The following is a 57,671-nucleotide window of genomic DNA, read 5'->3' as shown; positions in this document are numbered from 1 at the left end:
ACCTGGATTTCGGCACGCAGCGAGCGGTATTGACGCTGGCTAAGCACGGCCAAATCCACGGCGGGCTGCACGCCGTGATACCACATGTGGCCCGCGCTAGGATCGGTTAGCCGGCTAAGCATGCGCCCAATCGTCGTTTTGCCCGAGCCCGATTCCCCCACCAGGCCAACCGTTTCACCTTTCATAATGGAAAAGCTTACATTGCTGACCGCCTGGACCGGTGCCGCGCGCGGGCCAAAATTTTTACTCAGGCCTTGAATTTCCACCAAGGGTTCCAGCGCACTCATGCCACCACTCCTTGCGCCTTGAAGCAGCGCACATACCCGCCCTGGTTCTCCAGGCGAGTCGACTCCGGTGCGGCGGCATCGCATTGCGCATCGGCCAAGGGACAACGCGGGCTGAACGCACAACCCGGCGGCATATTGAAGGGGCTCGACACCTGCCCTTCTATGGCCGCCAGGCGCAATCGTCCGTGGCCGTCGCGAACATTCGCCTTCTTGGCCATCGCGGGCAGGCAATTGAGCAAGGCCTGGGTATAAGGATGCGCCGGCTTGGCGAACACGCGCCTGACATCTCCCATTTCGACTATTTTTCCGGCATACATGACCGCTACATTATCGGCATACTGCGCCACCACCCCCAGATTATGGGTGATGAACAAAACGCTCATGCCCGTCTCCTTCTGCAACCGCCCGATGAGCGCCAGGATCTGCGCCTGGATGGTGACATCCAGCGCCGTGGTGGGCTCGTCGGCGATCAGCAAAGTGGGCGAACACGCCATAGCCAGGGCAATCATGACCCGCTGGCGCATGCCGCCCGAGAGCTCGTGCGGGTATTCGCTGACCCGGCGCGCAGCGGCCGGGATCTCCACCAGATCGAGCATGCGCTGGGCATGGGCCCACGCCTCCTTGCGACCATAAGCCAAATGCAGGCGGGTCGCCTCGGCAATCTGCTCGCCTACGGTCAACAGCGGGTTCAGGCTGGTCATGGGCTCCTGGAAAATCATGGCCATTTCGTTGCCGCGCAAGGTGCGGAACTCTTTTTCCGGCAAATCGAACAGGCTGACCCGCTGGCCATTGCGCCGCAAAAAAAGGGCGCGGCCGCCCACTTCAGGCAGCGATGTACGCGCGTGCAGGCCCATCAGGCTCAGGCTGGTCACCGATTTCCCGGAGCCCGATTCGCCCACCAAAGCGAGGGTCTGGCCAGAGGGGATCGCAAACGATACGTCGCGCACGCTTTGCACCCGCCCGTGATCGGTCATGAACGAGGTCGACAGGGACTCCACCTCGATACGCACGGCATTGCTGTCGGATGAGTTCGTCATGCGGCCTTCCTGAGCTTGGGGTCCAGGCAATCGCGTATGCCATCGCCGGCAACCTGCAAGGAGAGCGACGTCACCACAATGGCAAGGCCGGGATAGATAATCGTCCAGAACGCCTGGTCGGAGTAGTTCAGGCTGCCTGAAATCATCGTGCCCCAAGTGGGAATGGAAGGCGGCACGCCCACCCCCAGAAACGACAGAGCCGCCTCGGCCAGAATGGCATACGCAAAAATAAAAGTCAGCTGCACCAGAACGGGCGAAATCAGGCCGGGCAGCACGTGCAGATAAAGGATTTTCCACGTGGGCGTGCCGATGGCCCGGGCGGCATCCACATATAACAGATCTCTTAACACCAGGGTCGAGGCGCGCGCCACCCGGGCAACCCTGGGGGTATAAACAATCACCAAAGCCAGCACCACGTTCCAAAGCGACGGCCCCAAAATGGCGACCAGCGCGATACCCAGGAGAATATCGGGAAAGGCCATCATGGCGTCGACGACCCGCATGATCGGCGTATCGGCCCAGCGGAAGTAGCCGGCCACCATGCCCAGGAACGTCCCGATCACAACGGCGCCAAACGCCGTCACAAAACCGATGGTGAGCGAATAGCGCCCGCCGTAGGCCATTCTCAGAAAAACATCGCGCCCCAACTGATCGGTGCCTGCCCAATGCGACAGGGACGGCGATTTGAGGCGCTGCATAATGGATATGGAGTTGGGGTCGACGTGGGACAACCAGGAGATGCTGACCGCCACCAGCACCACAATGGCCAGCAGCACTGTTGCAAACAACACCACCCGGCGAGCGAAATAGCGGCGTGCCAGGTATTTGAAACGGCTGTCTGATTTTGTTGAGGATAGGGTCATGGCCGTGGGTTACTTGCGCAAGCGGATTCGCGGATCGATAACGGTATATAAAAAATCAATAAAGAAATTGATCAGCACATAAATAAACGCCACCACCAGCAACGTGCCCTGGATAACCGGATAATCGCGGCGCAGCACCGCGCGCACCACCAGTCCCCCTACCCCAGGCAAATTGAAAACCGTCTCGGTCACACAGGTGCCGCCTATCATGAGCGCCGCCGTCAGGCCGATGACCGTCACAATGGGGATCAGCGCATTCTTCATCACGTGCTTGACCATGATTGTGGTTTCCGACAGGCCCTTGGCGCGAGCCGTACGCACATAATCTTCGCCCAGGGTGTCGAGCATCGAGGCCCGGGTAAAGCGAATGATCAGGGCGGAATTCAATACGCCCAGCACAACGGACGGCAACACCAGATGGTCAATGCGCCCCGCCAGGCTGGCTTCGGGCGGCCCGTAGCCTGAAGCCGGAAACCAGCCCATCTGCACGGCAAAGACCCGGATCAGTATCAAGCCCATCCAGAAGCTGGGCACGCTGGCCGCCAGCATCGCCACGGCACTGACCACCTGATCTATCTTCGACCCCCGCCAAACCGCCGCCAGGGCTCCGCAAGGCACACCGATCAACGTGGCAATCACAACCGAGAAAAACGCCAGCAGCAAAGTGGGCTCGGCCCGCTCGATCAATACCTGAGCCACGGGCCTTTGCAAGAATAAGGAGGTGCCCAGGTTGCCGTGCAGCACTTGCTGCACCCACAGAAAAAACTGGGTCCACAAGGGCTGATCAAGTCCATACATGGCCCGAACTTGCGCGATGTCGCTGGCTGTGGCCTGATCCCCGAGAAGCACAGCGATGGGGTCTCCCGAGGCCATATGCACCAGAGAAAAGACCAGAATCGCCACGATCACCAGCACCATCAAGGCGCCCAGGGTACGCGCGAACAAGAACTTTATGGACGAGATCATACGTGTGGACGCCCGTCAGGCGAGCGTGGCGTTCCAGAAGAACGGCCAGGCCCCCGGCACGAAATTCTGCAGCTTGCTCGACCGCGCCGACAAGCTGTTGAACTTGCCCAGCTCAACGAACGGCACCTGATCGTAAACGACTTTTTGCACCGCGCCCCACAAAGGCCCGCGCTTGTTCAAGTCCACCGCATCGTTGAAAGCCTTGATGGTGGCGGCCTTTTCGGGCGATTCCCACCAGCCCGGCGCACCGGACCCCAGTTGCGGAGGCGACAGCATGGGCTCGGGGAACAGACCCGAATGAGTAATGTAGATATCCCACAGCTTGGCATCATTGCGCCGCTGCAGCAGCGTGGCCCAATCGACCACCTGCAAATCGGTCGCCAACCCGGCGCGCTTGAACTGTTCGACCAGAACCATGGCGATGTTGTAGTGAAACTCGTACTGCCGGCTTGCCAGAATGCGTATGGGCTTATTGGCGTAACCCGCCTTTTTGGCCAATTCGGCGGCTTTCTTGGGATCGTTATTGTTGTAATGCCCGGCGCCCGCATCCGAATAATATGGCGTGCCTTTCGGGAAGAAATTGGGCTCGACGATAAAGAAGCGCGGATCGCCAAATGCGGCAGCCAGCAACTCTTCGGTCCCCATGGCAGTCTGCGCCGCCTGGCGCATGGGCTGCGACTGCAGCGTGCCCTCTTTGGTGTTGAAGACCAGATAAGGAAAGCCAAAATTCTTGGTGATAATAGGCACAACGGACGCGCCGCCGCGTTCAACTCGCTTCACAGACTCTACCGGCAACAAATCGGCGTAGGCAAACTGGCCCGACAAGGCGCCCTCGACCCGCGTATTCGAATCGGGCACCGGAACAAACCGCAGCTCTTTGATCACTGCGGTGCGCCGGCCACCGTAGCCGCTGGGCGCCTCCGTGCGCGCCGAATAAGAATCGAAGCGGTCCAATATGGTGTACTGATCGGGGCGGCGCTCTTTCAATTTATAAGGCCCCGTTCCAATGAACTGGGTCAGCTGCGCGGCAATCGTGCTCTTGGGCATAATGGCCGCCATGCTGGAGGAAAACGCCAGTTGAGCCAGCAAAGGCGCATACCGATTATTCAGATGTATGGCAATCTTGGAAGGCGATATTATTTTTATCTCGGCAATTTCCTTGGCAACCGCCTTGCCGCGCGGCGATATCTTGCTCCACCGGTCAAGCGAGGCCACGACATCTTCCGCGGTCATTTTCTGGCCGTTATGAAAATTCACTCCCTCGCGCAAGGCAATTTCAAATACTTTCCCGTCATCCGAAATGACCGGCAGCGCCACCGCCAGCATGGGAACCACATTCCATTTCGCATCGAAGGTATAGAGCGGCTCGTAAACATGCTGCATGATGGTGCCCACCAGATCCGCCGTGGTCAGCATGGGATCGAGGGTTTGCGGATCGCCTATCATCGCCAGGCTGGCGGACTGATCCTTGCCTGCGGCGAAAACCTTGTTTCCGGCCAACACGGCGGCCGACAGGCCCGCGGCGCCCATCCATAAAATCTTGCGCCGAGCCGGACTGTGCTGCTCAAGAAACAGACTATTTTTGCTGAAACGGGAAGATTGCATCGTGGCACCTTTTAGTAATAAAATTACAAATAGAATGCTAATCACCGAATAAATCTACGTCAATACCCTCCACATCAGGGTTTTCCTGTAATTTTTTTACAAAAAGGAAAAATAAATGGCTTCCATTCAATTATTGGGGCAGGCGCCCACGGCCTCGGACCGGCAGGCACGCCCGCTATCGCCGGCCGTTCGCGCCGGAGACTTTGTCTTCGTGTCGGGCCAAGTCCCGACCGACGAAGAAGGACAGGTAGTTTCAGGGGGCATCGAAGCACAGACCCGTCAGGTATTCAAACACCTGGAAAAAGCTCTGGCGCTGGCCGGTTGCACGCTGGACGATGTCTGCAAAACCACTGTGTGGCTGGCCGATGCCCGGGACTTCGGCAGTTTCAACCGGGTGTACATGGAGTGCCTGGGTGCAAACCGGCCAGCCCGATCCACCACCGAAGCGCGCCTGATGATAGATGCCAAAGTGGAAATCGACGTCACTGCCTATAAACCACAGGCCTGACGGCCGCAATGGCACCCACAAGGGGTGCCGCTACGTGAGCAGCGGGTACGTTTTGTAGTGGCAGCCCTTGTGGCTGCCAGAATCGTTGATGACCGGGGCGGGATTTATAAAGCGCCGATGGCAGCCACAAGGGCTGCCGCTACAAGCGGCGGTCACGTCAACCAGAATCACCGACGACCCCACAAACACCCACTACACGAGCGTCGTGGCCAGTCAAGGCGGGGCGGGCGATTCGGGCGCGCCGCGCGCAGGGCCGGCTTCGGGGATGCAAGGCGTGCGCTGTTTGAGTGGGACGCTTGCGAATAGCCCAGTGGGCTATTCGCCCCACGAGTTCGCACGCCGCCCCGAAGCCGGTTCTGCGCGCGGGGAGTTCTGGCGCAGCCAGAACCGTGCCCGTCCGAGCCCGACCCGCCTTGACTGGCCACGATGCGGGGCTAGAAAAAAGGTTCTAGGCAAGATCAGGTTAGTTTGAAGCGTTGATGCCACCCACAAGGGGTGGCGCTACAAGGGCGCCGCTGCAGGACCATTCGTCCCGCACTGCGCGCGAAAGCGCAAGGCATGATCCATCAAAACAATAGCCAGCAAGGCCTCAACGATAGGCGTAGCGCGTATCCCCACGCAGGGGTCGTGGCGGCCCAACGTTTGCACAACAACGGGATCGCCCGCGCGATTGATGGACTGACGCTCGATGCGGATACTGGACGTCGGTTTGATCGCCACGCTAACGGTAATGGCCTGCCCCGAAGAAATCCCGCCCAACACGCCGCCCGCATTGTTGCTTAGAAAACCCTGCGGCGTAATCTCATCGCCATGCTCCGAACCGCGCTGCGTAATACAGTCGAACCCGGCTCCAATCGAAACGCCCTTGACCGCATTCAACCCCATCATGACATGGGCAATATCGGCGTCGAGCCGATCATACAAAGGCTCGCCCCACCCCGCAGGCGGGTTTTCGGCCACAACCTCGATGCGGGCGCCGATCGAATCGCCATCGCGGCGCAACTGATCCATAAAAGCCTCCAGCTCGGGAACAATCGCGGCACTAGGGGCATAAAAAGGATTGTTGGCCACCTCGTCCCAGGACTCGAAGGGGATGGCGATGGGCCCCAGTTGACTCATATAACCGCGAATAACGATGCCATGCGTTTGGGCCAACCATTTTTTGGCGATCGCACCCGCCGCCACCGAAGGCGCCGTCAGGCGTGCCGACGAACGGCCTCCCCCACGCGGATCGCGTTCGCCGAATTTGCGCCAATAGGTATAGTCGGCGTGGCCCGGGCGAAAGGTATCGGCAATGGCGCTGTAATCTTTGCTGCGAGCGTCGGTATTGCGTATGAGCAAGGCGATGGGCGTCCCGGTCGTGAGCCCCTGATACACCCCGGACAGGATCTCCACCTGATCGGCCTCCTGGCGCTGCGTGACGTGCCGCGAAGTGCCGGGACGGCGGCGGTCGAGCTCAAGCTGGATGTCGGCCTCGCACAGCGCCAATCCCGGTGGGCAGCCGTCGACCACCGCACCGATGGCCGGGCCGTGGGACTCGCCAAAATTGGTGACGCAAAAAAGCTTGCCTAGAGTGCTGCCGGACATAGGGGTTCGCGATAGGGGTTCGTGAAGGGTAATAAAACGAGAATATCTGGTAAGCCAGATTATGCCATCACTTATAAGGGATTCTCAGGAAGAACAGCTCACCTCCAGCCGGCAGGCCCAGTCGGGCGGGAGCGCCGCATACGCTTCATGGCCCTCGCGCTCGGTGTATGGATCGTGCAAGAGCCCAAGCAAGACATCAATTTTACCGGCATCGCCCTGCTTGGCCGCACGTATGGCTTCTTCCGCGAGGTGGTTACGCAACACATACAAAGGGTTGACCCGGTCCATGCGCGCGCGGCGCTCCGCATCGGCCAGCCCGTCGTCAGTCAGGCGCCGCGTGTACAGATCGAGCCAGGCCAAAGCAGCGGCGCGGTCATCGAACAGGGCCAGGAACGCCGCGGCGTCTTGCGGGGCCTGCGACAAGCGTCGAAAGCTCAGCGTAAAGTCGGCCCGATTCGTGTGCAGCAGGCGCCACCATTCATCCACCAGAGTTTCGTCGCCCTCCTGCCACTGCAGTAAACCAAACTTGTCGGCCAGGCGCCGCCGATAGGCATTTAAAAACGCCGGCTCAAAATGCGCCAATTGAGCTTTCAAGGCCTCGGGTTCGATATCGAGCGCCACCAGGCTGTTGGCCAGGCGGTATAAATTCCAATTCGCAACGGCGGGCTGAGCGTTCCAGGCGTAACGTCCTTGCGTATCGGTATGGTTGCAAACATGGTTGACCTGAAAAGCGTCCATGAAACCGAAAGGGCCGTAGTCCATGGTCAGCCCCAAAATCGACATGTTGTCGGTGTTCATGACGCCATGACAAAAGCCCACGGTTTGCCATGCGGCCACCATCTCGGCGGTCTTGACGGTGACTGTCTTTAAAAACCGCAAGGCGACATCGGCCGGCGTGTTTGATTCGCCCGCCTTGCCGTCGCGGCACTCGGGATAAAAATGGTCGACCACATAATCGAGCAAGGCGCGCAGGTTTTCGGGCGAAGCATGCCAATGCTCGAACGAGCCAAAGCGCACGAAAGTGGGCGAAACGCGAGTCACGATCGCCGCCGTTTCAACGGTTTCGCGATAGACCGGATCGTCGGACACGACCAGCGCCAGGGCGCGCGTGGTGGGAATGCCCAAGCCGGCCATCGCCTCGCTGGCCAGGTATTCGCGCACCGACGAGCGCAGCACCGCGCGCCCGTCGCCCATGCGCGAATAGGGAGTATGGCCGGAGCCCTTGATCTGCAATTCCCAATGCCCCGCGGGGCTGACGATTTCACCCAGCAAATGAGCGCGTCCATCGCCCAATTGCCCGGCCCACACACCAAACTGATGGCCGCTGTATACGGCCGAGAGGGTTTTACCGCCGGCCAACGGCTGCGAGCCCGCACAGACATCGAGAAACGCCGGCTCGGCCAAGGCCTGTGCCGATAGCCCCAGGAGGTCGGCCACGGCCGGATTGACGTGCAACAAGCGCGGCTGCGTCAGGGGCTGAGTGGCCAGACGGGTGTAGAAGGCAGGCGGCAGTTCGGCAAAGGAATTGACAACCTTCAGTTGCGTAATCGAATCGAGTTTCATGATGCCGCCTCGTGCCGGGCCTCGCGTTTCTTGGCCCTGGCCGCCCGTTTCGCCGGCCGGACATAAAAAACGGCGGAAAAATAAAACGCGGCAGACAGAACAATTTCAACCCAGGCCATGGCCACCGACATGGATACAGGATCGGAATAGGCCCGCACTACACCCTCCATGAAATACAGCAAAATCAGCATGGCGGCCCATTGCATGGTGTAAACACGGCCCTTCAACACCCCGCGCAAGGGCAGCAACAGCGGAAAAACCTTGAGCACAAACAAGGATCCACCCGGACGCAGCGGCGCCGCCTTCAGCTCCCAGACCAGGCACAGGACAATCAGGGCCACCAGGCTTGCACCGGCGACAAAGCGTAAACGAGGGTTTAGTTGCGTAGTCATGCTGTTATTATCGCTCGAATGCAGAACTTGAATCCGTACGCCGATGCGGCCGACAGTGCCGCGCCCGCCATCACCCCAGGCTCCGATGCGGCCGTCACACCGACGCTGCACGAACTGGGCTGGCGCGCCAGCGCCAGTAAAGTGCTGCGCTTTGCCGTCCGCCGCGCAGGCGAAAAAAAGCTTGCACAGGTTGCTTCCAGCCTGACCTTCACCACCGTACTGGCCATTGTCCCGCTGCTGGCGGTCGTGCTCGCGCTCTTCACGGCGTTTCCGCTCTTCGGGGAATTCAAGCTGGCCCTGGAAGATTTCCTGGGCAACAATCTAATGCCGCCCGCGGTGTCGGACACCGTCATGAGCTACCTGAACCAATTTGCCGCGCAGGCCTCGCGTCTGACGGCCATTGGCAGCGCGTTTCTTATCGTAACGTCGATTTTGTTGATGATGACGATCGACCGCGCGTTAAACGACATATGGGACGTCAGCCACCAACGTCCGCTGGGCCAGCGCATGCTGGTGTACTGGGCGATTCTTTCATTGGGACCGATCCTGGCCGGCGCCAGCCTGTGGATGACATCATATCTGGCTCATGAATCGCTGGGGCGGGTCGTTCAGCTATCGACCTTGTTAGGCTTTGCCCTGTCGTTCATTCCACTGCTCGCGACGGCGCTGGGGTTTGCCGCCCTGTTCATGCTGGTGCCCCACCGCAAGGTCGAAGGCAAGGATGCGTTTGCGGGCGGCTTTGGTGTGGCGATAGTCCTGGAAATCATGAAGGCCGGCTTTGCCTATTACCTGGCCCGTTTTCCGTCTTACATGGTTATCTACGGCGCCTTCGCCACCCTGCCGATCTTCCTGCTCTGGATTTATCTGTCATGGCTGGCGATATTGTTCGGCGCCACGGTTGCCGCTACCTTGCCGCTGATGCGATTGCGCCGCTGGGCCGAAAACCGCCAGGCCGGTGCCACCTTCATCGACGCCATCAATGTCTTGCGGCTGCTCCACGGCGCCCAGGGCAGCCTGCCACCCGGGCGCAGCGTGCGCTACCTGAGCACCCACTTACATCTCGATCAGAACGAGCTGCTCTCGGTGCTCGACACCCTGAAAGATCTGGGTTATATCGTGCAAGGCCATGAAAAGGGGCGTGAGCAATGGGTATTGTCCTGCGACATGCGTCAAGCCGGGCTGGGGCCCATTGTCGACACCTTGCTTATCGACCGCAACCAGATCCGCCTGGAGCAGGATCAGGTGCTGATGCAAGCCCTATGCCGCTCACTGACGCAAACCGTCAAACTTGACGAAATCATCGAGCCCGGCGAGGCGCTACCTGAAACGCCGGTTATGGTGCAAAATAGAATGTCGGCAAGCGCCGCTTCGGAGATCAGCGATGTTAAAAGTCAGTGAAGTTCTGCGCGTAAAAGGCAATACCCTTTATACCGCCACGCCTGACATGCCCATTATCAAGGCTTTGGAAACCATGAGCGAACAAGACATAGGGTCGCTCGTCATCATGGATCACGGCCTGCTAACCGGCATGCTTACCTTCCGCGAAATTATCCGCCACCTGCACGGCAACAACGGCAATACGGGCGACAACACAATACGCAGCATTATGGACGACGCGCCGGTCAGCGTCTCGCCCAATACCGATGCCGACGAAGTGCAGCGCCTGATGCTGGAAAAGCACGCACGGTACATACCGGTTATGGATGGCCCCATGTTGCTGGGCGTCATTTCTTTCTACGATATGGCCCAGGCGATTGTTGCGGCGCAGCAATTCGAGAACAATATGCTCAAGGCCTACATCCGCGATTGGCCGTCCGACAGCGAGGCGGCAGCCACGTAGGGGGTTTGCTTGGGAGTGGGTGGGGCGGTGGCACCCACAACGGGTGCCGCTACAAAAATACACCACCTCCGGCACTACACAACTCGCTGCACGCGCTCACGCATCGGCGTTCATCATCAGCTCCGACCAGGCTTGCTCGATCAGGTCGACATTGTTGTCGTTGAGCAGCAGCGGATCAGACAGGGTGCGGCGCCAGTGACGCGCACCAGTGCGGCCGCTCACCCAGCCCAGCATGGGGCGTACGATCATTCTTAACGGCACCCCTTTCTTGATTTCCCGCATGGCGTAGGCGCTTAGCGCATGAACGACCTGGGCAGGCTCGACCAGGCGGACTTGCGGATCGATGAGCCGCGCTATTTCCGACAATACCGCCGGGTTGTGCCAGGCGGCCCGGCCCAGCATCACGCCATCGTACTGATCCAGCAATGCGACAGCCTGGGACGCTTCGGCAATGCCGCCGTTCAACACAATCCGGCTATCGGGGAAATCCCGCTTCAGCCGGGCGGCATCCTGATAGCGCAAAGGCGGTTTTTCGCGATTATCCTTGGGCGACAGACCTTTGAGCACTGCATTGCGGGCGTGAACGATAAACACACGGCAACCCACCGCATGCAGTTTGCCCACGAAATCGCGCACGAACTCATAGGAATCTTCGTAATCCAATCCCAATCGATGTTTGACCGTAACGGGTATGGCCACGGCATCCTGCATGGCCTTGATGCAATCGGCCACCAGGTCGGGCTCGGCCATCAGGCAAGCCCCAAATGCGCCGCGTTGCACACGCTCGGACGGACAGCCGCAATTCAAATTGATTTCATCGTAGCCCCACTGCTCGCCCAAACGCGCGCAATCGGCCAGAGCCTGCGGCTCGCTTCCCCCCAACTGCAAGGCCACCGGCTGCTCGGACGGATCGAAATCCAGATGGCGCGCCACATCGCCATGCATCAGGGCTCCGGTCGTGATCATCTCGGTGTACAGGCGGGCCTGGGGCGCCAGCAAACGATGAAAATAGCGGCAATGCCGATCCGTCACGTCGATCATGGGCGCAACGCATAGCCGCCAGTCGGCCGGGTTTCGTATCGCCGAAGGTTCAGGTTTTTCAGATTTCGTATTCACAAAACGCATTCAAGAGGGGTGATGACAGTAAAAAGTGATCGGCATTCATGCCGCAAACTGCTGCTCCTGGCTCAAACGCCATAGCCGCAACGCCATATGGATTTCCAGGGCACGCGTGGAACCGCGCCAGCTTCCCAATAAAACATCGATGGCCGCCAGCCTCTGGCGAAAAGTATTGATATGAATACCCATGCTCTCGGCGGCAGTGCGGGCATTATGACCGTGGTCCAGATAAGCCAGCAAGGTTTGAGCCAGTTCAATTTTCCGAGCCTCCTGACCGCAGTACAAACCGCCGAGTGTAGAGGCAAGAAACACACGGATATCCTCATTGTTCTGTTTGTCGAATAAAACGGAATACAGCGACAGTTCCTGCTGCAGGAAGAGAGAGCCGCTACGATTCAACAATTTCAGAAACCTCAGGCAATGCCTTACGTCGTCGTAAACCCGGGGCAACCCGACAGGCGACTCAACGGGAACGGACACGACCCCGGTCAGTGGCACACGCAGTTGCTTTAGAAAAAACAGCTGCAGGGCCTGCCGCAACGCGCCGGCGGAAGAGGCATGGCAGAAAAAAACCAGCAGGCCGTCCATTTCGCCAAACAATACCGACGGCATTTGAAACTCGCCCCGCAACCGCCTCAGGGCATAACGGTTGGCATCGGCTTCAATCACCACCATGCAAATGGGCAACGATAAATCCAGGCCATAAAGCCCCGCCTGATCCACAAGGAACTGCGAATCACGCGGTGCAGCGCTGACCAAACCGCGCAGCACTGTTGGGAGCTGCGCCAGAGCGGCCAATTCTCTATGCTCTTGCGACAGCAGCACCACTGCCGTCACCATCGAACTGCGCTCAAAGATCCGGATAGCCACATCGTTAAGAGGCATCGCCGTATAAATTACCAGACCGCCCAACATGCCGCGCCCGCCTATCATCGCAGACACTCGGCAAACCTGAGAGGGGCGGTCAAAGGCGATGACGGAACGGCCCAGAATGCGGCTTTCGCCTAGCGCCACATGAATCCGGTCTGCCTGCTCGTAGTCTCGTGCAGACGATGGATCCGTTTCATCGGTCAAACGGCAGGGTGAACCGGCCGACGCACAGACCTCTTGTTCGCCTCCGTCATAAACCACCACATGGCCGCCCAGCATCCCGGCCACCTTATCGCAGATATCTTTTAAGCTCCCGCCCTTGGCAGCCAGCGCCGTCAACTGCTCGTGGGCCTCGGCCGCGTTGCGGGTGTCGGCCGTTTGCCTGCTCAAAAGCACGTTGGTCCGGCTGGCCTGCTCCAACGCCATCTGCGCCTGTTCAAACAGGCGGGCATTGCCGATCGCCACTGAGGCATGGGCGGCGAGCGTCGACAAGATGGACATTTCCCAGGCCACGTACGAACGAATATACCGGTCACCGACGAACAACACGCCGATGACCTGTTCGCCTGCCAGCAGCGGCACACCCAGAATCGATTTGATATTTTCATCGAGAACAGCGGTGTCGATCAGGCGGGTATGCGCAAAGCGGCTATCGACGCCGTAATCCGACGAAGAATAAGGCGCCTTGGTGCGCGCCACGAAACCGCAAATCCCAACGGCCAGGCCCACCCTCACCTGCTTGAATTTTTCGGAAAATGCGCCGTCGGTCGCCCGCACATAAAAATCATCCTGCTCCGGATCGTAGATCGAAAGATAACCGACATCGCAGCCGATCAATTTACGGGCCCGCTGCACAATAGCCTGCAAAACCCGATCCAGATCAGTAATAGCCGTCAAATCCTGGGCCGTTTCGATCAACGCCAGCAAGCCGCGCTCGCGCTGCTGATGCAGCGCGAAGCGCTCCTTGAGCGTAATGCCCATCTCGATGGCGTCCATCAGGCGCCGCCCAACCGCCCGGTCGGAGATGGACTTCGCCCGCTCGATCAGGCCGGCAAACTGAAGCTTATCGGCATCGTGATAGAGAAAATTGACAATCTCCAGCCCGAACTGCTCGATGGGCGGCGCGGAGTCTTCCGGATGTGCTGCCATGTTCACCATTGTCGTTGTTTATTTACACATTAAAACAGATTCTTTATGTGTTTTTATTACATATGAAATTGGCCCAAGCCGTTCCTATACTACGAACACTGAAACCACAGGCTCGCGTCTGCCATTTATCATCCAAAGCGTAAACCCATGAACATCGACTCAAGTCTGCCCAATTTCCGCTCTCTCGATCCTGCCCAACGATTGGCGCACATCGTCGCCAAAGCAGGCCTGGACGCCCGGGAAACCGCCCTGCTGTCCCAGTCCGGCGCACTGCCGCTGGAAACCGCCAACGGCATGATCGAAAACGTGATCGGCAAATTTGAACTGCCTTACGCCGTGGCCGGCTATTTCCAGATCAACGGCCGCGACGTCCTGGTGCCCATGGCGGTGGAAGAGCCGTCGGTCGTGGCGGCCGCCTCATTCATGGCCAAGCTGGTACGCGCATCGGGCGGCTTTCAGACATCGAGCACCGGCCCTCTCATGCGCGCGCAAGTCCAGGTCATGGGCATTGGCGACCCCTACGGCGCACGACTTGCCCTGCTGCATCACCGCCAGGAAATCATTGATATCGCGAACAGCCGCGATCAAGTGCTGATCGGCTTAGGCGGCGGTTGCAAGGACATCGAGGTACACGTGTTTTCCGAGACGCCCCGCGGTCCCATGGTGATCGTGCATTTGATCGTGGACGTGCGCGACGCCATGGGCGCCAATACGGTCAACACCATGGCCGAGGCCGTGGCCCAACGCATCGAACAGATCACCGGGGGCACGGTGCGGCTACGCATTCTGTCGAACCTCGCCGATTTGCGCCTGGCCCGCGCCCGCGTGCAGGTTCCCGCCGCCCTGCTCGAGAGCAAGCACTATCGAGGCGAGGTTGTAATTGACGGCATCATCGACGCCTACGCCTTTGCCGCCATCGATCCGTATCGTGCCGCTACCCACAACAAAGGCATCATGAACGGCATAGACCCTGTGATTGTCGCCACCGGCAACGACTGGCGAGCCGTTGAGGCAGGAGCACACGCCTATGCCTGCCGCCAGGGCCACTACACATCGCTCAGCACCTGGGAAATCGCTAAAAACGGCGATCTGGTCGGCACCCTGGAAATGCCCATGCCGGTTGGCCTGGTAGGTGGAGCGACCAAAACGCATCCGCTGGCGCGCCTGTCCCTGAAGATATTGCAGATCAAAACGGCGCAGGAATTGGCCGAAGTTGCCGTTGCCGTCGGGCTGGCACAGAACATGGGCGCCTTGCGAGCCTTGGCCACGGAAGGAATCCAACGCGGCCATATGGCCTTGCATGCCCGAAATATCGCCATTGCGGCCGGAGCGAAAGGGGCCGATGTGGATCGCGTAGCGCGGGAAATGGTGGCCGCCAAAGACGTACGGGCGGATTTCGCCGCCCAACTGCTAAAGCAAGACAGGGCTTGAACCAAAGCTCACTGAAAAAAATCATTCCCAACCACAATCGACGAATTTCAATACGACGGAGACTAATCATGAAAAAAACCCTTTTAGCTTTAAGCGTTGCCGCGCTGGCAATAGCCGGCATCGGGAATACAGCCCAAGCTGCTGACGGGCCTATCCATATCGGATTCATCACCGACATGTCGGGCCCCTATGCCGATACCGATGGCCCCGGCGGGCTCGAGGCCATCAAAATGGCGGTCGCCGATGCGGGTGGTTCGGTGCTGGGGCGCAAAATAGAAGTTCTGTCGGCAGACCATCAGAACAAGCCTGATATCGCCGCAACCACTGCACGCTCGTGGATCGACCAGGATCACTTGAACCTTCTGGTCGGGGGAGTCAACTCTGCCACGGCACTGGCCATGAACACGATCATCAACCAGAAGAAAGTCCCTTATATCAATATTGGCTCCGCCACGGCCCGCCTGACCAATGAAGACTGCACTCCCTATACCGTCAGCTACGAATACGATACCGTGGCCCTGGCCAAAGGCACGGGCTCGGCGGTGATCAAGCAAGGTGGAAAATCGTGGTATTTCCTGGTTGCGGATTACGCCTTCGGTCACTCGCTATTCACCGATACGAGCGCCGTCATACTTGCCCACGGTGGAACCGTGGTCGGATCGGTCAAGCATCCGCCCAATTCGTCCGATATGTCTTCATATATCTTGCAGGCCAAAGCCTCGGGAGCCCAGGTCCTGGGCCTTGCCAATGCGGGAGCGGATACCATCAATTCGATCAAGGCCGCCAACGATTTCGGCATCACAAAAAGCATGAAACTGGTCGGCCTACTGATGACGATCAACGACATCCACGGCCTGGGCCTGGCCGTAGCGAAAAACCTGCTCATGACCGATAGCTGGTATTGGGACAAGGATGACGCTTCCCGGAAATTCGCTCACCGCTTTTACGCAAAAATGAAAAAAATGCCGAGCACCCATCAAGCGGCGGACTATTCGGCGGTTTCAACCTATCTGAAAGCCGTGAAGGCCGCCAACAGCGTCGACAGCGACAAAGTCATGGCGGCGCTAAAAAGCATGAAGATCAGCGACTTCTATAACAGCGGCTATATCCGCAAGGACGGCCGATACATCCACAATATGTACCTGATGCAGGTCAAGACCCCCGCGGAATCCACCAAGCCATGGGACTATATGAAAATAGTCGCCACCATACCCGGAGAGGAAGCCTTTACCAAAGTGGCGGATTCCAAATGCTACCTGCTCAAGCAATAAACCTAGTGATTGGTCGCACCCATTGATGGCACCCACAAGGGGTGCCGCTACAAAACGTACCAGTTGCCAGACCTGATTCGCCCCTTGAAAACGCCAGCGTCGATCCTGGTCTAAAATCAAACGCCCGCCTTTATGGGCGTTTTGTTTGTTTACCTCCGAGCTTACCGCCAATGGCTGTTTTTACCCCCGTCAGCGAAAACGACGCACATGAACTTCTTGCCCGATACACGCTGGGCGAACTGGTTTCCTTGCGCGGTATTACCGCGGGCATCGAAAACACCAATTTTTTCCTGACGACTACCCACGGCGAATACGTTTTAACGATTTTCGAAGTGCTGACGGCGCAGCAACTGCCGTTTTACATTGAACTGATGCATCATCTGGCGCAGCATCACATCCCCGTGCCGCAGCCGCAAACATTGCGCAGCGGCGAACGGCTCACGGCCCTGCACGGCAAGCCTTGCGTGATTGTCACGCGCCTGGGCGGCGGTTACGAGCCCGCACCCAGCCCCGCGCATTGTGCGCTGGCCGGCGCAACGCTGGCCCAGGCCCATCTGGCCGGCCAGTCCTTCGAAATCAAACAGGCCAATCTGCGCGGCCTGCCCTGGTGGAAACGCACCGTACCCTTGCTTCTGCCTTTTCTCAGCGCCGAGCAAAGCGAACTGATACAGCGCACGCTGGCGGATCAAACCCGCTTTGCCGCCGGCAGCATCTATCGGCAACTGCCCTTCGGGCCCGCGCACTGCGATCTGTTTCGCGACAATGTGCTTTTTGACGGTACATTTGAAATGCCCCGCATGGGAGGGTTCATCGATTTTTATTTCGCCGGCCAGGACACGTGGCTCTTCGATGTTGCCGTCAGTGTCAATGACTGGTGCATCGAGCAGACCACGGGCGTGTTCGATGCGGAAAAACTGAATGCCTGGCTGCAGGCCTATGCCTCGGTGCGGCCCTTCACCGAAGCCGAACAGCACGCCTGGCCCATCCTGCTGCAGGCCGCCGCGCTACGCTTTTGGGTCTCGCGCCTGTACGATTATTTCTTGCCGCGGCCGGCCCAGACCCTCAAACCCCACGACCCACGCCATTTCGAGCGGATTTTGCGCGAACGGTACAAAATGGTCGCTATCGCACTGCCCTGAACGGGCCAAGGATTTTCAGCTCATCATGCAAGCAGCCATACTCCCCGTCGCCGCCGGCTGGCAATGGATACAGGACGGGGCCCGCCTGTTCGGGCGCCAACCCCTGCCCATGTTCTTCTGGAGCCTGGTGACGGGCTTTTTAATTACCATCGCCTACCTGATTCCCATCCTGGGCCAAATGGTGCTGATAGCGGCAATGCCGCTACTCACCTTCATGTCTTTGTGCGCCTGTCGCCATATTGCGGCCGGCCAACCCATGCGCCTGGCCATGTGGATGGAGCCGCTACGCGACACCGACACGCGAAAACGCCTGATACGGCTGGGCCTGGCCTATATGGCCTGCTGCCTGCTGGGCGGATTCGTGGCGACACTGCCCTTTATGGACAGCATTATGGCGGCGGTGGGCGACAGCACCACCATTAACGAGGTGGCGCTAATGGAAGCCATACGCGGCCCCTTTGTGGTCTTCGCGTTTCTGTACCTCATTATTTCCGCCCTCTTCTGGCACGCGCCAGCCTTGATAGGCTGGCACAAAATCAGGCTGGGCCAGGCCCTGTTCTTTTCCATGGTGGCCTGCTGGCGCAACAAATGGCCCTTCCTGGTGTACGGCCTGAGCTGGGGCGCCGTGTTCCTGTCCATACAGTTGCTGGGCAACCTGATGGTGGATCTGGGCATGGCCGACGGCGCGGTGCAGATACTGCTGACCCCCGTCAATATCATCGTGGCAGCCTTGCTGTATTGCAGCTTTTATCCGACGTACGTCAGCGTCTTCGGAACCAACTACCCCACGCCCGATCCGACACGCTAGGCCGCAGCGAGCCTTGCAAGGCCAACGCTTGCTGAACCCGAGCGATGGCGCACGGGTGACGGGCGCAATAACCAGCGTGCAATTCAACGACCATCGCGGCACCCCAGCACCAGGCGATATGATTGGGCGCCACGTTTTCCAGGCGCTTCAAACAGCGCCGGTTCCCGTCCAGGAACAACACATCGATGGCGCGGGCCAATCCGAACGTGTGAATAGCGTTGCACGGCGTCAAACATAAGCCCTGATTCAACGCCAGGGCCGGGTACGCATGCAGACCTCGCAGCCTGCCCCAAAACCCTCGCGCCACATACAGCGTTAAATCGCCGGGGTCCGCAATCAAAATTCAACCCCGATCAGTTTAACGACGATGGGAAAACCGATAATCAGAAACGTGCAGGGAAAGATGCAGAAGATCATGGGGAACAGCATCTTCACCGGCGCTTCGAGCGCCAGTTTTTCAGCGCGCAAAAAGCGTTCGGCCCGGCGCTGTTCGGACTGCGCCCGCAGTAGCGGCCCCAGGCTCATGCCAAGCTGGTCGGCCTGCCCCAAAGCCGTTACAAGCTGACGAACAGCCGGCATATCGGTGCGATCGGCCAGGCTTTGCAAGGCGTCGAGCCGTGTCATGCCTGCACGCATATCGGCCAGAGCATGACGCAGCTCATACCGCAAGGGGCCAGGCGGGCCGTTGGCGGCGGCCTGCTGCAAAGCACCTTGCAAATTCAGCCCAGCCTCTACGCATAAAGTCGTCATATCCAGCAGAAACGGAAACTCTTTCAACATCTGGCGCTGGCGCCGCAACCCGGCCTGCGCCAGCCAGCGCCTAGGCCACCACAGACATAGCCCGCCCAACCCCAGCGCTACAGCTGCACTATGGGTAAGCGTCAATGAGGAATAGATCCATGCGGCCAACGCCGCGGGAACAGCGCAACACGAAAACGCCAGCATCTGCATGGCAACGATGTGCTCGGCGTGCCACGCGGTATCGAGCCCGGCCTTTTGTATCTGCTGGCGCAAAGCCTTGCGCATCGGCCAGGGAATAAAGGGCTGGCTGGCCGCTGCAAACACCGCTACCCAGGGCCAGATCATCCTGATCCCGATGTGCTTGGAATAAGCACCTGCCGGCTGCGGCGGCAAACGCAATGGCCGCGTCAGCACCCAGCTGAACAAGCACAACGACACGCCGGCCGCAAAGCAACTGATCCAGAACCACATCGTGCGACTCCTCTAGAGCATTTTTGGTCAAACGGTATACAGCGCGGGATGTATTGGTATTTGAAGACGCCGTCTATGGGGGCCGGGGCGGGGCCGGCACGGCGTGCTTGATCCGGATCTGCCTCGTCCAGGCGGGCGTCGGGCCAAACTCGCTACGCCGCTGGCGCGGCTCCGCTCAAACATGGCCCGCCGACAGCCCCCGCCTTCCCTTCGTCAGCATCCGGCGCACGCCTTACGCCGGCCCCGCCCCGGCCCCCATAGACGGCTCGCGTTACGGCATGCCCAGAACTCACTGGCCTGCAGCCCGTCTCTATCACGTTGTCCGCAGCCTGCCTCCATCACATTGCCCGTAGATTTCACTCGACCCAACACCCCTCGCCCTGCGGCGTCTTAATAGAATGACCCGCCCACCCAAAACAATTACCCCTCCCAAAGCGGCTTAAAAAAAAAGCGACACGAAACGCGTTCAGTTCCGTAAAACACTTCAATCAAAAATGCCCTAGACATCGATGCCGACAATGCGGCGTATGAACAATGCGCCCGTCAGTTCCAGGCCGATGACCACGCCCAGCACAGCCCAGCCTGCAGGGGTGTTCCATAAATAAGCCATCGAGTCCGGGTCGAGCCGTTCAAGAACCAGCATCAACGCAAAAGGCAGGCAAGACATGACCCAGGCCTGCAGACGCCCTTGCGACGTAAGTGCATGCACTTTGGCCAGCAGATGCAGACGCGCGCGCAGCGTGCCGGCAATGCGCTCCAGCGTTTCAGCCAGATTGCCGCCGCTATGAACGGCTATTTTCAATGACGAGACCACCAGGCCTGTGCCTTCAGTCGGGACGCGGCCATACAGCGAAGCCAGCGCCTGTTCGAACGACACCCCCATGCGCTGCTCACGCAGCATCAGGCCGAACTCCTGCGCCAACGGGGCAGGAGCCTGAAGCACGATATGCCGCAGCGCCGCCTGCACACCAGACCCGGCGCGCAAGGCGGCGGCCAGCGCGGCAAGCAAGTCGGGCAGCTGTTCATCAAAACGCGCCAGACGCCGCCGGCGCCATCGCGCAATAAGGAACTGGGGCGCAAACAGGGTCACAACGCCCGCACCGCCCGCAAGCCACAATAGGCCCGAAAGCATGTAAATAAACAGCGTCAGCCCGGTGCAGAGCAACAAATTGGCGAACCACAACTGAGCCGGATCGAAAAACAGAAAAAATTCGCTCAGGCGCTCCTTGGCTTCCTTCTGGAATGCCCATTGATAGCGCCGATACGCGGTCTTGCACCAACCCTGGATCATCCAGGCTGCCACGCCGGCGACGATGGTCATGCACAACAGGAACACGATAATCATTCCTGTCCTCCGGCCCCGGCCAGACTTGCCGACGAGTCATGCAGCAGGGTGACCTGACCATACAGCACGGGAGCCGCCGCCGCGGTAGCCTCAGCACCTCGGATGAAACACTCCGGCACAACGCCGCAACCCACAAACGCCCTGACCGGAACAGTCTGGTATTTGAATATTTCCTGAATCTGTATCCGGCCGCTCTCGATGCCGGTCACTTCGACAATCGAGGTGATCAACCGCCGGCCGTCGGCCAGCCGGGCCTGCTGCACAATGACATCAATACTGGCCGCAATGTATTCACGCACGGCGGCCAGCGGAATATCCATGCCGGCCATGAGAATCATGGTCTCCAGACGCGACAAGGCGTCGCGCGGACTATTGGCATGGAGCGTTGTCAACGAACCTTCATGGCCGGTATTCATGGCAGCCAACATGTCGAATGCCTCGCTGCCACGGCACTCGCCGACCACGATACGATCGGGCCGCATACGCAAGGCATTGCGCACCAGATCGCGGATGTCGACCTTTCCACGCCCTTCGAGGTTGGCTGGGCGCGCTTCCAGCGACACCAGATGCGCGTGATCCAACCGCAATTCAGCTGCGTCTTCGATCGTCACGATGCGTTCTGCCGCCGGAATGCAATTGGACAAAACATTGAGCAACGTGGTTTTTCCCGAGCCCGTGCCACCGGATACGACCATGTTTTTACGTCCCTGAACGCAGCACCGCAGGAACTCGCGCATGGATGCATCGAGTGCGCCCACACGCAACAAATCATCCATGCCAGGCCGATTGAGCGGAAATTTCCGGATAGTAAGACAAGCGCCGCGCAGCGCCAGAGGAGGAATAATGGCATTCACCCTCGACCCATCGCCCAGACGCGCGTCCACCATGGGCGAGCTTTCATCGATACGGCGGCCCAAAGGCGAAACGATACGTTCAATAACACCCAACACGGCTTGCTCGCTGCTGAACCCCGAAGCATGGCGTGTAAGAACGCCGGCCGTCTCAACAAATATTTCGTCATGGCGATTCACCATGATCTCACTAATGGAAGGATCGGCCAGCAACGGCTCCAGAGCGCCCAGGCCCACCGCCTCATTGACCACATCGCGCAATAATTCCTGGCGATCGACTGCGCCCGGAATATCGGAATCATGCTTGATGATTTCCGTCAGCGCCGCCAATGCCTCGCTGCGCAGCGCCGCATCGCTCATGCTGGCGACATCGCGCCGCCGCAAGTCGAGCGCTTCGAGCAATGACGCATGCAAACGGCGCCGATGATAAAGCAGCGTCCCGTCCAGGCCCACGGGCCCGAGGACCACGCCTATTACGGCCGGATTCATGGCCGGACCCTCGGACAAGAGTGGCGTCTCTGGGTTGTCAGCCAGGCTTTCGCTATCGGCCGCGAGCTCTGCTGCCCACACGGCTTGCGCCGCATCACAACCTTGCGGCTCGCGCAAATGCATCAGGCACGGGCCAATGACGATCTCGTCTCCCGCCGATAACGGCCCATACTGCGTCACTCGCTGCCCATTGACCAAAGTGCCTGTCAGCGACCCGAAATCTTCAAGAAATAGCCCCGCCTCGCGCCGCTCGATGCGGGCATGACGTTTAGCCACGCGCCACGCCTTCAGGCGCAATCCCGCCTGGGCTCCTCTGCCGATTTCAAGAGGCAGCACAAGCCTCCTGGCCTGAACCGAACCATCTTCGAAACGAAGTTCGACATCCAGCATGATCTACTCCCGGAAGGCATGTTGATTGACACCTCGACGCGGCGTACCCGCTTGGCCGGACGCAGGGTCGGAAGCCGTTGAATCGGGTTCGGGAGCTCCCCATTGCGTGCCCGCGCCGCGGTAGGGATCCCAACCTTCTTGTGGCGTATCCAGCGCTTGCGGCAACGCTTGCAGCGCGTGCACCGGCGTATTGATCAGCTCCGCATCCGGAAACGCCCGATCGACAATGGCCCGGCCCTGGGCAACCCGCCGCGCCAAATCGGGGTGATCGGGCGACACCACGACCGGCGTGACGAATATCGCCAGTTCGGTTTCGCTATGTTGAAAGCGCCTGGATTTGAACAATGCGCCCACGAGGGGAATATCGCCAAAACCCGGCACCTTGTCCGTGTTGCGCGCCTCTTCCCGGGATAAAAAACCGGCCAGCACCAGGGTCTGACCCGAGCGCACATTGAACTCGGTAGAGGCGCGTCGTGTCTTCAACGAGGGCCCGTTGGGAACCGATATGGACAAATCGACCGAACTGACTTCAACCTCTATGCGCGAGCGCACCGCCCCATTGCGTTCTATCTGCGGCGTAATCCGCAAGGACACGCCGTAAGGCTTGAACACGGTGTTGCTCTTTCCATTGGCATCCACCGTCGAGTAAGGCACCTCGCCGCCCGCCAGGAACTCGGCCGTAGCGCCGCTGCGTGCAAGCAACTGGGGTTGAGCCAGAACCACGGCAGAACCCGTTTGCGCCAGCGCTTTGATCTGGGCCGACAAAACAGCATTGATGCCGAAATATCCGGCTGCCGCGCTCGCGGGGAAAGGCAGATCGAGCAAGGACTCACCTGGCCGCGCATTGAATTTCCCCGAGCCTCCATCCCAGGCCAGACCGGCGTTCATGCCGCCATCGCTGCTTGTATTCCAGCGTACACCCAGTTCCCGCAGATGAGTGCGCGGCACCTCCACCACCTGAACGTCGAGCAGCACCATGCGATCCCAGCCCACCTGGCTCGTGAAATCGAGCAACTGCGGATAACGCTTGCCAAGCGCTGCCACGCGCTCGCGGTCGGTGTCGGACAAATCGTCTCCTTCCACCACCAGTTTATCTCCGACCACCGATACACGCGCATTGGGAATCCGTTCGAGCATCTTGCGAAGTTCCTTTTGGGTCTGACGCGCCCCCTCGGCGGCGACATCAATTTGATACCGGTGGCGCTGGCCGTTCGATGACCATATCTGTAATGTGGTCGACCCCTCGTGGCGCGCAAATACAATCACCTCTTTTTCTTCGGTCGTCACGGCGCTGAGCACATGACCGTCGCCCACCGCAACGCGAGCAACCTCAGGCACGGACAACACTTTGACCTCGCCCACCTGTAAATTGAGGAGGCTGTCGGCCCGCGCAAACGCCGGAGGCGAAATGGCCATCAACGAAGCGCAGAAGACCAACAAATAGCGGGAACTGAAGAATTCAATTTGCATAATCAACGCATCCAAACCACACAAGTATTGAAAGACCGCCCTGGCGTTTCATGGCGGGCTTACCGGACGCAAAGCGTCGTCGGCCTCGGGCAGGCCTGGGCTTCTCATCCAGGCACTGGCCAGTTCAGGGGTATAGGGCAAGTCAAAAACACCGTTGACCGGCGCCGGGTCGACGGCTTTAGGACGCAAGCCAGGCAACCCGCGCGCTGCCTGATTGCCATAGATGACAGGAACCTTGGCCGTACGGGTGGATACGGGTTTGTCGCTCACGCCCAGCAAAGTGGCAAGATCTCCACGCACCGCTTTTTGATCAGACCGGCCATCATGCGGATGGCGCAGCAAAGCGGTAATGGACCCGCCTTGCCTCGCGGCCACCAGCTTTATGGCATCTTCAGGCGACGAGTCCAGCGTGACGGTTGAATAGCCACCCGCCCGGGCCATGCCGGGTTCAGCGGCAATCTGAGTTGCTTTTCCCGTTGCCAGAACCAGCACCCCTTGCAGGAGCGGAGCGGTGATGCGCCGGCGCTGATGCTCAAATGAAACATACAGATCGATCAGATCACCAGGCTCAAGCAGGCCCGACACGGAGTTGATGGCATCAACGGGAATAGTAATGGCGCGCCTGCCATCGCCAAGCCGAGCCGAAAACGGGGAGCCACGGGCGCGTGTAGTATGTACCGCCAAAATCGGGTCTCCGGCGCGCAAAGGCGCCGCCAGGACGCTGCCGGCCAGCTCCTTGAAACGCTCCGGCGCCAGGCTATCGCTGGACACAAGCGCTGCAGGAAGCTGGCGTACGGCAAAATGGTCAGACGTCAGTAGAGTACCCGACGGCATGTCGTAGGCAGCCACCACCCGCGCCACCATCGGCGTTTTGGCATTGGCTTCAAGCTGACGGACACGATCTTGCAGATACTGCCTCGCCGTCCAGGCGGCGCCCAGGCCGGCCGCCGCTGCAATACACAGCAAGGCGATCGATCGATTGAACACAGGCAAGCGCATGATCCGCTCCTTGCAGAATTATTGAAAATGCTGCACAAACAACGTGCTTGCGCCGGCAGTGGCGGCCGACACCAGGACAAGGCGCTCGCGATTCAAACGCCAGACGCGGCCCGCCGGTGGCCGCTCGTCTGCTGATACGTCGCGCCAACCCAGCGCCTGCAGATGCTCGCGCAACTGTGCATTCAGTTCATCAAGCGGGCGCGCCACAAGATAAATTTGTTGCCGCAGTGCCTGTCCGTCCACGACGGACATCTCGCTAAAACGCAGCTGTGCGGGTTGCGGCACCCAGCTGGCCAGCAGCTTTGAACGACGCGATAAAGCCTTGTTCAAATGACCAAGGCGCAGGCTTAGCGCCGACACCGAGCCTTGAGCACCGTCTTGGGTAGCGGCGATTTCCGCCACCCAATGCGAATCGGCTCGAGCACCGGAGAGTATTATCTTTTGCCTCGATGCCTGGGTTTCCTGGAAGAGCCTCGTATTCCCGGCCAGAATCCGCGCCGCCACATCAACAGGGGCCGCCACGGCGAAACGACGCAGATAAACAGGAACTTCAAACAGCTTCAGTTCCTGAAGTTCGGACCACACGAATCCGGGCGCCTCAATTTGCAATACCTGATTCCGGATCGGGTTATCCGCCAGAGCCGGCGCAGGAAAAAAGCCACTGCCTATCATCGGGCAAATCACAAACCCCAGGCAGCCCGCCCACTGGGCACGCCCTTGCACCCTCCACTCAATCCTGGTGTTCATCGCTTTCCCCCTGACTGGCATTGAGATGACGCGCCGGCACAAACCCCGCCCAGCGGCGTAGCCAATCGAACTCGGGTCCGGCGCGATTCCAGGCTCGGTCCTGCGCCTGCACAGCCGCCGAAACCTGGCGCCCCAACCGGTACGAATCGGCAGCACTGTCACCCCAGCCCTGCCCCGATTGCGCCACACGACGCTGCGTATCCTGATCGCCGGATGCGTGGCCGGCATCGACGAGGATGGCCGTATGGCGTGACAGGACGGGATACCAGGCATCGAACTGACCCATACCCACCTTAAGACCATCCGCCTTGCGCAGCAGGTGCCGTTCAGGCCTGTGCGGCGCCGCCAGAACCTGTGCACGGACAATCCCCGCATCTTCGATTTGCCAACCCTGCCGCAATGACACCGCATCGGGCAGTACTCCGCCTGCTTGCGCCAAAGCGCTCAATTTTTGATGGCGCGTCACCTGCAGCGATACTTGGGCAGGATCCAGCAACCTGAGCCCGCCGCGATCAGTCCACTGATGGGCCGGCCCGGAAAAATACCGGCGGCGAATGTCATCCACCGGCCTGAGTTCGAAATGACGGCTCAAGGAAAATGCGGCATACCGGCTGGCATGCTGGGTTTGCAATGCGATGTCCTGAAACCGCAATAACCAGGCAATGCCGACCCACAAAGACAGCAGGACAAGCAGAACAACCAACGCTTCAATGGCGGCCTGACCTCTTTGCGCGCAAACCGATAGGCATTGCGAACGACCCGTTGTGCCTGCCCACTGTGCGTTCATGGCCGGCCTCCGGGGCTTGCACTGGACACCGCCGGCGGAGCGAGCCTGGCCTGCCAATAAGGATCAAACAGGTTCTCCGCTTCGAGGCGACCATCGGAACGGGGCTCGGGGCGTTCAAAAAAGGTTTCCGCCGCGCTGCGACTGCTTAGTACGATACCTTCTGGGCCTGGATAACGCAGGTCGACGGTAAACCGCAAGCCACGAGCCTGAGCGCCCTCCCGTGTGTCGAAATAACCCGGAAGGCCGCCGCCCTGCCAGCGTTGCCTATTGGCCACCGCCCGTGAATTAGCCAGGGGGTTGGCATCGCCGAAATGTATATCCCAATTGGTCGCGTCTCGCACCCAGCGCCAGAAATCCTGCGCGGCAAAGTCGTCGGGTGGATCATCGACATGAGGCGAACCAACGCTTTGAGCCGCCGCAGTCGGTATCCAGCCCCACGCCATTGGGTACTCACGAAAATAACATCCTATCCAGCGATTGGAGCGCAAAGCGTGAAAGGACTGCGTGTCAATGGACTGCCATCTGCCATACGGATCAAGCTCGGTATTGCCACGGCGGCGCAATTCGTGACGCAGCGTGGGACAACGCGCATCGACCACCCATGGATTGCGCGTGGTGTCGTTGCGCGGCCCCAGAAACGCATACAGATCCGCCACTTCTTGAACGAAGGAGCGTAATTCCTGCCGCCCGGAATACGCCTGCACATAGCCGGGCCAAGTATCATCGACGACAGATAAATCAAAGTCGGATTTTTCATAGTCTGGATAATTCTGCTTTAACACGGCCTGCATGGCCGCTTGACGAGCATCGGGCAAACCGGCCACCACAGCCTGCTGGACCGAGCTGAAAACATCCTGGACGATGCGATCGTGCGCCGCGTAGGCCTGCGCCAGCTCGCCGTCTGTGCGGGCCATGGCATCCATGCCGCGGGCAGAGCCGGCAGCCAGATACGCGGCCCCATGCTCCGGCCCAAACAATAAGCCTATCAGGTAAGCGGGAGGATTGCCCGAGGCCAGTTGCCTGGACTGAGTGCCCCCAAAGGCCGCCCACGACCCCAGCGTAACCAAATGCGCCATCGCCACCTGATGACCGATTTGAGCGCGATTGATGTAGGACAGCATATTCAGCGCCCTGGCCTGAACCAGCGCGCCGCTATAGGCCGTCGCGTCCAGCGCGTGCAACTGCCTGGCTTTCGCCGCCACCACTTGGCCTGTAAAAAAATAACGTATCAAAACCAAAGCCGCAGCCGAGGCAAGCAGCATACCCAGCACAAGCGCCTGGCCGCTCTGGGCCGCCGCACGCCGAACAAGCTCATAATGCGCAGGTTTTGGCGTAACGCTCATTGGCTGGCTCCAGCGTTTCCGGTAAACGACTTCAGGGTTTTGGCGGCCGTTTGCGCCGCAGCGGTTTCAGCCGCCGACTGAGCCATGCGAGACTGCTCGGAACCGTCTTCGCCAGCCAGCTCCTTGGCCATGGCGGCTGTTTGCGAGCGCACTACTTGGCCAAAAAGCTGATACACCGCAATAGCGGCAACCGCCACTAAGGCCACGACAATAATGTATTCGGTCATGCCCTGGCCGCGTTGCTTAATGTATGAGTGCCTCACTGTCGTCCCCTTGTTCAAGGCGTGGACTACAGTGTGCGGCGAACCACCCCGCCAAACAATTCGGACATGCCGAGTTGGGCAAAATCGCGGCAAGGAACTGCTTGAAGCCTATAATATCAGGCAAATTGCGCTGTGTTCCATTCCCGGTAACCCACCCAGCACCCCGTGCGGGAGACTGCCCCATGATTAGCCGTAACGACTGCATTCAGATGGACCAGGCTGATGATCTGGCCAATCTCAAAAATGAGTTTTCCCTGCCCGATAACGTGATTTACCTGGACGGCAATTCGCTGGGTGCGCGTCCCAAGGCCGCCCTGACGCGCGCGCAGGAAGTCGTGACCCAAGAATGGGGTATGGATCTGATCCGCAGCTGGAACAAGGCCGGCTGGTTTGACCTACCCTCGCGCCTGGGTGACCAATTGGCGCCGCTGATAGGCGCCGGGCGCGACGAAGTGGTGGTAACGGATTCCACCTCGATCAATCTGTTCAAGGCACTCGCCGCGGCCCTGCACATGCAGGCAGCCCAAGCGCAGACAGCATCGCGCCGGGTCATCGTGACCGAACGCAGCAACTTCCCCACCGATGTATATATTGCGCAAGGCCTGAGCCGATGGCTGGATCGCGGCTACCATCTGCGCCTGGTGGACGCGCCCGAAGACCTGCATGCCGCCATAGACCGGGATGTCGCCGTCGTGATGCTGACGCATGTGAATTATCGAAGCGGCCATTTACTGGACATGAAGACCCTGACGGCGCATGCGCACGCCCAGGGTGCCATGATGATCTGGGACCTGGCCCATTCGGCCGGCGCGCTGCCGGTGGCCTTGAACGACGCCAATGCCGATTTCGCGGTGGGCTGCACCTACAAATACCTGAACGGAGGCCCTGGATCACCCGCCTTCATCTGGGTGGCGCCCAAGCACCAAACACAATTTTCTCATCCGCTTAGCGGTTGGTGGGGCCACGCGACGCCCTTCACCATGGACCCGCGCTTCACACCAGACCCCGGCATACGCCGCGCCTTGTGCGGCACTCAACCCATCGTCTCGCTGGCCATGGTCCAGGCCGGCCTCGATGTGTTCGCCAAAACCAACATCGAGGCGCTGCGCCGCAAATCGCTCGCGCTAAGCGACTTGTTTATCGAGCTGGTAGAAGCACGCTGCGCCGCGCATCCGCTAGCGCTGGTTACCCCGCGCAATCACGCGCAGCGCGGCAGCCACGTCAGCATCACCCACCCGCAAGGCTATGCCGTCATGCAAGCCCTGATTGCGCGCAGCGTAATCGGCGACTATCGCGAGCCGGAAATCATGCGCTTCGGGCTAACGCCTTTATATCTGGGCTTTACCGATGTGTGGGATGCCGTCGAAGTGCTAAGAGACATACTGGATAGACAGGACTTCAACGCCAACCAGTCGCGCGATGCCGTGACGTGATCAGGGCAGGTTCCGGCGGCCACTGTAGGGGCAGCCCTTGTGGCTGCCATCGGTGTCTATAAATAAAGACCGCGACGATTTCCAACGATCTGGCAGCCACAAGGGCTGCCGCTACATTAGCAACAATCGCGCCAATATCAGCGATCCCACAAGCATCCACCACACGAGCGCCGTGGCCGGTCAAGGTGGGGCAGGCGACTCGGGCACGCCGCGCGAATGAACTTCTTCGGGGATGCAAGGCGCGCGCTGTTTGAGTGGGAGCTTGCGAATAGCCCAGTGGGCTATTCGCCCCACGAGTTCGCGCGCCGCCCCGAAGCAGTTCATTCGCGCGGGAAGTTCTGGCGAAGCCAGAACCGTGCACGTCGGAGCCCGACCTACCTTGACCGGCCACGGTGCGGGGCTAGAAGGTTTTATAACCAAGATACGGTGATATAAAAAATGCCACCGGCAGCGAATGCCACCCACAAGGGGTGGCGCTACAGGTGGCGCTACGAAACACCGCCAACGATATCTTACGCGCCGAAAAGATTCTGCTGTATCTGCTTCAAATGCACGATCATCAACGCCTTCGATTGCTCCATATCCCGATTCAGCAGCGCCTCGTAAATCGCACGATGCTGGCGCACGTACTGCTGCTGACGCTCGGGCGTTAACGACTGCATTTTCAGCCGACCCCACTCGCCTTCTTCGCGAACCCTATTGGTCAACTCAAGAATATGCAAAAAAAGCGAATTATGAGTCGCCAGCGCAAACGAACGATGCAACTCGCCGTCCCAGCGCTCGAACTCATCTACAGTCTCGGCCCGTTCCGAATGCAACAGGCATTCCTGCATAAGCTGAAAATCGTGGGCATTCGCATTTCGGACGATCAATGCCGGCATCAACGGCTCGATCAGCAAACGCGCTTCCATCAACTCCGCCGGACTGGTGTACAGCTTCTCGATAGCCGGCCCATGCGGACTGGCCATCGAGACAAAAGTCCCACTGCCCTTGACCTGCGTAATCAGGCCACGCTCACTCAGCTTGGCCAAAACCCGTCGAACAGTGCCGCGCGAAATATCGAATTGTTCGCACCAGGACCGCTCCGTAGGCAATCTGGCTCCAGAGGCCAAGCGGCCGCTGTCCAGCTCAGCCGTCAGATGCTGTTCAAAGGCTTTAACGCCGCCAGCCATAAAGTGCTCACTTGTTGAAAATTGCTGTTTTATACAAAAATAGGGTTCGTTAAGGTGAATGCTTGGGTCTGTGTTATGGGTGGGTTTATTTCGATTGTGTTGGGTTTGTGGTGGCACCCACAAGGGGTGCCGCTACAAACAGGTGCCATTACAAACGGGTGCCGTTACGGAGTTTAGACGAATTTATTTTCGATCATGCCGATTCCCTCGATCTCTATCCGGACGTGGTCCCCGCTTTTAAGGTAAGTGGGTGGCTTCATGCCCATGCCCACGCCCGCCGGGGTGCCGGTGGCAATGATATCGCCCGGATAAAGCGTTATGCCGCGCGAACACGTTTCAATCAGCGTGGGAATATCGAATATGAAATCTTCCGTTCTGGCGTTTTGACGCAGATCGCCGTTAACCTTGCACGAAACCTCCAGATTCGATGAGTCCACTTCATCAGCCGTGACCAGCCACGGCCCCATAGGACAAAACGTATCGAACGACTTGCCCATATCCCACTGCTGATGGCGGATCTGGACATCGCGCGCCGTCACATCGTTGACGATGGTATAGCCAAAGACATAATCCAGCGCATCCTCCCGGGCGATGTTCTTGCCCTGCTTGCCGATCACCACGGTCAGCTCGGCTTCGTAATCGATCTGCGAAGAAATGCCCACCGGCAGGACCACGTCATCGAAAGGGCCGACGACGCACTCCGGCACCTTCGTGAACACAATGGGCCAGGCTTCGACATTCTTGTCGTTTTCCTTGAAAACCGAACTGGAAAGTTCCTTGGCGTGCGCATGGTAATTTCTGCCCACGCAAAAAATGTTCCGATCCGGCCGCGGAATCGGCGCCTGCAGCCGCACGTCGGCCATGGACAATTCGTCTGCGACACGCTCTTGCACAAAACCCTTCAGGTCTTCCCGGCCAATCAACGCGGCAACGCCGCGACCGGCCTCGCCCGCATCCAGATTGAGCCTGCGCAGGCTCTTGGAATCTTCGCTGACAAGGCCTACACAACGCTCGCCCTTATATTCAAAACTAGCTAATTTCATCTTCCATCCCTTTTCTAAAACTGCTTCAGACAATTACTTCGAGAAACCGTTATCACGTTTGAATTTATCGAGCGACGCATCACACAAGCCATCGATCAATACCCCTGCAAGGTCAACCTGCCCCGACGCGCTGGGAATGGCAACCGTATAAACGGTGTCCAGAGCGCATGATTTGGGAAGCGCGGCAACAACTGTGACGCCAGACGTCGCCATAATCTCCGTCAGTTGAGTGCAGCCCAGTGAATGGGGCGCCGCCTTTGACGCCATCGCCTTCATGGCTGTGGCGCCATTGGGAAACTCTTGAATCCGCTCTTTGATGCGATCAAATACCTGGAGCCGCTCAAAGACATTCTTCATGTGTATGCCGGCCGTGGACTTGGACATATCGGGCACATAGACACCGCTGGCCGCCAACAAGGCCTTGGCCAATGACACCTCATCGGTGATGACCGGGGGGGCCTCCCCCTCAATGACGGCCGTACCCGTGCTCACGACGCCCAGATCCCGGATGCTTTCCCTGATCACCCTTGCGTCTCGCGCCAATTGGTCGATCAGTTTGCGCGAAAGGATAATGACATCGCAGGCTTCGCCCGCAAGCAGCTTGTCTTTCATCATGCCTACCGCGCCGAACTCGCCTGTAATGCAACAATGATTGCGGGCCTCGAAATCCTTCCGTATGTGGCTGACCAGGCCGAATGCCGCTCCGCCACTCAATAAGCACAGATCCATCTACATTGCCCTCAAAAATTCTACGTTGTTGTCAATTCCCGCCGCCTGCGCATCGACTGCGCGAATCACGGCCTCGGGTGTAATGGGCAGAATACGAACTCGCACGCCCAGGGCATCACGAACCGCATTGCCGATCGCGGCCGCCGTCGGCCCCAGCGACGGCTCGCCGGCGCCCACAGGCGCCACCCCGGCGCCTGGCATGATTTCGACCTCGATGTCCGGAACCTGACTGAACTTGATGATGGGATAGCTTTCCCAATCACCGTCGATAAACCCTTTCCGGTCGAAATGAGCCTCTTCGTACAAGGCCCAGGATGTTGCCTGAATGGCCCCGCCCTCGATCTGTTGAACGACGCCGTCAGGGTTGATGACCTCGCCCACATCGACGGCAATAAACAATTTTTCAACACGGATTTCGTGTGTCAGTTTCACCTTCGCAACCACCGCACAATAGGCGCCTTCGGTCTTGTAGCGCGCAAAACCTATTCCCATACCCACATCGCCCGCACGGCCGCCATCGTGCCGTTCATGCCAGGCCGCCAACTTGGCCACCGCGTTCAGAACGCTTCTGGCACGTTCGTCGCGCAAGTTATCCAGCCGGTATTGGAGGGGGTCGCGCCCCGATCCGATGGCGATATCATCGATCAGGGATTCAATCGCAAACACATTGCCAAACGCGCCCAAGGCCCGCAAAGCCGATGTACGCAGGGAACAATCGACCACTCGATGGCAAACCAGCGCGCTGCATGGAAAGTCGTACAGGGGAACGAGATTGCGGTCGGCGCCACCTCCGGACTCCAGAGGCGCATTGATAGCCGAGAGTGCCGGATGCGGACTTTCCTTGTACCAACTGCCCAATAGCGTCGGCGTGCCGGCCCTGCCGGGACGCAAGCTGTGCCCCGGTCCCCACACGGTATGACGCCAATCGAGCACCCCGCCGTTCTCATCCACGTCGGCTTCGATGCGTACGGACATGGCCGGACCCACCGGCGACCAGTTCAGTTCATCGGATCGGGACCACTGGACTCGAACCGGCCGCTCATGGGCGTGCAGGCACAACCACGCCGCATCATAAGCCACATCGTCGGCCCCATTGTGACCATAGCAGCCCGACCCGGGCACATGCTGAATCTCGACGAGCGCAGCATCCCTATCAAAGGCCAGACACAGATCGGCCTTTAAATTATGTATGCCCTGGCTATGGCTCCATATTTTCAGGCCGGTATCGGCGATGGCCTGCGCATAGGCGCAGGATGGGCCAATGGAAGCATGTTTGGTGAACGACTTTAAAAAATCACCGGTGAATGTCCCGGCGGCGCCGGCGACAGGGGTCTTGGCATGGACAGACGGCCGGGACAAAACCGTGGTTTCGCATTTGCCGCTGCGCAACCATAACGCCAGGTCACTTTGAAGCGGCAAAGAATCATGCTCGGTCCAGACAGCCTTCCTGGCGATCTGCCCAACAACCCGTTCGGCAATATGCTCCTGCTCGGCGATGACCCCGATCAGGGATCCGTCGCGAACAATGCTCACCACACCAGGGCTATTTTGCCATTCGGACAGATCCAGATCGCCCAGCACGGCATAGGGTGAAGGCGGCCTGAGAACCCGGCCATGCGTCATGCCGGGAAGCGTCAAGTCATGAATAAAAGGGTACTGTCCGCTGACTTTCAATTCCAGGCCGATCGGCCGCAGGCTCGTCCCCAGATAATCGCGGCGCCCCGATGCGGTGCCCGCATCGAACCCGGTAACGGCCACATGCAAATCAACGCCATCGGCGATTTGCCAATAGGTTCCATACGAACGGCTATTCGAAACGAACTCCCCGTTGATCACCGTGACCATCGAGGCATCCAAATGAAATTTGCGCGCCACCGCCTGTATGAACAACAAACGGATTTGTGCGCATACCGCTCTTAACGACAGCCCGGAATGCTGGATGGACAAACTACCCGAAGTCACCGATTCATTGGGGCTATAACGGGTGTTGGCTGGCTGCATGCGCACCGCGGCGATATCCACCAGCAATTCGTCCGCGACAATCTGAGCCAGGGCCGTCACGATGCCCTGCCCCAGTTCCACTTTCCCGGTGTATACATCGACACAACCGTTTTCGGCCATCGACACCCAATGGTCGAGGCAGGGATTGTTGATCAGGCTGAGGGGCAATTGTCCGGCTGCCGCTTGATGGACGGTGGCAAATCCAGGGTTCATGTCAATTCGGGCTCAAAGCGGCGCTGACGTTCTTCACCGCGCGAACGATCCGCAAATGAGCGCCGCAGCGGCAAAGATTGCCATCCAGGGCATTCTTGATTTGTGTATCCGAGGCCGCGCTGTCCGCCCACAGCAAACCGACGCAGGCCATGACCATGCCCGAGGTGCAATAACCGCACTGGGCCGCATTGCAGCGCATGAACTCGTCCTGGACTTTCTGCCCCAGTTCGTGCGCTGCAACGCCCTCGATAGTCGTAATGCTTTTCCCGGCGACCGACCACACCGGCGTGTCGCAAGCCAGTGCAGGCCGTTGGTTCACCAGAACGGTGCACGCGCCGCAAAGTCCGGATCCGCAACCAAAATGGCTGCCGGTCAGACCCAGCTCTGCGCGCAACACGTCGAGCAAGCTGCGATTTTCATCCAGCTCAAGTTTGACGGGCATGCCGTTAATGTTGAGATCCAAAGGTCCACTCATGCCTGGACAAACCCCCTGGACAGGACGCGGCAGGACTTACTGAACATGGATATGCGCCTCCTCCACCACCTTTCCGAGCCGTTGAATATCGCTCTCGATGTATTGTTTGAACTGGCCGGTAGTCATGACCATGGGGTCGACACCGTCTTTAGCCCAGGCCGTTTTAATCTCGGAGGTGCTGACGATGCTGCTGATGGCCTTGTTAAGCTCATCCACGACGGCCTTGGGAGTGGCCTTGGGCGCCATTACACCCAGCCAGATGTTGGCGTGATACCCCTTTAGCCCGGCCTCGCTCATCGTGGGAACTTGCGGCAAGATCGGCGAGCGCGTGAGGCCGGTGGTGGCAATCGCATGGACCCGCCCGCCCTTGATCAGACCGTTCATGGTCGCGATGGAGTCGAACATATAGCTTACCTGCCCACCCACCACGCCATTTCGCGCCTCGCCGCTGCTTTTGTAGGGCACATGCACAACGTTGATCCCGGCCATGGATTTGAACATCTCGCCGGCTATATGGTAGGGAGTGCCTACCCCGGAACTTGAATAATTCAGCTTCCCGGGCTCGGATTTCGCCAAGGCGATCAAGTCTTTCAGGGTTTTGGCCTTGACGTTGTCGTTGGCCACCAGAACCAGGCTGGCCTCGTTGATGGGAGCGATAGGCGCGAAGTCGCGCAGTAGCTTATAGGGCTTGTTTTTCAAAAGCGTTTCGTTGACGGTGTGTGTATTGGAGATCACCAACAAGGTGTAGCCGTCCGGCTTCGAGTGCGCGACGTAGTTCGTGCCGATGATGGCGCCCGCACCCGGCTTGTCTTCCACCACGAACGACTGCCCAAGCTTTTGTTGAAGTTTCTGAGCCAATTGACGCGCATAGATGTCGGCGGACCCGCCCGCGCCATACGGAACGATGATGGTGACAGTGTGGCTGGGATAATGGTCAGCGGCATAAGCGCCAGCGCCGCACAATGAAAACAAGGCTGCCGTCAGCGATAAGGCCCACGATTTTTTTCCTGACATGCTGTGTGTCTCCTTTATAGTTTGTGTTCATAAATTGTACTACACCACTTTGAACATAATGGTACATTTAAAGATACAACTTTACTATAAAACAGTGTTATTTTGAACAAATAGTTTTTGTACGCGCATATATTCTTTTGCAACCGCACCCGTTTTTCTGCAACCGCACCCATTTTTCTGTAACCGCACCCGTTTTCTGTAGCGGCACCCCTTGTGGGTGCCATTCACGCAACAAGTCGCACCGCGTTTATTGAAAATGGCAGCCACAAGGGCTGCCACTACATGAACGGCGGGCATATCTTTGTGGATACCGTCTGCTTGCCATTCAACCCCAATGCAGAAAGGCCTTCCAGCGGATGCTTCGGACCCCAACGCAGAAAGGCCTCCTTGCGGAGGCCTTTCTGGCGGACGAGCAAACCGTTATTTGACCGATTTGCTGATGGCGTTACCGGCGTTGCTGATGTCCTGCCCCGCGCCCTCTACCGTGTTGACGCAACCCGACAGGCCTATGCAGGCCAGAATCAATAATGATATTAGAGCTTTGAAACGCATCATTGTCTCCTTGACAAACAGTCCGTTATTTAACGGCCATACTTGAAACTATCGATTACTTAACCGCCACATGAAGCTCGCCCAGGCCGGCAATGGCGCCCACCATGGTCTCGCCCGCCACGACCGGCCCGACTCCCTCGGGAGTGCCGGTAAAGATGATGTCGCCCGCCTTGAGCTCAAACAACCCCGACAGATAGGAGATCGACTCGGCGATGTTCCAGATCATGGAGGACAGGTCGCTCGACTGCTTGCTTACGCCATTGACGGCGAGGGAAATCGCCCCTTTTGCCAAAGTGCCTACCTTGCTGCGAGGGTGCAAGGGGCCAACGGGCGCCGAATAGTCGAAGCCCTTGCCCACTTCCCAAGGACGACCCAGTTTCTTGGCTTCGCCTTGCAGATCGCGGCGCGTCATGTCCAGGCCTATGGCATAGCCCCAGACGCAATGGGCGGCTTCCTCTACAGACAAATCACGCCCGCCCTTATCCAGCGCCACCACCAGTTCGATCTCGTAATGCAGATTCGATGTTTTGGCGGGATAGGGCATGACGCCTGTCTGGCCATCGGCCACACATACCAGCGCATCGGCAGGCTTGCAAAAGAAAAACGGGTCTTCACGGCCTGTATAGCCCATCTCTTTGGCATGTTCGGCGTAGTTGCGGCCCACGCAATACACACGCCGCACGGGAAATTGCGAGGCGGACCCCGCTACGGGAATAGCCGCCACCGGCTGGACGGGAATGATGTAATCCATTTTTATCCTTGATTGTTTTGAATACCTGGTCAAACAGCGCACATTACATTAACGCATCAACGCACGCGAGAAAACCCGACGCCTTATTTAGCGCTTTTGGCGTAGCGAGCCGCGCCATCGACGATTTCTTTGTGTGCAGCCTCGGGGCCATCCCAACCTTTGACCTTAACCCATTTGCCTTTCTCGAGCTCTTTATAGTGCTCAAAAAAATGCTTGATGCGAGCCAGGTCTTCGGGAGGCAGATCGTCCGGTTTTTGAATATGACGATAGGCAGGGTATAGCTTTTCGACCGGCACCGCCAGCAGCTTGGCATCGCCCCCCGCTTCATCATCCATCTGCAAAACACCGATGGCGCGGCTGCGCACGACGGCACCGATCTGGATCGGGAAAGGTGCCATGACCAACACGTCGACCGGATCGCCATCGTCGGAAATGGTTTCAGGGATATAGCCGTAATTGCAGGGATAATGCATGGCAGTCAGCATAAAACGATCGACGAATATGGCACCCGACGCCTTATCCACTTCGTATTTAACAGGGTCTGCATTGGCAGGAATTTCGATAATCACATTGAATTCATGCGGCAATTTGCTACCTGCCGGCACTCGATCTAGACTCATTCTTTAGCCTTGAAATAAATAAAAATTAACGATTTTTTGATCGGTCTGAAGGGCGATCCGACGTTTGGGACAAATCCACGCCCGGTATAGGCGCGCTATCGAAATATTCGTCAAAATCGGGCTCCGCCGATTTCGAACCAAAGCCGCCCGAAACAGGCGCAAGCACCTCTGCAGCCGGTTTCCCCTCGTGCTCGACCACATAATCCGCGGCGCTGGCCGCTTGCGGGATCACCTCCTGCCCCTCGCCCGCCAGATCGGTTTCGGGCATATTGGCAAACGCAATCAGCGTGGGATCGCCACGTGTATCGGCGGCAGGCAAAGCCCGATTGGCGGCCAGCACCGGCAACACCCCGGCCACGCCGGAAGCCAGCCGCCAATGTTTCATGGCATCGGCGCGCCGCCCCAAACGATCGTACAAATTACCCAATAAGGCATGTATGCGCACGTCGCTGCGGATTTTCATGCTTCGCAGCAGATAGCGCTCGCCCTGCCCCCACAACTGACCAGTCAGGCATAAATTCCCCAGCATGGCGAGCAGCGCGGAATCGTCAGGCTTGCTCTTTAACCAGACCTCGGCCTTGCTTAAACGGCGCGCAACCTGCTCCGGCGGACATTGGGAATAAGCGCTAAGCAGGCGTGGCTCGAATTTGACGTTGATGGCGGCTTCGAGAATTTTCGAGGCCTCGTCGATATTGCCGGCCGATTCCTGGATTGCCGCGCCCGCCAGGGCGATCTCGGGCAACACCCGTTCGTCGGACTTGAGGTCGCCCCATATTGTCTTGAAGCCGGCCAGCCCACCCTTGTGCAACCGCGCCGCCACGGCCGTTTCCAAATACGACAAGGCCTCGGCTTTGTCGATGACGCCACGGCGCAGCAGCAGACGCGTCAGATCATAGACACGATCATGGTTATGCAGTTGCTGATGGGCGCGCAACAACAAACGGGTCGCGTGAAAGTAGCGCGAGCTGGCATCCTGCAATGGCTGCAAGAGCCGCAGCGCCTCGTTCGGCCGGTTTTGGTCCAGGTACATTTCGGCCGCCACGGTGGCCGCAGCCTCTTTAAGCCGAGGCTCGGATCCCGCATTCTCGCGGGCAATTTGAAGAGCGTCGTCGCGCCGAACAAATTCGCCCAGGCGATGCGATGCCCGCGCCGCGGCCAACGCCGCCAGGACTTTGCGATTGGGCGACCGGGACTGAGTCAGTACTTTGGAAAAATCCCGTTCGGCCTGGGTGTAACGCCCTTCCAGCAAGTTCACCCAACCGGTTTCAAGCCAATCATGATCGCGCTTTTGCGCCCTTACCCCACGCCACAGGCGAAACCTTTCGGGACTGGAGGTCAGCCACGCCAACAACCGAATCACTACATAGAGCAGGAAAAAAACCGCCAGCAGCAGCAATACCGCAAAGGTAATGGATAGCTCGATGCGCCAGGGCTGAGCGACGATCAACACATTGCCGCCGTGCTCGCGCAGCACCAGGGCCAACCCAACCGCCAGCGCTAAAAAAACGACCGACCAAAACCATGTCCGCATAACTTATTCCCGTGGCGCAGCGGGCTGCGCCGGTGTGGCTGGCGTCTTAGCCGCGGTATTTGAATCGGGGGCCGGCCTGGCCGCCGTATTGGCCTCTTGGGCGGCTCGGGCACTGGCATCACGCAAGGTTTCGAGCGCCTGCAGGCTGTTGTTGACCGTTGGCAGTTTGAGATCGATGGACGTTTGCGCCAATTGCTCGGCAAGTTTGTGTGCCTGCCGGGTCTCGTCCGCCTGCCCGTCGTAACGCGTATCTATCGCCTTGACCAGCGCCTGCGTTTCCGTTTTCCACAGATCAGGCTGATGCATCAGCAAAGCCAGTTGGGCCGTCATGATGCGCAGACGCAGATTCTCGCGCAGTTGGCTGGCCTGATCGGGCGACATCAACAAGGCTGCCGGATCCTGGGCGCGTCGCACACTGATGAATTTGCCCAGATCGCTGGCCAGCGACGTCCAGGCACTCGCGGACCAAGTGCGCGCAGTCGCCAGGGTTTGCTCCCACCAGTTTGCATCGGCCCCGGCCGCATTGTCCTGTGCAGTAGCAGGCTCCGGCGCTTGCGAAGCCACGACCCTCGATACCTTGGGCGCCGCATCATCGGGCACCCACAGCGGCGCCTTGCCAATCAGTTGCGACAATTCGTCGAGCCGGCCCGTAAGCAGCGGCACATCTATGCTGGTGACCAGGCGCAGGCGATCGAGATCGCCGTTAATCGTTTGCTGCAAGGAAGCCAGGCTGGCCCGATTGGCGCGCGCCAGTTGCGTCTGCGCCGTTTCGAGTGCAACGATGGCATTGGCGACATTGCCGCCCAAGGACAATTGCTGGTGGGCAATCGTGACCAGTTGATCCACATCGTTGACCAGGGCCACATCGGAACCGCTGTCGGTCAAATTCTGAAAAGCCTGTTCAAGACTTTGATAACGGGATTGCGATTCGTGCAGCGATGCCTGCAAGGCAGCCAACTGGCTCGCCTGAGATTGCGCCAGGGATATCGCTTGCTGAGCCTGCTCGCTCGCCTGGTTGGCCACGCTGCTGCTGGCGGCAACCTGGCTACTGACCGCGGCCTGAGACTGCTTGAACATTTTTTGCTGGTACCACACGCCCGCACCCAGAGCCAGGGCCACCAGCACCACGATTACAAATGCGATCGGCAAAGCGTAACGCTTGCGTGGTTTGGCCGCACCCCTGGGGCCGGTCGCGGCGGCCGCGTTACCTGGAGAGGATTCTTTTTTGCCGGCAGCCAAAGGGCTGGCTTCGGGACTCTCGGGTTTTTTATCAATCATGGCGGGATTGTAATCCTTAGCACCTTTTTATAGGGATGCGGTCGAGGCAATCATCTCAAAAATTGCGTCATCGTTGGGAGAGCATACTTTTACCACCGGATCGGGCGTCATGCCACCCGCGTCGGCGAACACGGATTGTAATCGGCGGGCCACGCGTTCATGTATGACCACGTATCGCGCTCGGGCCCAGAACTCCTGCAAACCATTACGCTCGATATTAAGACAAACCGCGTCAATGCTTTCGCCGCTGGTCAGGACGCATACAGGCGTTGCCCGTGCATCAAGGCGAGTCTGCAAATCGTGGCATTGCTCGCGCGTCCAATGCAGCGGTTTACGGCTGTACAAGGCATAGCGCCGTACACTCGCGCCCGCCTGCTCGAACTGCTGCCCGAGCCACTCCCGGCCCGTTTCTCCACGCACAATCAGCACCCGTTCGAACCGCTGCTCCGTGCGCTGCAGGCGCTCCCACAAGGCCTTCGAATCCTGCCCGCCGGCCGGATCGGGATGCACAATATGGGCATGAGGAATGCAGCCCGCCTGGTAAAGCGCCCCGGCGCTGGATTGGCCGACAGTGGCCACCCAGCAAGAAGATGGCCACGGCGTCGGCGCGCGGCGCCGGCCATATAGGTCCAGATAGAGGCGCGCGGCACTGCCGCTGACAAAAATCAGCAGATCATAGTCGTCGGGTACAGGCAGCAAACCCGGGTCATCGAGCAAGGGCTGTATAAGCAGGCCCGGCAGCAGCAGCGTATCCATGCCGGAATCGCGCAGGCGCGCGGCCAGGCTTTCGTTCTGGCCTTGCGGGCGCGTCAGGACGACAAACGAAGTCATGGCCGATTCTTCCAGGCATCGCCGATCAAGCGGACGTTGCCGCCGCCAGCTTGTCCAGAACGGCCTTCGCTCCCTGATCGAGCAACGTTTGCGCGGCCTGTTCACCCAACCGCAGGGCAGCCGCGACAGGGCCGGACACCTGGGCGCGAATAATGCGCGAACCGTCGGGCTCGGCAACCAGCGCCCGCAGCTGCAGGGTATCGCCGCCGACCTGCGCGTAGGCTGCCAGGGGCACTTGGCACGAGCCACCCAGCACGCGCGACACGGCGCGTTCAGCCACGGCGCAGGCCGTCGTATCGGGACAAGCCAGTGGCAATAGCCACGCGCGCAGGTCGGAACGACCGACCAGTGTTTCGATCGCCAAAGCACCTTGGCCAGCGGCCGGCAGGCTTTGCTCGGGCGTAAGATAGCTGCGTATGCGCGCCTCAAGGCCCAGACGCTTCAAGCCCGCAGCCGCCAGAATAATGGCCGCATAGTCGCCGTGGTCGAGCTTGGCCAGACGCGTATCCACGTTGCCGCGCAAAGGCCGCAAGATCAGTTGCGGATAGTGCTGGCGGATCTGCGCCTCGCGGCGCAGGCTGGAAGTGCCCACCACAGCGCCGGCCGGTAATTGATCGAGCGTATCGTAAAGATTGGACACCAGCGCGTCGCGCGCATCTTCGCGCGCAAGGACGGCCGACAACTCAAAGGATTCGTGCAGGTCCACCGGCACATCTTTGAGCGAATGCACGGCCAGATCGGCGCGGCCATCGAGCAGCGCCGTCTCCAGCTCTTTGATAAAAAGGCCCTTGCCGCCGATCTTGGACAGCGTACGATCCAGTATCTTGTCGCCGCGCGTGGTCAGGGTCAGCAGGCTGACCTTGCAACCCGGGTACAGGGCAGAGAGGCGATCGCGCACGTGCTCGGCCTGCCACAACGCGAGCCGGCTGGCGCGGGTCGCGATAACCAGCGTAGCGGGAATCGACGACATGCCTAACCCGCCAGCTTGGTCACGACAATCGCAGCGACGATGCCCACAATGGCCAGGATGAGCAAGCCCTGCAGTAGAGACAAGCCCGAATCCCGGTGTTCGGGATCGGACGATTTAAACAGACCCATAATCAGTTTCCTTGATAGCCGGTTTGCGGCCGGCAAACCACTTGCCCAAAAGAACAACCAGTATCGCGCCAGCCACTTCAGCCGCTATTTTAACCGGAGCCGCCGTAGCACCGAACCGGTCGACAATAAAGATGTCGGTGACCAGCATGCCCCCGGCAATCCAGCCCAGCAGCCCGGCGCCTATCGTAACGACCACCGGGAAGCGGTCGATGAGCTTCAGGACCAGGGTGCTGCCCCAGACAATGATCGGCACGCTGATCAGCAGGCCGAATATGACGTAGCCCAACTGATGGCTATCCTGGGTGTTTTCAGCCGCTCCGGCAATGGCGATGACGTTATCGAGGCTCATGACCAGGTCTGCAATGATCACCGTCTTGACCGCCGACCATACAGAACTCGCGCCCTTGACGCCGTCGTGACTGTCGTTTTCAGGTATCAGCAATTTAATGCCGATCCACAGCAACAGCACGCTGCCCACTATTTTAAGAAAGGGAATATCCAGCAAGACCAGGGCAAATGCGATAAGAACGACCCGCAAAATGATGGCGCCGGCCGTGCCCCACAAAATGCCCTGAATACGCTGCCGCGGCTGCAGATTGCGACACGCCAACGCGATGACCACCGCGTTGTCGCCCCCCAAGAGAATGTCGATCATGATGATCTGGAAAACCGCTCCCCAATGCAGGGCCTGAAAAAGCTCAATCATTTGAAATCCTGTATGTTTGGATAAAAACGCCTCGATACACAACGTGCATCGAGGCGTACCCAGTGACAGCCATTATAATTCAGCTTTCAGTCAGGCTTTCAAAATCAGCGAAAAATCATCCTGAATGCCCCGACAACGGGCTGCCGACAGGCTTACAACACCGATTTCAGCAATTTGCCCATTTCCGATGGGTTGCGCGTTGTACGGATGCCGCAAGCCTCCATGATTTCAAGCTTGGCGTCGGCCGTATCGGCGCCGCCCGAAATCAGGGCGCCGGCGTGGCCCATGCGCTTGCCTGCGGGCGCTGTAACGCCGGCAATAAAGCCCACCACAGGTTTTTTCATATTGTCTTTGGCCCATTGCGCTGCATTGACTTCGTCGGGGCCGCCGATTTCGCCGATCATGATGACCGCGTCCGTGTCGGGGTCGTCGTTGAACATCTGCAGCACATCGATGTGCTTCAAGCCATTGATGGGATCGCCGCCCGTGCCCACCGCGCTCGACTGGCCCAGGCCCAGTTCGGTAACCTGCGCCACCGCTTCATAGGTGAGCGTGCCCGAACGGCTGACGATGCCAATACGGCCTTTGCGATGGATATGACCGGGCATGATCCCGATCTTGATTTCTTCGGGCGTGATCAGGCCGGGGCAGTTGGGACCCAGCAGCAGGGTTTTCCTGTTTTGATCGCGCATGCGGTTGCGGACTTCCAGCATATCGCGCACCGGAATGCCCTCGGTAATGCAGATGACGAGGTCCAGATCGGCCTCGACCGCTTCCCAAATCGCAGCCGCCGCGCCCGCGGGCGGCACATAAATGACCGACACGGTCGCACCGGTCTGGGCACTGGCCTCTTTGACCGAGGCAAAAATGGGTATGCCTTCGAAATCCTCGCCGGCTTTTTTCGGATGAACGCCGGCGACGAACGCTGCGCGGCCATTGGCATATTCGCGGCACATGCGGGTATGGAACTGGCCGGTTTTGCCGGTAATCCCTTGGGTAATGACTTTAGTGTCCTGGTTGATCAAAATCGACATTTACAAATCCTCGGCAATATTCTTATTTGACGGCAGCAACGACCCGGGTCGCAGCTTCGGCCATCGTGTCGGCACTGATAATGGGCAGGCCCGAATCGGCCAGCATCTTCTTGCCCAATTGCTCGTTGGTGCCCTTCATGCGCACCACCAGCGGCACGCTCAAATTCACGGCCTTGCAGGCGGCTATGACCCCTTGGGCAATCACGTCGCAACGCATAATGCCGCCGAAAATATTCACCAGGATTGCCTTGACGCTCTTGTTCTTGAGCATGATCTTGAAGGCTTCGGTCACTTTCTCGGCCGTGGCTCCACCGCCCACATCCAGGAAATTGGCCGGCTCTGCGCCAAACAGCTTGATCGTGTCCATGGTAGCCATGGCCAGCCCGGCGCCATTGACCAGGCAACCGATATTGCCGTCCAGCTGGATATAGGCCAGGTCGAACTTGCTGGCTTCGATTTCGGCCGGGTCTTCTTCGTCCAGATCGCGATAGGCGACGATGTCGGGATGACGGAACAGGGCGTTCGGGTCGAAGTTGAATTTTGCGTCGAGCGCAATAATATCGCCCGAACCGGCCAGAATCAGCGGATTGATCTCCGCCAGCGAGGCGTCGGTTTCGCAATAGGTTTTATACAGCTTCTGGAATTCGGCCGCCGCCTTGGCCACCGAGGTTTCCGGCACGCCAATGCCGCGAGCCAGCTTGGCGGCTTGCTCGTCGCTTAAGCCGACTTCAGGGTCGACGAAGGCCTTGAGAATTTTTTCGGGCGCACTGTGCGCAACCTCTTCGATCTCCATCCCGCCTTCGCTGGAGGCCATGACGCACACCCGCTGCGAGGCACGATCGGTCACGATACCGACGTAATATTCTTTCTTGATGTCCGCGCCCTCTTCGATGAGGAGGCGGCGCACCTTCTGGCCTGCGGGGCCGGTTTGATGCGTTACCAGCTGCATGCCCAGAATTTCAGATGCCAGCGTGCGCACTTCGGCCATCGAACGGGCCAATTTGACGCCACCGCCCTTGCCGCGGCCACCCGCATGAATCTGGGCCTTTACAACCCACACCGGGCCGCCGAGCTTTTCGGCATTGGCAACCGCCTCATCGACGGAAAAAGCGGGATATCCGCGCGGCACTGTCACGCCAAATTTTTTCAGCAGTTCCTTGCCTTGATACTCGTGAATTTTCATTGATTACCTGTCAGAACGTAAAAAATAAGAAAAAATGCTCACGCCGATGTCTGGCAAGACCCGCCGCGCGTCAAACTCATATCTATCTATTCGCATTTCGCCTCGGAGGACGGCGCGACATACCATTGGGGATAAAATTCTTTGGCCACCGCCCCATCCACGCGCAAGGCATGGCAGCCATCAAGCTGAAAAGGCCTTTGGGGCACGGCGGCGTTGCGCATTTCTTTGCGCCGCCGATTCGCCATGGACTGCACGGCCACGGTAGGCAGCACATAGGCAAGCTCGGTCAGATGCGTGCACCCGGCGGTTCGCGCAAACCGGTCTTTGACCGCCTGGCGAAAATTGCGCAACAAATTCAAGCCGACCAGCGCCGCATAGTCGGGCGCGATGGCGCTGCATTGGGCATCGTAGGGGGCCGCGTCATAGGCGGCGAGCGCCGCGGTGACCGTGAACTGATCGTCGATCGTGACACGCAGATGCATATGGTGCACGGGCGTGCCCGCCTGATGGACCGCGCCATTGCTGTGCGGAAAATCGTAGGCCTTGACATCGACCAGCTCTGCTTCAAGGTCCCACTGGCCGTCGTCGCGGGCGAATGAATTCACGCGTATGGAACGCGTGTGCAACGGCTCGCGGGCGATCTCGGACGGTGGCAGGGGCATGTACGCAGGCAAAAACACAAATAGGACGATAAACCCGGCAAGTATAACGCAGGGTACGCCTTGCCCGAGCAGGCCGGCCCAAACCGGAGGCTATGCGCCACGCACCCGGTTCGGGCCGAATTCTCGCATTACGCCGGCTGGCGCAATGTCCGGGCTGCCTGGACCATGGCCAGCAGGGCCGCTTCCGTTTCAGGCCAGGCGCGGGTTTTCAGGCCGCAGTCCGGATTGACCCACAGCCGTTCGGCCGGCAGACGGCTGGCCGCCTTGCGCATCAGATCGACCATAGGGCCGATTTGCGGCACATTGGGCGAATGGATGTCGTACACGCCAGGCCCGATGTCATTGGGATAGCGGAAGTCCTCGAAGGCATCGAGCAACTCCATATTGGAGCGCGAGGTTTCAATCGTGATCACGTCCGCATCCATGGCGGCGATTGCGCTCATGATGTCGTTGAATTCCGAATAGCACATATGCGTATGGATCTGGGTTTCTTCGCGTACGCCGGCGGTGGCCATGCGGAAGCTATCGACCGCCCAGGCCAAATACACGGCCCAATCGGCGCGGCGCAAAGGCAGGCCTTCGCGAAACGCGGGTTCATCGATCTGGATGATGCCGATCCCGGCCTTTTCCAGATCGACCACTTCGTCGCGCAGGGCCAGCGCCAATTGATGGCAGATTACCTCGCGCGGCTGATCATCGCGCACAAACGACCATTGCAAAATGGTTACCGGGCCGGTCAGCATGCCCTTGACGGGTTTGTCGGTCAGCGATTGCGCATAAGCGGCCCAGGCCACGGTCATCGGCGCGGGGCGGGCCACATCGCCAAAAATAATCGGCGGTTTGACGCAACGCGAGCCGTAGCTTTGCACCCAGCCGTTTTGCGTAAAGGCAAAGCCGGCCAGCAGCTCGCCGAAATATTCCACCATATCGTTGCGCTCGGGTTCGCCATGCACCAGGACATCGAGCCCGATTTTTTCCTGGAAACGTATGACATGCTCGATCTCGCCGCGTATGGCTTTTTCATACGCCGAATCGCTTATCGCGCCCGCCTTCCAGTCGCGGCGCAAAGCGCGGATCTCGCTCGTTTGGGGGAAAGACCCTATGGTGGTGGTCGGATACGCGGGCAATCCCAGTTCCTTTTGCTGGCGCGCAATGCGTTGGGCAAAGGGCGCGCGGTTGCGGCTAAGTTCAGCTGCGCCCTTCAGGCGCCGCTGAACAGCGGCATTGTGGATGCGCGACGATGCGCGCCGGCTCTGCAAGGACACCCGCTGCGCTTGCAGCGCCGCCTGAATTCCCGCATCGGCCGTATTGTCCAGAAAGGCGGCCAGGCAACGCAACTCATCGAGTTTCTGGGTGGCAAAAGACAACCACCCTTTCAATTCGGCATCCAGCTCGTGCTCATGCGCAAGATCGACAGGCACGTGCAACAGGGAGCATGAAGGCGCGAGCCACAAGCGTTCACCCAATTGCGCTTTAACCGGGGCCAGCAAGGCGCGAGCCTCATCCAGATCGGTGCGCCAGATATTGCGGCCATTGATAATGCCGGCCGACAGGACTTGATCGGGCCGCAACAAAGCCACGACGTCGGCCAGCTGGGCGGGCGCGCGCACTAGATCGATATGCAGCCCCTGGACCGGCAAGCCCTTCAATACCGGCAGGTTGTCGCCCAGCGCTTCAAAATACGTGGCCAGCAGAATATTCAAGCCCGCCGGCGCCAGGCCGGCGTACACTTGCGCAAAGGCCTCGCGCCATTGCGCAGGCAGGTCCAGAGTCAGTATCGGTTCGTCGATCTGCACCCATTGCACGCCCATGGCCTTGAACCGCGCCAGCACCTCTTTATAGACAGGCAACAGGTTTTTCAGCAGCGTGAGCTTGCCCACGTCGCCGGCGCCTGTGGAGAACGCATCGCCTTTGCCCAGCCACAGCCAGCTTAAAGGCCCGGGAATGACAGGTTTGACCTGATAACCCAGGGCCTGCGCCTCGCGCACCTGATCGAACAGATCTTCGCGCGCAATGCGGTAGTCCTGCTGCGGCACAAGTTCCGGAACGATATAGTGATAATTCGTGTCAAACCACTTGGTCATTTCGCACGCGGCGGCGGGCGTCCCCGAAGGCGCCCTTCCGCGAGCCATCCTGAACAGGGTGTCAAGGCTGACGGGCCGATCCGCAGGCTGGGCAAAACGTGCGGGCACCGCCCCAAGCAACGTCGTCCATTCCAGAATTTGGTCGTACCAGGCAAAATCGCCCACCGGGACGAAAGCCACCCCCGCGTCGGCCTGCACGGCCCAGTGGCGGGTACGCAAATCGCGCCCTACCTGTTGCAGCTCTTCTGCGTTTTGCTTGCCGGCCCAATACCCTTCCAGCGCCCGTTTCAGTTCACGCTGCGCACCGATGCGAGGGAAGCCAAGATTATGAATAATAGTCATTATATTTTTAAAGAAACCAATAAATTATCAAAGTACTGTTATTGTGCGCCGGCTTATCCTTGAAAAAAAATCAAATGCAACATCTATAGAATGAAAATTATTCATATAATGACGGTATCAATCCAAACTAAAAATCAGCGATAGTCCCCTACGACGGCCATATCCCATGCTGGAAATACGACATCTTGAAACCCTGAGCGCCATACGCGAGGCCGGCAGCCTGCAAGAGGCGGCGGAGCGGCTGCATGTGACGCAGTCGGCGCTGTCGCATCAGTTGCGCGATCTCGAGGTCCGGCTGAAAACCTCTTTGCTGAATCGCCGCACCCGCCCGGCCCGACTGACCACCGCGGCTTTGCGCATTTTGGCGTTGGCCGATGAAGTTCTACCGAGGGTCAAGGCCACCGAGCGGGAATTGCAGCGCCTGGCCGCCGGGCGAACAGGCCGCCTGCACCTGGCGATCGATTGCCACTCATGCTTTCAGTGGCTGATGCCGGCACTGGATGCGTTCAGGCAAAACTGGTCGGATGTCGCTCTGGATCTGTCGGCCGCGTTTTCGTTTGCTCCCCTGCCGGCTTTGGTACGGGGTGATCTGGATGTGGTGATCACCTCCGATCCGCAGCCCATGGACGTGATTCAATACCTACCGCTTTTCAGCTACGAACTGGTGCTGGCGGTCGCCACCGGCAACCCCCTGGCCCAGTACAAGCATATCGAACCCCAGCAACTGGCCGATCAAGTGCTGATTACCTACCCGGTCGAAAAGCAAAGGCTGGATGTCTTTACTACTTTTCTGGATCCGGCCGGGGTTGAACCGGCGGCGCTGCGCAAGGCCGAACTCACGCCGATCATTGTGCAATTGGTCGCCAGCCAGCGTGGCGTGGCAGCCCTGCCCAATTGGGCTTTGACCGAATATATAAACCAGGATTGGCTGCACATCTGCCATCTGGGCGCGCAGGGGGTCTGGCGCACACTTTACGCGGCCGTTCGCACTGAAGACGCCGACGCCACCTATCTGCATGCTTTCGTAACCCAGGCGCGCGAAACCTGCTTTCGTACGCTGAGCGGCATCAAGGCCGTGCCTGGGCCGCGTGCAATGGCGGCAACTGGTAAACAACAAACCATTAGCCATTAGGGCGTTTTCGGTTGACGTGTTTACGGAACTGAATGCGTTTCGTGTCGCTTTTTTTTGAGCCGTTTGGGGTGAGTAATCGTTTTGGGTGAGGGGTCATTCTGTTAAGACGCCGCAGGGCGAGGCAGATCCGGATCAAGCACGCCGTGCCGGCCCCGCCCCGGCCTCCATAGACGGCGTCTCCAGATACCAACACGCCCAAAATACCAAAACATCCTGTGCGGTATACCGTTTGACCAAAAACGCTCTATCCGACGGCCTTAACGGCGAAACGTTGGCCGAACGAATCGGCGCCGGCGGCTACGCCCGGAATCCACTCGCAACAGATTTCCAGGGATAGAAGACGAGACATCAGGGCCGCCTGCTCGGCTCGGCTGCCCGCGCCAAATACACAGACGACGTGCGATCCTTCCTGGGCCAGAGCTCGCATCTGTGTACAAAGGGATTCGTTCTGCGAAACACTGGCGCCCGCGACCTCGCGCTTGTCGGCATCGCGCCTGGCCAAAGCCAGCACATCGTCGCCCACCCCCTGTTCGTACAGGACTACATCCGCTTCATTCAAGGCTCGCAAGCCCTTGAGTGTCAGCAGGCCCGGATCGGCGCAGCCCGCACACACAAAAGAAACCAGCCCGCCGGAAAAGGTATTTCCTGCCGCCAAGGCCTGCATCAAAGCGCCTTCGGCCTGGGGGACACGCGCCTGCCTGACATGAGCCGCAACAGGCCCATCCAGCATCCAGGCATAAAAGCGGCGGCGTTCGGACACGTCGCCAAATCGCTCTCGTATCCGGGTCCGGTATTTTTCGGCCAGTTGCGCGAGCGACCCCCAGCCCTGATCCAGCAAGCTTTCCAGCTTTTCCCGCAAACGTCTGGCGAGCACAGGGGCGACTCCCGATGAAGAAATTGCAATCACCACCGGCGAACGATCGACAATGGCCGGCACATGAAAACTGGACAGCTCGGGGTCGTCGACCACATTCACCCACAAATTGAGCGCAGCGGCATCCTGTGCAATTCGCGCATTCACTTCCCGAACGCTGGTGGCCGCGACGGCCAGGCACTTCCCGTCCAACCAGGCGCGGCAATAGGCGCCTTCCAGATACTGCACCTTGCCCTGCTCGACCAGGCGCGCCATATCGCTGCACAAGGTCTGCGCCCCCACGGTCACCCGGGCAGCGGCCTCGAGCAACAGAGATACTTTGCGCAACGCCACGCCGCCCCCGCCCACCACCAGGACGTTTTTCCCCTGGAGATCGCAAAATATTGGAAATAGCCGCATGGCGTGCTCCTTCGCATTGGATGAGCCGGCGCGTGTGTTTGAACCGGCGGATGCTTGTTATTCAAGCAATCTTCGTGCCCGTCCGTCGCACGTAGCGACAGGCCTTGTGCCTGTCATCCATGCAAGATATGGTCTGATCCCCAGGATTATGGCAGCCACAAGGGCTGCCGCTACAGGCGACGGCTATGCCGCTCAAAAACGCGCCATTCAGACGCACCGTCACGGTGCAATCCGGAATGCGCTTCGCATCCCCTCCCGGTATTCCCTCCGATTTTCCTCCACGTACAAAATTGGCACGCTATTTGCTTAATGTCTCTTGAGGATCAATCAATGAAGAGCAGGCATTTATGAAAAAACTGAAACTCGTTGTGGTCGGCAATGGAATGGCCGGCGTCAGGACTTTGGAAGAGCTGCTGAAGCTGGATCCGAATCTGTACGACATCACGGTGTTCGGTTCGGAACCCTATCCCAACTACAACCGGATTTTGCTGTCGCCGGTGCTGACGGGCGAGCAGACCATTCAGGATATTATTCTCAACGACCTGGACTGGTACGCGCAAAATCGTATCGAGCTGCTGTTGAACCGCAACGTGGTCAAGATCAACCGCGCCCGCAAGGAAGTCCAGGCCGACGATGGAACCGTCGCCAAGTACGATCGGCTCTTGCTTGCGACCGGTTCCAACCCGGTCATCCTGCCGGTTCCGGGTTGCGACTTGAACGGCGTGGTCACCTTTCGCGACATACGCGATGTCAATCGCATGATCGACGCAGCCAAGGTCTACCGACATGCGGTCGTTATCGGCGGAGGGCTGCTGGGCCTGGAAGCCGCCAATGGCCTGGCGGCGCGCGGCATGAAGGTATCGGTCGTGCATTTGGGTTCAAGCCTGCTGGATCGCCAGCTCGACAGCGCCGCGGCCGGCTTGCTGCAAACCAGCCTGGAGCAGCGCGGCCTGACGTTTCTGATGGCGCATCAGACCGAATCAGTCATGGGCGATGAAGCGGGCAAAGTCAAAGGGATACGTTTCAAAGACGGCAGCGAATTGGCCGCCGACCTGATCGTGATGGCTGTCGGGATCCGGCCCAACACCGAACTGGCGGATCAGGCCGGCATCCATACGGACCGCGGCATTATTGTCAACGACACCCTGCAAACCTACGACCCCAGCATCTATGCCGTGGGCGAATGCGTCAGCCACCGCGGCATGGCCTATGGTCTGGTCGCGCCTCTGTTCGAACAGGCCAAGGTCGCCGCCAACCATCTGGCGTTCTTCGGCATCTCGCGCTACCCGGGCAGCGTCACGTCGACCAAACTCAAGGTCACTGGCATCGATGTGTTTTCGGCGGGCGATTACACCGGAGGCGGCGATACCGAGGCCATTACCCTGTCCGACCCTATAGGCGGCGTGTACAAGAAACTTGTCATCAAGGACGACAAGCTGATTGGGGCCTGTCTGTACGGCGATACCGTCGACGGCGCCTGGTACTTTCGCCTGATAAGAGAAGCGAAATCGATCAACGATTTGCGCGATCACCTGATGTTTGGCGAGGGCTCGGTAGGCGACACCGGACATGCGGGGCAGAACAGCGTCGCGGGCATGTCCGACGATACCGAGGTCTGCGGCTGCAACGGCGTTTGCAAGGGAACCATCGTCAAAGCGATCCGCGAACAAGGCCTGTTCACCGTCGATGAGGTCAAAAAACACACCAAGGCGGCGAGTTCTTGCGGCTCCTGCGCCGGTCTGGTCGAACAGATATTGATCAACTGCGTGGGCGGCGCCGCCAACATCAAGCCCAAATCGGAAAAGCCCATTTGCGGCTGCTGCAACTTTACCCATGGTGAAATTCGCAAGGCCATCCGGGAACATCGCCTGATGTCCATTGCCGATGCCATGCGTTTCCTGGAATGGCGCAGTGCGGACGGCTGCGCGACCTGCCGTCCCGCCTTGAACTACTACGTCACGTCGACCTGGCCCGGCCAGGCTAGGGACGATGCGCAATCCCGCCTGGCCAACGAACGCACACATGCCAATATTCAGAAGGACGGCACCTATTCGGTCGTGCCCCGCATGTGGGGCGGCGTGACTACCCCGGCTGAACTACGCCGGATTGCCGATGTGGCCGACAAATACCACGTGCCCAGGGTGAAGGTGACCGGAGGCCAGCGCATCGATTTGCTGGGCATACAAAAAAAAGACCTGCCCAATGTCTGGAAAGACCTGGACATGCCCTCGGGCCACGCCTATGGCAAAGGGCTGCGCACTGTCAAAACCTGTGTAGGCAGCGAATTTTGCCGCTTTGGCACGCAAGACTCCACCGCCATGGGCATCGCCCTGGAAAAGGACCTGGTCGGCATGAGCAGCCCGCACAAGGTCAAGCTGGCGGTGTCGGGCTGCCCACGCAATTGCGCGGAATCGGGCATCAAGGATATCGGCGTTATTGCGGTGGACTCCGGCTGGGAGCTTTATGTCGGCGGCAACGGCGGCATCAAGACCGAAGTGGCGCAATTCTTCGTCAAAGTGAAAACCGCCGAGGAAGTTCTGGAATATTCCGGCGCCTTTCTGCAGCTTTACCGCGAGGAGGCGTTCTACCTGGAGCGCACCTGCCATTACCTCGGCCGCGTCGGCCTGGACCACGTCAAAGCCCGGGTCGTCAACGATGCAAGCCACCGCGCCGAACTGTATGCACGCCTGAAATTTGCCCTGTCGTTTGAAAAAGATCCTTGGGTCGAGCGCATTGCAAACCCGGCTGCCCGGCGTGAATTCGAAACCCTGACTGCGTGAAGCTGATATGAACACAAGCACTTTGATACATGAATGGACCGCCATTTGCCCTCTCGCCGAAATACCCAGGGCGGGGGCGCGAGTCGTGCAGCAAACGGGAACCGACAATATTGCGATATTCAGGGCCTCTGACGACCATGTGTTTGCCGTTCTGGACCGCTGCCCGCACAAGGGCGGCCCCCTGTCGGCCGGTCTGGTTCATGGCCACTGGGTCACCTGCCCTTTGCACAGCTGGACCATCGGGCTCGAAGATGGCCAGGCCATGGCGCCCGACCAGGGTTGCGCGCGCACCGTCGCCGTCAAGGTCGACGCCGATACGGTCTACCTGAATCTTGCGCACAAGGAGTAGATCATGAACGACACGTCCGTGCCCGAGCCGGCTGCGTCCTCACGCGCCGTTCTGTCCGTATGCTGCTACTGCGGCACCGGTTGCGGCGTGCAAATCCGCAGCCAGGGCAATCGCGTCGTGGAGGTGACCGGAGACAGGGAACACCCATCCAGCCACGGCAAGTTATGCAGCAAAGGGATGAATCTGGCGGCCACGGTCAAGGCCGATGGCAGCCGCATCTTGTCGGCCCAATTACGCCGGCACAAAAACGAGCCGCGCCAACCTATCGCCTTGATGAGCGCCCTGACGATTGCCGCCCGGGTACTGGCCGACACCATCGACAAGCATGGGCCCGACGCCATCGGGTTTTATCTCTCGGGACAACTGCTGACGGAAGACTATGCCGTCTTCAACAAACTGGCGCGCGCACTCGTGGGCACCAACAACATCGATACCAACTCGCGGCTGTGCATGTCCAGTGCCGTCTCGGCCTACAAGCTCACTCTGGGCGCGGATGCCCCACCCGCCTGCTACGAAGACCTGGATTGCGCCGAAACCGTATTCATCGCCGGGTCGAACACCGCCTTTGCCCACCCTGTGCTGTTTCGCCGCCTGGAAGCGGCAAAAGCCCGCAACCCGGCCATGAAAATTATTGTGGTGGATCCGCGGCGCACCGATACCTGCGCGATTGCCGATCTGCACCTGCCCATTTCCGCCGGCACCGATGTGGCGTTATTTCACGCCATGCTCAACGTCATGGTGTGGGAAGATCTGATCGACCGCGATTACATCGCACAGCATACCGAGGGCTTCGATGCGCTTAAACAGCGCATCCACGACTTCACGCCCAAATCGGCCGAAGAACTATGCGGCGTGCCCGCGGCCGATATCGTCCAGTGCGCCCGCTGGTTCGCCCAGTCCAAATCGACACTATCGCTCTACACCATGGGCTTGAACCAATCGAGCAGCGGCACCGCCAAGAACGCGGCGCTGATTCATTTGCACCTGGCAACCGGACAAATCGGCAGGCCGGGCGCCGGCCCTTTTTCGTTGACAGGGCAGCCCAATGCCATGGGTGGCCGCGAGGCCGGCGGCATGGCCACCCTTTTACCCGGCCACCGCGATCCGGACAATGCCGCCCACAGGGCGGAGGCCGCCGCCTTATGGGGCGTAGAGCAATTGCCCCAAACCCGGGGACTCACGGCCGTCGACATGTTCGATGCCGTGCTGGCAGGAAAAATCAAGGTGCTCTGGATCGCGGGCACCAACCCGGCCCACTCCATGCCGGACCAGACCAAAGTACGCGCGGCTCTCGCCAAAGCCGAATTCGTGATTGTTCAGGAAGCCTTCGCTCATACCGAAACGCTGGCCTATGCCGACCTGGTGCTGCCCGCGTCGACGTGGCCGGAAAAAGAAGGCACCGTCACCAACTCCGAGCGCCGGATCAGCCGCGTGCGCGCCGTCATCAAACCGCCCGGCGACGCCAAGTCCGATTGGAGGCTGGCGTGCGCCGTCGCCAAAAAACTGGCGGCAAAAATCGCTCCGGCCAAGGCGGCGCTCTTTAACTATCGCGACGAGGCGGAAATTTTTGCCGAACATGCGCGATTCACGGCTGGCCGCGACCTGGACTACAGCGCGCTGAGTTACGCAAGGCTGGAAGCCGAAGGCCCTCAACAATGGCCCTATACGTCGGCACGCACCGACTCGGTGCGTTTGTACCAGGATGGCATTTTCCCGACGGCAAGCCAGCGCGCCCGATTCATGGACATAGGCTACACGCCCGTCGCCGATCCGGTGTCTGCGCAATACCCCTTGCGTCTGACCACTGGGCGCTTGCGCGACCAGTGGCACACAATGAACCGCAGCAGCCTCGCGCCGATGCTGACGCGCCACGAGGAAGAGCCGCGCATGTACCTGCACCCCGTCGATATGCAACGTTACCGAATCGGCGAGGACTCCCTGGTCAAAGTGACATCGCGGCGCGGCGAGTTCATCGCTCCAGCTCGGCGGGATACAGGCCTCAAACCCGGCCACGCTTATATCCCCATGCATTGGGGCAGTGCATTCATGGCGGGCGATGGCGTCAACGCACTGAGCCACAGCGTCTGCGATCCGATTTCGCATCAGCCTGAACTCAAACACAGCGCCGTCGGCCTGGAGGCGCTCAACTATCCGTGGCAAGCCAGCGCCTGGATTCAGGGCCCGAGCGCCGCCTTGCGGCAAAGACTGGGCAAATGGCTAAGCGCATTCCCGTACGCCGTTGTGGTCCCGACCGCCATCGGCCAGGAAGGGGTGCGCCTGCGGCTGGCGGGTCCGGCCACGGCGGACGCGGCTACCCTTCTAGCCTTGATCGACGACCTGGACCTGAATCAGGCCGATCTGGCTTTCGACGATCCAGCTCGCGGCGTCATCCGCCGCATCCGGCGCTCAGGACAAGGTTTGGGCGCCTTTTTGCTGACGGGCGACACACGCGCAGAAGCCGCTCTGCTGCAATGGGCCAACGACGAAAACGCCCCGGACAATGTCATCCTGGTGCTGATGGGGCGCACAAAACCGCCTGTGCGCGCAGCCATCATCTGCGCCTGCGAGAACATCAGCGAAGCCGCCATCAGCCAAGCCATACAAGCGGGAAAAAGCCTGGAAGAAATCCAGGCCAGCCTGAAATGCGGCACGGGCTGCGGGTCCTGCGTTCCGCAAATGAGACGAATGATTCAAGACCACGCCGCGATGGAGTTGGCCGCATGAACACATCTACCCGCACCGAAAGGCCGCCCTCTTCCGGCAAGGTTTGGCTGGTTGGCGCCGGCCCCGGCGATGCCGAGCTACTGACACTCAAGGCGGCTCGCGTCCTCGCGCAATGCACGGTCTGGCTGGTCGACGATTTGGTGGGTCGGGATATTCTGGATCTGGCCCAACCCGGAACAAAAATCATCGAGGTTGGCAAACGCGGCGGATGCGCGTCCACGCCGCAGAATTTCATTCTTCGATTGATGGCCCGGTACGCCCGGGAAGGCCACGCGGTCGCTCGCGTCAAAGGCGGAGACCCCTTCATTTTTGGGCGTGCCGGAGAAGAAA

General features: G+C 59.3%; 53 protein-coding genes (2 of these 53 cut by a window edge). 13 read left to right on the top strand and 40 right to left on the bottom strand.

Annotated features, from left to right (window positions below; translation table 11 throughout):
- The 5 genes in view from EDC26_RS15225 to EDC26_RS15205 are tightly spaced (at most 15 nt apart) and all read right to left on the bottom strand, a layout consistent with a single transcriptional unit that may run on beyond the window.
- Positions 1 to 287, bottom strand: the start of a protein-coding gene (locus EDC26_RS15225; protein ID WP_132584154.1) for an ABC transporter ATP-binding protein. The gene continues 679 nt to the left of window position 1, outside the view; only the first 287 of its 966 coding nucleotides appear in the window; the start codon lies at positions 285 to 287; its stop codon lies beyond the left edge, outside the window.
- Entirely contained in the window at positions 284 to 1,324 is a 1,041-nt protein-coding gene (locus tag EDC26_RS15220; RefSeq protein WP_132584152.1) for an ABC transporter ATP-binding protein, read from the bottom strand. Before EDC26_RS15220 ends, EDC26_RS15225 begins: the two co-directional genes overlap by 4 nt.
- A complete protein-coding gene (locus tag EDC26_RS15215) occupies positions 1,321 to 2,187 on the bottom strand; it encodes an ABC transporter permease (protein ID WP_132584150.1) in 867 nt (288 codons plus the stop codon). Before EDC26_RS15215 ends, EDC26_RS15220 begins: the two co-directional genes overlap by 4 nt.
- Before the next feature lie 9 nt (positions 2,188 to 2,196).
- Positions 2,197 to 3,153, bottom strand: coding sequence for an ABC transporter permease (locus EDC26_RS15210; protein WP_132584148.1), 957 nt, complete (start codon positions 3,151 to 3,153; stop codon positions 2,197 to 2,199).
- Between the two features lie 15 nt (positions 3,154 to 3,168).
- Positions 3,169 to 4,758 (bottom strand): ABC transporter substrate-binding protein, encoded by a 1,590-nt coding sequence (locus EDC26_RS15205; protein WP_207915170.1) that lies wholly within the window; start codon positions 4,756 to 4,758, stop codon positions 3,169 to 3,171.
- Between the two features lie 115 nt (positions 4,759 to 4,873).
- On the opposite strand from EDC26_RS15205, the gene EDC26_RS15200 reads away from it, so the two are divergent.
- Entirely contained in the window at positions 4,874 to 5,266 is a 393-nt protein-coding gene (locus EDC26_RS15200) for a RidA family protein (protein ID WP_132584146.1), read from the top strand.
- Between the two features lie 501 nt (positions 5,267 to 5,767).
- Here the strand turns inward: EDC26_RS15200 and aroC are convergent.
- The 3 genes from aroC to EDC26_RS15185 form a co-directional block, all read right to left on the bottom strand.
- The gene (gene aroC, locus EDC26_RS15195) at positions 5,768 to 6,853 is read right to left on the bottom strand and encodes a chorismate synthase (protein WP_132584144.1); all 1,086 of its coding nucleotides are present in this window, start codon (positions 6,851 to 6,853) and stop codon (positions 5,768 to 5,770) included.
- A gap of 84 nt (positions 6,854 to 6,937) precedes the next feature.
- Positions 6,938 to 8,416, bottom strand: a complete 1,479-nt coding sequence (locus EDC26_RS15190) for a protein adenylyltransferase SelO (protein ID WP_132584142.1) — start codon at positions 8,414 to 8,416, stop codon at positions 6,938 to 6,940.
- Entirely contained in the window at positions 8,413 to 8,808 is a 396-nt protein-coding gene (locus tag EDC26_RS15185; RefSeq protein ID WP_132584140.1) for a DUF2069 domain-containing protein, read from the bottom strand. The genes EDC26_RS15190 and EDC26_RS15185 overlap by 4 nt, the downstream gene beginning before the upstream one ends.
- Before the next feature lie 27 nt (positions 8,809 to 8,835).
- Between EDC26_RS15185 and EDC26_RS15180 the strand changes: the two genes are divergently transcribed.
- Together EDC26_RS15180 and EDC26_RS15175 are read left to right on the top strand one after the other, a co-directional pair.
- The gene (locus EDC26_RS15180; protein ID WP_207915168.1) at positions 8,836 to 10,206 is read left to right on the top strand and encodes a YihY family inner membrane protein; all 1,371 of its coding nucleotides are present in this window, start codon (positions 8,836 to 8,838) and stop codon (positions 10,204 to 10,206) included.
- Positions 10,190 to 10,648 carry a CBS domain-containing protein gene (locus EDC26_RS15175; protein ID WP_132584136.1) on the top strand — a complete coding sequence of 153 codons (459 nt, stop codon included), beginning with the start codon at positions 10,190 to 10,192 and terminating at the stop codon, positions 10,646 to 10,648. The genes EDC26_RS15180 and EDC26_RS15175 overlap by 17 nt, the downstream gene beginning before the upstream one ends.
- A gap of 96 nt (positions 10,649 to 10,744) precedes the next feature.
- Here the strand turns inward: EDC26_RS15175 and dusA are convergent, their stop codons facing one another.
- Together dusA and EDC26_RS15165 are read right to left on the bottom strand one after the other, a co-directional pair.
- Positions 10,745 to 11,728 (bottom strand): tRNA dihydrouridine(20/20a) synthase DusA, encoded by a 984-nt coding sequence (gene dusA, locus EDC26_RS15170; RefSeq protein ID WP_279432686.1) that lies wholly within the window; start codon positions 11,726 to 11,728, stop codon positions 10,745 to 10,747.
- Between the two features lie 81 nt (positions 11,729 to 11,809).
- On the bottom strand, positions 11,810 to 13,786 hold the full coding sequence (locus EDC26_RS15165) for a helix-turn-helix domain-containing protein (protein ID WP_165931047.1): 1,977 nt from the start codon (positions 13,784 to 13,786) through the stop codon (positions 11,810 to 11,812).
- Between the two features lie 147 nt (positions 13,787 to 13,933).
- Between EDC26_RS15165 and EDC26_RS15160 the strand changes: the two genes are divergently transcribed.
- The 4 genes from EDC26_RS15160 to EDC26_RS15145 all read left to right on the top strand — a co-directional run bounded on the left by EDC26_RS15160 (position 13,934) and on the right by EDC26_RS15145 (position 18,435).
- Positions 13,934 to 15,217: a hydroxymethylglutaryl-CoA reductase, degradative gene (locus tag EDC26_RS15160; protein ID WP_132584130.1), complete on the top strand. Its 1,284-nt coding sequence runs from the start codon at positions 13,934 to 13,936 to the stop codon at positions 15,215 to 15,217.
- 68 nt (positions 15,218 to 15,285) lie between these two features.
- A complete protein-coding gene (locus EDC26_RS15155; protein WP_132584128.1) occupies positions 15,286 to 16,488 on the top strand; it encodes an ABC transporter substrate-binding protein in 1,203 nt (400 codons plus the stop codon).
- A 170-nt stretch (positions 16,489 to 16,658) separates the two neighbouring features.
- Positions 16,659 to 17,627, top strand: a complete 969-nt coding sequence (locus tag EDC26_RS15150) for a homoserine kinase (protein WP_132584126.1) — start codon at positions 16,659 to 16,661, stop codon at positions 17,625 to 17,627.
- A 25-nt stretch (positions 17,628 to 17,652) separates the two neighbouring features.
- The gene (locus EDC26_RS15145; protein ID WP_132584124.1) at positions 17,653 to 18,435 is read left to right on the top strand and encodes a BPSS1780 family membrane protein; all 783 of its coding nucleotides are present in this window, start codon (positions 17,653 to 17,655) and stop codon (positions 18,433 to 18,435) included.
- Here EDC26_RS15145 and EDC26_RS15140 read toward each other — a convergent pair.
- The 10 genes from EDC26_RS15140 to EDC26_RS15095 all read right to left on the bottom strand — a co-directional run bounded on the left by EDC26_RS15140 (position 18,389) and on the right by EDC26_RS15095 (position 28,295).
- Positions 18,389 to 18,742 carry a DUF192 domain-containing protein gene (locus EDC26_RS15140; protein ID WP_243700936.1) on the bottom strand — a complete coding sequence of 118 codons (354 nt, stop codon included), beginning with the start codon at positions 18,740 to 18,742 and terminating at the stop codon, positions 18,389 to 18,391. The two genes, EDC26_RS15145 and EDC26_RS15140, sit on opposite strands and share 47 nt — an antisense overlap.
- 29 nt (positions 18,743 to 18,771) lie before the next feature.
- Entirely contained in the window at positions 18,772 to 19,647 is an 876-nt protein-coding gene (locus tag EDC26_RS15135) for a type II secretion system F family protein (protein WP_132584122.1), read from the bottom strand.
- A gap of 499 nt (positions 19,648 to 20,146) precedes the next feature.
- Complete coding sequence (locus EDC26_RS15130; protein WP_132584120.1) at positions 20,147 to 20,992, bottom strand: type II secretion system F family protein; 846 nt, start codon at positions 20,990 to 20,992, stop codon at positions 20,147 to 20,149.
- Entirely contained in the window at positions 20,989 to 22,722 is a 1,734-nt protein-coding gene (locus EDC26_RS15125; RefSeq protein ID WP_132584118.1) for a TadA family conjugal transfer-associated ATPase, read from the bottom strand. Before EDC26_RS15125 ends, EDC26_RS15130 begins: the two co-directional genes overlap by 4 nt.
- 3 nt (positions 22,723 to 22,725) lie before the next feature.
- Positions 22,726 to 24,192, bottom strand: a complete 1,467-nt coding sequence (locus tag EDC26_RS15120; RefSeq protein WP_243700935.1) for a type II and III secretion system protein family protein — start codon at positions 24,190 to 24,192, stop codon at positions 22,726 to 22,728.
- A gap of 48 nt (positions 24,193 to 24,240) precedes the next feature.
- Complete coding sequence (gene cpaB / locus EDC26_RS15115; protein WP_132584116.1) at positions 24,241 to 25,191, bottom strand: Flp pilus assembly protein CpaB; 951 nt, start codon at positions 25,189 to 25,191, stop codon at positions 24,241 to 24,243.
- Positions 25,192 to 25,209: 18 nt separating this feature from the next.
- Entirely contained in the window at positions 25,210 to 25,938 is a 729-nt protein-coding gene (locus EDC26_RS15110) for a hypothetical protein (protein ID WP_132584114.1), read from the bottom strand.
- A complete protein-coding gene (locus tag EDC26_RS15105) occupies positions 25,922 to 26,725 on the bottom strand; it encodes a pilus assembly protein (RefSeq protein ID WP_132584112.1) in 804 nt (267 codons plus the stop codon). Before EDC26_RS15105 ends, EDC26_RS15110 begins: the two co-directional genes overlap by 17 nt.
- On the bottom strand, positions 26,722 to 28,068 hold the full coding sequence (locus EDC26_RS15100) for a hypothetical protein (protein WP_132584110.1): 1,347 nt from the start codon (positions 28,066 to 28,068) through the stop codon (positions 26,722 to 26,724). The genes EDC26_RS15105 and EDC26_RS15100 overlap by 4 nt, the downstream gene beginning before the upstream one ends.
- A complete protein-coding gene (locus EDC26_RS15095) occupies positions 28,065 to 28,295 on the bottom strand; it encodes a hypothetical protein (protein ID WP_132584108.1) in 231 nt (76 codons plus the stop codon). Before EDC26_RS15095 ends, EDC26_RS15100 begins: the two co-directional genes overlap by 4 nt.
- 218 nt (positions 28,296 to 28,513) lie before the next feature.
- Between EDC26_RS15095 and kynU the strand changes: the two genes are divergently transcribed.
- The gene (gene kynU, locus EDC26_RS15090) at positions 28,514 to 29,764 is read left to right on the top strand and encodes a kynureninase (RefSeq protein ID WP_132584106.1); all 1,251 of its coding nucleotides are present in this window, start codon (positions 28,514 to 28,516) and stop codon (positions 29,762 to 29,764) included.
- A gap of 512 nt (positions 29,765 to 30,276) precedes the next feature.
- Here kynU and EDC26_RS15085 read toward each other — a convergent pair.
- From EDC26_RS15085 to metE, 19 genes are all read right to left on the bottom strand, one after another.
- Positions 30,277 to 30,936, bottom strand: coding sequence for a FadR/GntR family transcriptional regulator (locus EDC26_RS15085; protein ID WP_132584104.1), 660 nt, complete (start codon positions 30,934 to 30,936; stop codon positions 30,277 to 30,279).
- Between the two features lie 173 nt (positions 30,937 to 31,109).
- A complete protein-coding gene (locus EDC26_RS15080; protein WP_132584102.1) occupies positions 31,110 to 31,979 on the bottom strand; it encodes a fumarylacetoacetate hydrolase family protein in 870 nt (289 codons plus the stop codon).
- Positions 31,980 to 32,012: 33 nt separating this feature from the next.
- Positions 32,013 to 32,708, bottom strand: coding sequence for a molybdate ABC transporter substrate-binding protein (locus EDC26_RS15075; RefSeq protein WP_132584100.1), 696 nt, complete (start codon positions 32,706 to 32,708; stop codon positions 32,013 to 32,015).
- Entirely contained in the window at positions 32,709 to 34,922 is a 2,214-nt protein-coding gene (locus tag EDC26_RS15070) for a xanthine dehydrogenase family protein molybdopterin-binding subunit (RefSeq protein WP_132584098.1), read from the bottom strand.
- A 1-nt stretch (position 34,923) separates the two neighbouring features.
- Positions 34,924 to 35,397: a (2Fe-2S)-binding protein gene (locus EDC26_RS15065; RefSeq protein WP_132584096.1), complete on the bottom strand. Its 474-nt coding sequence runs from the start codon at positions 35,395 to 35,397 to the stop codon at positions 34,924 to 34,926.
- A 36-nt stretch (positions 35,398 to 35,433) separates the two neighbouring features.
- Positions 35,434 to 36,411 (bottom strand): Bug family tripartite tricarboxylate transporter substrate binding protein, encoded by a 978-nt coding sequence (locus EDC26_RS15060; RefSeq protein WP_132584094.1) that lies wholly within the window; start codon positions 36,409 to 36,411, stop codon positions 35,434 to 35,436.
- Between the two features lie 420 nt (positions 36,412 to 36,831).
- Complete coding sequence (locus tag EDC26_RS15055; RefSeq protein ID WP_132584092.1) at positions 36,832 to 36,966, bottom strand: entericidin A/B family lipoprotein; 135 nt, start codon at positions 36,964 to 36,966, stop codon at positions 36,832 to 36,834.
- A gap of 52 nt (positions 36,967 to 37,018) precedes the next feature.
- Complete coding sequence (locus tag EDC26_RS15050) at positions 37,019 to 37,714, bottom strand: fumarylacetoacetate hydrolase family protein (RefSeq protein ID WP_132584090.1); 696 nt, start codon at positions 37,712 to 37,714, stop codon at positions 37,019 to 37,021.
- Positions 37,715 to 37,797: 83 nt separating this feature from the next.
- Entirely contained in the window at positions 37,798 to 38,334 is a 537-nt protein-coding gene (gene ppa, locus EDC26_RS15045; RefSeq protein ID WP_132584088.1) for an inorganic diphosphatase, read from the bottom strand.
- Between the two features lie 25 nt (positions 38,335 to 38,359).
- Complete coding sequence (locus EDC26_RS15040) at positions 38,360 to 39,865, bottom strand: heme biosynthesis HemY N-terminal domain-containing protein (protein WP_132584086.1); 1,506 nt, start codon at positions 39,863 to 39,865, stop codon at positions 38,360 to 38,362.
- Positions 39,866 to 39,868: 3 nt separating this feature from the next.
- A complete protein-coding gene (locus EDC26_RS15035; RefSeq protein WP_132584084.1) occupies positions 39,869 to 41,143 on the bottom strand; it encodes a uroporphyrinogen-III C-methyltransferase in 1,275 nt (424 codons plus the stop codon).
- A 27-nt stretch (positions 41,144 to 41,170) separates the two neighbouring features.
- Positions 41,171 to 41,974: a uroporphyrinogen-III synthase gene (locus EDC26_RS15030; protein ID WP_132584082.1), complete on the bottom strand. Its 804-nt coding sequence runs from the start codon at positions 41,972 to 41,974 to the stop codon at positions 41,171 to 41,173.
- Between the two features lie 25 nt (positions 41,975 to 41,999).
- Positions 42,000 to 42,944, bottom strand: coding sequence for a hydroxymethylbilane synthase (hemC, locus tag EDC26_RS15025; RefSeq protein ID WP_132584080.1), 945 nt, complete (start codon positions 42,942 to 42,944; stop codon positions 42,000 to 42,002).
- Between the two features lie 2 nt (positions 42,945 to 42,946).
- Complete coding sequence (locus EDC26_RS20485; protein WP_279432685.1) at positions 42,947 to 43,072, bottom strand: hypothetical protein; 126 nt, start codon at positions 43,070 to 43,072, stop codon at positions 42,947 to 42,949.
- Positions 43,059 to 43,778 carry a TerC family protein gene (locus EDC26_RS15020; protein ID WP_132584077.1) on the bottom strand — a complete coding sequence of 240 codons (720 nt, stop codon included), beginning with the start codon at positions 43,776 to 43,778 and terminating at the stop codon, positions 43,059 to 43,061. The genes EDC26_RS20485 and EDC26_RS15020 overlap by 14 nt, the downstream gene beginning before the upstream one ends.
- A 152-nt stretch (positions 43,779 to 43,930) precedes the next feature.
- Complete coding sequence (gene sucD / locus EDC26_RS15015; protein ID WP_132584075.1) at positions 43,931 to 44,812, bottom strand: succinate--CoA ligase subunit alpha; 882 nt, start codon at positions 44,810 to 44,812, stop codon at positions 43,931 to 43,933.
- Positions 44,813 to 44,834: 22 nt separating this feature from the next.
- Positions 44,835 to 45,995, bottom strand: coding sequence for an ADP-forming succinate--CoA ligase subunit beta (sucC, locus tag EDC26_RS15010; RefSeq protein WP_132584073.1), 1,161 nt, complete (start codon positions 45,993 to 45,995; stop codon positions 44,835 to 44,837).
- Between the two features lie 86 nt (positions 45,996 to 46,081).
- Positions 46,082 to 46,657, bottom strand: coding sequence for a DUF2889 domain-containing protein (locus EDC26_RS15005; RefSeq protein ID WP_132584071.1), 576 nt, complete (start codon positions 46,655 to 46,657; stop codon positions 46,082 to 46,084).
- A gap of 128 nt (positions 46,658 to 46,785) precedes the next feature.
- Entirely contained in the window at positions 46,786 to 49,083 is a 2,298-nt protein-coding gene (metE, locus tag EDC26_RS15000) for a 5-methyltetrahydropteroyltriglutamate--homocysteine S-methyltransferase (RefSeq protein WP_132584069.1), read from the bottom strand.
- A 166-nt stretch (positions 49,084 to 49,249) separates the two neighbouring features.
- Here metE and EDC26_RS14995 point away from each other — a divergent pair, with 166 nt between their 5' ends.
- Positions 49,250 to 50,215 carry a LysR family transcriptional regulator gene (locus EDC26_RS14995; protein ID WP_132584067.1) on the top strand — a complete coding sequence of 322 codons (966 nt, stop codon included), beginning with the start codon at positions 49,250 to 49,252 and terminating at the stop codon, positions 50,213 to 50,215.
- 244 nt (positions 50,216 to 50,459) lie between these two features.
- Here EDC26_RS14995 and EDC26_RS14990 read toward each other — a convergent pair whose 3' ends face one another.
- Positions 50,460 to 51,488: an NAD(P)-dependent oxidoreductase gene (locus EDC26_RS14990; RefSeq protein ID WP_132584065.1), complete on the bottom strand. Its 1,029-nt coding sequence runs from the start codon at positions 51,486 to 51,488 to the stop codon at positions 50,460 to 50,462.
- Between the two features lie 347 nt (positions 51,489 to 51,835).
- On the opposite strand from EDC26_RS14990, the gene nirB reads away from it, so the two are divergent.
- The 4 genes in view from nirB to cobA are tightly spaced (at most 7 nt apart) and all read left to right on the top strand, a layout consistent with a single transcriptional unit that may run on beyond the window.
- Positions 51,836 to 54,268, top strand: a complete 2,433-nt coding sequence (gene nirB / locus EDC26_RS14985) for a nitrite reductase large subunit NirB (RefSeq protein ID WP_132584063.1) — start codon at positions 51,836 to 51,838, stop codon at positions 54,266 to 54,268.
- A 7-nt stretch (positions 54,269 to 54,275) separates the two neighbouring features.
- Positions 54,276 to 54,617 carry a nitrite reductase small subunit NirD gene (nirD, locus tag EDC26_RS14980; RefSeq protein WP_132584061.1) on the top strand — a complete coding sequence of 114 codons (342 nt, stop codon included), beginning with the start codon at positions 54,276 to 54,278 and terminating at the stop codon, positions 54,615 to 54,617.
- A gap of 3 nt (positions 54,618 to 54,620) precedes the next feature.
- Positions 54,621 to 57,341 (top strand): nitrate reductase, encoded by a 2,721-nt coding sequence (locus EDC26_RS14975; protein WP_132584059.1) that lies wholly within the window; start codon positions 54,621 to 54,623, stop codon positions 57,339 to 57,341.
- Positions 57,338 to 57,671 carry the beginning of a uroporphyrinogen-III C-methyltransferase gene (gene cobA, locus EDC26_RS14970; RefSeq protein ID WP_132584057.1) on the top strand. The gene runs 467 nt beyond the window's last position, so the window shows 334 of its 801 coding nt (coding positions 1–334); its start codon is at positions 57,338 to 57,340; its stop codon lies beyond the right edge, outside the window. Before EDC26_RS14975 ends, cobA begins: the two co-directional genes overlap by 4 nt.

Origin of the sequence: Paralcaligenes ureilyticus (assembly GCF_004346225.1) — a bacterium.
GTDB classification, from domain to species: domain Bacteria; phylum Pseudomonadota; class Gammaproteobacteria; order Burkholderiales; family Burkholderiaceae_B; genus Paralcaligenes; species Paralcaligenes ureilyticus.
The sequence above is the reverse complement of the archived record's forward strand: the minus strand, read 5'-3'. Positions and strand labels throughout refer to the sequence as shown.

Coding starts and splice junctions, on each gene's coding strand:
- EDC26_RS15220 (WP_132584152.1), bottom strand. CDS start 1,324: ATGACGAACTCATCCGACAGCAATGCCGTGCGTATCGAGGTGGAGTCC.
- EDC26_RS15215 (WP_132584150.1), bottom strand. CDS start 2,187: ATGACCCTATCCTCAACAAAATCAGACAGCCGTTTCAAATACCTGGCA.
- EDC26_RS15210 (WP_132584148.1), bottom strand. CDS start 3,153: ATGATCTCGTCCATAAAGTTCTTGTTCGCGCGTACCCTGGGCGCCTTG.
- EDC26_RS15205 (WP_207915170.1), bottom strand. CDS start 4,758: ATGCAATCTTCCCGTTTCAGCAAAAATAGTCTGTTTCTTGAGCAGCAC.
- EDC26_RS15200 (WP_132584146.1), top strand. CDS start 4,874: ATGGCTTCCATTCAATTATTGGGGCAGGCGCCCACGGCCTCGGACCGG.
- aroC (WP_132584144.1), bottom strand. CDS start 6,853: ATGTCCGGCAGCACTCTAGGCAAGCTTTTTTGCGTCACCAATTTTGGC.
- EDC26_RS15190 (WP_132584142.1), bottom strand. CDS start 8,416: ATGAAACTCGATTCGATTACGCAACTGAAGGTTGTCAATTCCTTTGCC.
- EDC26_RS15185 (WP_132584140.1), bottom strand. CDS start 8,808: ATGACTACGCAACTAAACCCTCGTTTACGCTTTGTCGCCGGTGCAAGC.
- EDC26_RS15175 (WP_132584136.1), top strand. CDS start 10,190: ATGTTAAAAGTCAGTGAAGTTCTGCGCGTAAAAGGCAATACCCTTTAT.
- EDC26_RS15165 (WP_165931047.1), bottom strand. CDS start 13,786: ATGGCAGCACATCCGGAAGACTCCGCGCCGCCCATCGAGCAGTTCGGG.
- EDC26_RS15160 (WP_132584130.1), top strand. CDS start 13,934: ATGAACATCGACTCAAGTCTGCCCAATTTCCGCTCTCTCGATCCTGCC.
- EDC26_RS15155 (WP_132584128.1), top strand. CDS start 15,286: ATGAAAAAAACCCTTTTAGCTTTAAGCGTTGCCGCGCTGGCAATAGCC.
- EDC26_RS15150 (WP_132584126.1), top strand. CDS start 16,659: ATGGCTGTTTTTACCCCCGTCAGCGAAAACGACGCACATGAACTTCTT.
- EDC26_RS15145 (WP_132584124.1), top strand. CDS start 17,653: ATGCAAGCAGCCATACTCCCCGTCGCCGCCGGCTGGCAATGGATACAG.
- EDC26_RS15135 (WP_132584122.1), bottom strand. CDS start 19,647: ATGTGGTTCTGGATCAGTTGCTTTGCGGCCGGCGTGTCGTTGTGCTTG.
- EDC26_RS15130 (WP_132584120.1), bottom strand. CDS start 20,992: ATGATTATCGTGTTCCTGTTGTGCATGACCATCGTCGCCGGCGTGGCA.
- EDC26_RS15125 (WP_132584118.1), bottom strand. CDS start 22,722: ATGCTGGATGTCGAACTTCGTTTCGAAGATGGTTCGGTTCAGGCCAGG.
- EDC26_RS15120 (WP_243700935.1), bottom strand. CDS start 24,192: ATGCAAATTGAATTCTTCAGTTCCCGCTATTTGTTGGTCTTCTGCGCT.
- cpaB (WP_132584116.1), bottom strand. CDS start 25,191: ATGCGCTTGCCTGTGTTCAATCGATCGATCGCCTTGCTGTGTATTGCA.
- EDC26_RS15110 (WP_132584114.1), bottom strand. CDS start 25,938: ATGAACACCAGGATTGAGTGGAGGGTGCAAGGGCGTGCCCAGTGGGCG.
- EDC26_RS15105 (WP_132584112.1), bottom strand. CDS start 26,725: ATGAACGCACAGTGGGCAGGCACAACGGGTCGTTCGCAATGCCTATCG.
- EDC26_RS15100 (WP_132584110.1), bottom strand. CDS start 28,068: ATGAGCGTTACGCCAAAACCTGCGCATTATGAGCTTGTTCGGCGTGCG.
- EDC26_RS15095 (WP_132584108.1), bottom strand. CDS start 28,295: ATGACCGAATACATTATTGTCGTGGCCTTAGTGGCGGTTGCCGCTATT.
- kynU (WP_132584106.1), top strand. CDS start 28,514: ATGATTAGCCGTAACGACTGCATTCAGATGGACCAGGCTGATGATCTG.
- EDC26_RS15085 (WP_132584104.1), bottom strand. CDS start 30,936: ATGGCTGGCGGCGTTAAAGCCTTTGAACAGCATCTGACGGCTGAGCTG.
- EDC26_RS15080 (WP_132584102.1), bottom strand. CDS start 31,979: ATGAAATTAGCTAGTTTTGAATATAAGGGCGAGCGTTGTGTAGGCCTT.
- EDC26_RS15075 (WP_132584100.1), bottom strand. CDS start 32,708: ATGGATCTGTGCTTATTGAGTGGCGGAGCGGCATTCGGCCTGGTCAGC.
- EDC26_RS15070 (WP_132584098.1), bottom strand. CDS start 34,922: ATGAACCCTGGATTTGCCACCGTCCATCAAGCGGCAGCCGGACAATTG.
- EDC26_RS15065 (WP_132584096.1), bottom strand. CDS start 35,397: ATGAGTGGACCTTTGGATCTCAACATTAACGGCATGCCCGTCAAACTT.
- EDC26_RS15060 (WP_132584094.1), bottom strand. CDS start 36,411: ATGTCAGGAAAAAAATCGTGGGCCTTATCGCTGACGGCAGCCTTGTTT.
- EDC26_RS15055 (WP_132584092.1), bottom strand. CDS start 36,966: ATGATGCGTTTCAAAGCTCTAATATCATTATTGATTCTGGCCTGCATA.
- EDC26_RS15050 (WP_132584090.1), bottom strand. CDS start 37,714: ATGGATTACATCATTCCCGTCCAGCCGGTGGCGGCTATTCCCGTAGCG.
- ppa (WP_132584088.1), bottom strand. CDS start 38,334: ATGAGTCTAGATCGAGTGCCGGCAGGTAGCAAATTGCCGCATGAATTC.
- EDC26_RS15040 (WP_132584086.1), bottom strand. CDS start 39,865: ATGCGGACATGGTTTTGGTCGGTCGTTTTTTTAGCGCTGGCGGTTGGG.
- EDC26_RS15035 (WP_132584084.1), bottom strand. CDS start 41,143: ATGATTGATAAAAAACCCGAGAGTCCCGAAGCCAGCCCTTTGGCTGCC.
- EDC26_RS15030 (WP_132584082.1), bottom strand. CDS start 41,974: ATGACTTCGTTTGTCGTCCTGACGCGCCCGCAAGGCCAGAACGAAAGC.
- hemC (WP_132584080.1), bottom strand. CDS start 42,944: ATGTCGTCGATTCCCGCTACGCTGGTTATCGCGACCCGCGCCAGCCGG.
- EDC26_RS20485 (WP_279432685.1), bottom strand. CDS start 43,072: ATGGGTCTGTTTAAATCGTCCGATCCCGAACACCGGGATTCGGGCTTG.
- EDC26_RS15020 (WP_132584077.1), bottom strand. CDS start 43,778: ATGATTGAGCTTTTTCAGGCCCTGCATTGGGGAGCGGTTTTCCAGATC.
- sucD (WP_132584075.1), bottom strand. CDS start 44,812: ATGTCGATTTTGATCAACCAGGACACTAAAGTCATTACCCAAGGGATT.
- sucC (WP_132584073.1), bottom strand. CDS start 45,995: ATGAAAATTCACGAGTATCAAGGCAAGGAACTGCTGAAAAAATTTGGC.
- EDC26_RS15005 (WP_132584071.1), bottom strand. CDS start 46,657: ATGCCCCTGCCACCGTCCGAGATCGCCCGCGAGCCGTTGCACACGCGT.
- metE (WP_132584069.1), bottom strand. CDS start 49,083: ATGACTATTATTCATAATCTTGGCTTCCCTCGCATCGGTGCGCAGCGT.
- EDC26_RS14995 (WP_132584067.1), top strand. CDS start 49,250: ATGCTGGAAATACGACATCTTGAAACCCTGAGCGCCATACGCGAGGCC.
- EDC26_RS14990 (WP_132584065.1), bottom strand. CDS start 51,488: ATGCGGCTATTTCCAATATTTTGCGATCTCCAGGGGAAAAACGTCCTG.
- nirB (WP_132584063.1), top strand. CDS start 51,836: ATGAAAAAACTGAAACTCGTTGTGGTCGGCAATGGAATGGCCGGCGTC.
- nirD (WP_132584061.1), top strand. CDS start 54,276: ATGAACACAAGCACTTTGATACATGAATGGACCGCCATTTGCCCTCTC.
- EDC26_RS14975 (WP_132584059.1), top strand. CDS start 54,621: ATGAACGACACGTCCGTGCCCGAGCCGGCTGCGTCCTCACGCGCCGTT.